The following is a 57,671-nucleotide window of genomic DNA, read 5'->3' as shown; positions in this document are numbered from 1 at the left end:
ACTAAAGTTGCTTTACTATCAAACAAATGTCCCATTGCCATTTTTTCTGAAGTAGTTTCACAATGCAAGTCGACTACTAAAAAGTCATAATCTTTTTTTAAATGATAATTTTTTTGAAAATTTTCAGCCGTTTTGAAAACATCTTCACTTTTCCTCATGAAAACATTTCCCATTAAATTTAGTACACCTATTTTAAAATTTTTTGATGTTTGATAAATTTCAAACCCTTTTCCTGGTGATGTTCCAATTAAATTAAATGGTCTAAGAAGTCTGTTATCATCCTCAACGAGTTTTAAGGTTTCTTTATGATCCCAAACATGATTTCCAGTTGTGAGTACATTTACTCCAAATTTAATTAGATTGTCTAAAACATCTTTTGTAATACCTACTCCGTTATGGGCTGCATTTTCACCATTTGCTATCACAAAATTTATTTTATTTTCCTCAACAATCTTCTTAAGATATTTTTCTACAACCATACAACCCGAGGGTCCTACAATATCGCCTAAAAATAAAATTTTCATTTATAAATTCTTTTTTCAGTAATTATGAAATCCATTTTTTTATCATATTTACCAACTGGAACTTTATTAATTTTTTGACAGGAAAGAGCAAGTCCGATTTTAACACAGTTATTTTGTTTCTCAATTTTTTGAATAAACCTGTCATAGAAACCTCCTCCATAACCAAGTCTGTTTAAGTTAGTGTCAAAAGCTAACATCGGAATTATTAATGTAGAAGGAGTTATTTTTTTTTCCTTAAAAGGCTCTAAGATACCATATCTGTTTATTGTTAAAGGCTCATTAGGACTCCAGCTATAAAAAGACATGTCAAACTTATTATTAATTATTGGTAAAGAAATTATAAATTTTTTTTTAGTCAATCGCTTCATTAATTCCAAAGTAGATAACTCATCACCAAACGGATAATACAATCCAATTTTTTTGTTGAGAGATTTCTGCTCAATCAATTTGATTATCGCCTCAGAATTAATTGTGTTTTTTTTTCTGACAAATTTTGATCGAATTTTAGATATTTTTTTTCTTAATTGAAATTTGTTCACTATTAAATCTAATTTTTAAGATTAATTCGCTCAACAAATTCCTCTATTTCTTTTGCGGTATTAGAAATTAATTGATCATAATTATTATTTATTTTATCAAGCTCTTTTTGCAAGTTGTTGATATCGTTGTTCAATTTAGTTGCTTCATCTTCTTTTTCATCCTTGTAGCCGTATACAAGAGATTTCAGTTCTTTAAATTTTTCAGTAAGATTGTTTAATTCTAGCTTTTTTTTCTCAACATTTTTTTTGGTATCAAAGTACTCATCCATCACTTTAATAGCGGTGATCAATAATAATTTATTCTCACCTATATTTCCTAAGTCATTTTTTAATTTTTCAAATTTTTCGTTTAAATTTGCTGCTAGCTCCTCAAGATGATCCTCTTGACCATCCTCACATGAAAGAAGAAAGTCTTTTCCATTAAACTTAATATTTACATTTGCCATTTTTCAATCTCTTCAAGTAAAGTATCTGTTTCTTGATTTAATTCATCAATTTTTTCGTTAAACTCTAATCTTTTCATTCTATCATCTTTTTTTTCTACCTTCATTTGTTTGATTTTGACTTGAAGATTGTCGTGTTCATCGCTTAAATTTTTGTATCTTTTTTCCAATTCGTTTTTTTCAATTTCTAATTGATTTTTTTGATCAATTAATTCTTTTATGTCTCCACTTATCTGGTCATTTTTGAGGTCAAGTTTTTTTAATTTCTTAAGAGCGTCTTCAAGTTTTTTTTCTTTTTCGCTGATATATTTCATATATATATAATTATATATTAATGAGTCTCTTAGTCTAGATAGGAATATTTTTGAAAATAAAACATAAAGATTTAGCTAATGCTGTAAGATTTCTGTCTTTAGATGCTGTTGAGGCAGCAAATTCTGGTCATCCTGGAATGCCAATGGGAATGGCTGATGTTGCTACAGTTTTATTTAAAAACTTTTTACGATTTAATCCAAAAGATCCTAGCTGGTTTAACAGAGATAGGTTCGTTCTTTCTGCTGGTCATGGGTCCATGCTTCTTTATTCAATTTTATATCTAACTGGTTATAAAAGTGTTTCTATAGATGATATCAAAAATTTTAGAAAACTAGACTGTATTTGTGCTGGCCATCCAGAGTATCACTCAAATTCAGGCATAGAAACTACAACTGGACCATTAGGACAAGGTATATCTAATGCTGTAGGTTTTGCGCTTGCTGAAGAAATATTAAAAAAAAAGTTAGGAAAAAAAAAGATAGATCATAAGACTTATGTCTTGGCAGGAGACGGGTGTCTTATGGAAGGAATAAGCCATGAAGCCTTAAGTTTTGCAGGTCATATAAAATTAAAAAATTTGATACTGCTTTTTGATAATAATTCTATCTCGATTGATGGCCCTACAAATCTTGCCGTTTCTGATAATACAAAAAAAAGATTTGAGAGTTATGGTTGGAGCTATTTAGAAATAGATGGACATAATGAAAAACAAATTTTTACCGCTTTAAAAAAAGCTCAAAATTCAAAAAAACCATTTGCTATTTCTTGTAAGACTTTAATTGGTTATGGCTCACCAAATAAAAGCGGAAAAGCATCATCGCATGGAAGCCCGTTAGGTACCGATGAGGTAAAGCTAGTAAGAAAAAAATTAAAATGGAATTATGAGCCTTTTAAAATCCCTGAAAAAATTTTAAATGAGTGGAGAAAAATTGGAGAAAACGCTTCCTCAAAAGCAGATAAAAATAAATCATATTCACCTGAATTCAATATTTTTAACGATGAAATTATAAGTGAAATAGATCAAGTAAAAAAAGATTATATAAAATCATTAGAGCCAATTGCAACGAGAAAATCCTCAGAAAAATTTTTAGATATAATTTCGAAATTGCCAAATTTGATCGGTGGCTCGGCTGATCTTGCAGGTTCAAATAATACAAAAACAAAAAATCATAAAATAATTAAACCAGGAAGTTTTGGAGGGAATTATATTCATTATGGGGTAAGGGAACATGCAATGTGTGGAATTATGAATGGAATCTCTTTGCATAGTAATCTCATTCCATATGGTGGAACTTTTTTAATATTTAGTGATTATTGCAAGCCTTCTATCAGATTAGCAGCGATGATGGGTCAAAGAGTTATATATGTTTTAACTCATGACTCAATCGGTTTGGGAGAAGACGGACCAACTCATCAGCCTGTTGAACAGCTTGCAATGTTGAGATCTATACCAAATTTAAATGTATTTAGACCCTCCGATACCATTGAAACTTTTGAATGTTGGCAGTTGGCTTTGGAAAGTAAAAATAAACCAAGTGTTATTGCTCTTACAAGACAAAAAATAGAACCAATAAGAAGAGAGGTGATTGCAAACAATCTTTGTTCTAAAGGAGCTTATGAAATTTTAAGAAATGGAGATAATCTTAAGGTAACGTTATTGGCAACAGGCTCTGAAACTGACCTTGCAATAAAAGTTAGTCATAAATTAGCCACAGAAAATATTTATTCAAAGGTTATATCAATGCCCTGCCATGAAATATTTGATAGTCAAACCAATGACTATAAAAAAGATATTTTAGAAGAAGGTGCTCTTAAAGTTTCTATAGAGGCATCAGAAACAAGTTATTGGAAAAAGTATACAGGTGCCAATGGATTAAATTTAGGAATAGATAACTTTGGTAAGAGCGCGCCATATAAAGATATTTATAAACACTTTGAATTAGATGTTGAAAATATTGTAAAAAAAATAAAGAAAAATTTATGAAAACAAAAATTGGAATTAACGGTTTAGGTAGAATAGGTAGAATGGTGGTTCGATCAATATTTGAGGAGGATCATTCTGACCTAAAGATTCAACATATTAATAATAGAGCTGATATTGAGACTGCTTGTGCTTTACTGAAAAGAGACAGTATTCATGGAAAATTCAATGCTGATATATCAATAGAAAAAAATCATATAAATATAAATGGCAATAAAATTTATTATTCACAAAAAGATAAACTAGAAGAAATTAATTGGAAAGATAATGATGTTGATTATGTACTTGAATGTACTGGTAAATTTAATTCTAAGGAAAAATTAATTCCACATTTAGATAATGGAGCAAAGAAAGTAATTGTTTCCGCGCCATGCAAAAATGCTGATAAGACAATAGTGCTTGGGGTTAACGAAAAGGAACTTAAAAAGGAGCATAAAATTATATCTGCAGCGTCGTGTACGACTAATTGTCTTGCGCCAGTTGCGCATGTTTTAAATGAAAATTTTGAGATTGAAAAAGGTTTTATGACTACAATTCATTCTTTTACAACTGATCAAAGGATATTAGATAATTCTCATAAAGATATAAGAAGAGCTAGAACGGCTAGTCAATCAATAGTACCGACCTCAACTGGTGCCTCAAAAGCGATTGGTGAAATTATACCTTCTTTAAAAGGAAAGCTAGAAGGTGTAGCAATGAGAATACCAACCCCAAATGTTTCTTTAATTGAATTAATATTTTGCTCCAAAAAAGATCTCTCTGTTGAAAAAATTAATTCTGCTTTTAAAAACTTCAGCAAGAAACAGAAAATTAAAGTTTTAGAAATTACAGAAGAAAAACTTGTTTCCATTGATTTTAATCACAACCCAGCTTCCTCTATAGTGGATGCATCATTAACAAATGTTATAGGTAAAAATATGGGTAAAATTTCTGCTTGGTATGACAATGAGTGGGGTTTTTCAAATAGAATGTGTGATATTGCGACGTATCTTCATAAAATTTCTTAATGAACAATATTAAAGATCAAGAAAATATTAATCAAAAGGTAATATTATTAAGATTGGATTTAAATGTTCCTTTAAAAAATGGAGTGATCACAGATCAAACAAGAATTGATAAAATCTTGCCTGTGATCAATTTTTTAATAAAAAAAAATTGTAAAGTGATTATAATTTCACACGTTGGAAGACCTAAAGGAAAAGTAAACAAAGAACTTTCTTTGAAACCGATTTGTGAAAATTTAGAAAGCAAAATAAATCAAAAAATCAAACTCATTAATGAAGATATCTTTAAGATTAAAAAAGATAAATTATTTGAAAATTTCGATGGTCAAATAATTTTTTTAGAAAATATCAGGTTTTATGAGGAAGAAGAAAAAAATGACAAAAATTTTTCAAAACAATTGGCGAGTCTTGCAGATCTTTATGTAAATGATGCTTTTTCTTGCTCACACAGAGCTCACGCCTCAATTAGTAAAATCACAGAATTTTTGCCGTCTTTTGCTGGGTTGCAATTGGAAACTGAAATAAATGCACTCAAGAAAGTAACGAGTGAAATAAAAAGACCAATTACATGTATAATTGGAGGATCGAAAATTTCAACTAAGATTAATTTAATTAAAAATTTAATACCAAAATTTGATAACATTATTGTTGTTGGTGGAATGGCAAATAACATTTTAAGCTATAAAGGAAATTCGATAGGAAAATCAGTCAAAGAAGAGAATTGTGAAAAAGAAATAGAAAACATTTTTAAAACCTCTAATGATCATTCATGTTCGATAATTTATCCAAAGGATGTCAAAATTGGAAAAAGCATGGATGACGAATCTCAAATTAAAGACTTAGCTGAAGTATCAGCAGATGATTTTATTTTAGATATTGGCCCAAAAACTCTAAAAAAAATCGAAGATATTATCGAAAATAGTAAAACTGTTTTGTGGAATGGTCCAGCAGGTTATTTCGAAAATCCAAATTTTGCTTTAGGTAGTTATGAAATAGCAAAAATGATTATTAAAAAAAATAAAGATAATTCAATTTACTCTGTTGCAGGAGGTGGGGATACAATTGCAGTGTTAAATCAGATAAATGCAATAAATGATTTTAATTTTGTTTCAACTGCTGGTGGAGCTTTTTTAGAATATCTTGAAGGTAAGGAGCTACCTGGTATAAAAGTTTTAAATTAATATGTCTGAACTAAGTAATATTGTAATTAAAATTCTTGGGAGTGGTAAAGGAATTCTTGCTGCAGATGAAAGCACGGGTACAATGACCAAAAGGCTAGATAGTGTAGGTGTGCCATCAACCCCAGAAAATAGATTACTTTTTAGAGAAACTCTTTTTTGTTCATCAGAAATGAAAAATTGTATTGGTGGAGTAATACTGTACGACGAAACAATTAAGCAGACATCCTCAAAAAAAAACAAGATACCAGAATTAATTGAGAGTATGGGGTCTTGTGCAGGAATAAAAGTAGATACTGGTGCAAAAGTTTTAGCTGGGTCACCAAATGAAAAAATTACAGAAGGGTTAGATGGTTTAAGGGATAGATTAAAAGAGTATTTTAAACTTGGAGCAAAGTTCACCAAATGGAGAGGTGTTTACAATATATCAAAAGATTTCCCGAGTAAATTATCTATTCATTCCAATGCACACGCGTTAGCTAGATATTCCGCATTAGTACAAGAATGTAATATGGTGCCAATTGTTGAACCAGAGGTTTTAATGGATGGAGACCATTCCGCTAAAGAGTGTTTTCAAAAAACCTCCGAGGTCATTAAGAAGTGTTTTGAGGAGCTTATTCTTCATAAGGTTGATTTAAAAGGAGTAATATTAAAACCAAATATGATTTTAGCTGGAAATAAATCAAAGGAAAAAATCTCTAATGAAGAGGTAGCAAAATTAACCTTGGAATGCTTGAAAAGCTCTGTGCCCTCGGAAGTTCCTGGTATAGCTTTTTTATCTGGTGGACAGTCAGAACTAGAGGCAACAGAAAATTTAAATTTAATAAATAAATTAAATAAGACTAGTTTTATAATGAGTTACTCTTACGGACGAGCGTTGCAGCAAGGTGCTCTTAAATTTTGGTCTAAGAATATAAAAGATATTGAGGGAACCCAAAAAGTATTTAACCACAGAGCAAAAATGAATACTCTTGCTGCTCAAGGAAAATGGTCTAAAGAAATTGAGAGTCGATAAAAAAAGGTTTATTTATTTAATTTCACCAAACAAAATTAAGAAGAGTTTTTATAATAATTTAAAAGCCGTTCTCAGTTCCAATTTAGTAAGTTATTTTCAATTAAGACTAAAAAATTATTCTTTAATAGAGAAAAAAAAAATTGGAATAAAAATCAAAAAAATTTGTAAAAAGTATAAGGTAAAATTAATAATAAATGATGATCCTAATCTGGCAAAAAAAATTGGTGCAGATGGTTGTCATTTGGGACAAAATGATATGGTCATTAAACTAGCAAGAAAAATTTTAAGAAAAAAAATCATTGGTATTACATGTCATAATTCAAAAAAATTGATTAGACAGGCAGTTAAAGATGGTGCAAATTATATTGCGATTGGTGCTTTTTTCAAATCAAAAACGAAAAAAGTAAATTACATTGCAAAACCAAGTTTAATATCATGGGTTAAAAGATTCACAAAGCTACCTGTTGTTATAATTGGAGGAATAACTAATAAAAATTTTAGAAAACTTCTGTTGCATAAACCGAACTTTTTAGCTATCTCAGGAGGCATTTGGGATAAAAAACCGGCAAAAGCAATTAAAGAATTTTTATGAAAATAAACGCTAATGAAATTAAAGTTGGAATGTTAATTGAATACAAAGATGATCTTTGGGAAATTTTAAAAACACAACACGTCAAACCTGGCAAGGGTGGAGCCTTTTGCCAAGTTGAGATGAAGAGTATAAATAAAAATACAAAGCTAAATGAGAGATTCAGGTCTAACGATTCGATAGAAAAAGCAAGTATAGAGAATATTGAATTTAATTATTTGTATGATGATGAAATAAATTACTACTTTATAAATCAAAAAAATTTTGAACAAGTAGAAGTTAAAAAAGACATAATAGGAGAAAAAGGCAAACTACTAAAAGAAAACTTAAATGTCGATCTGATATTTCATGAAGATAAAGCTATAGGTATTGAGTTACCAAATCAAGTGCAGTTTAAGATAAAATCAACCGATGTTGCGTTAAAAGGTCAAACAGTCTCATCATCTTACAAACCTGCAATTTTAGAAAATGATATAAAAATTCAAGTTCCACCATTTATAGAAAGTGGAGATGAAATATTAGTAGATACAAGAACAATTGAATATATAAAAAAAGTATAAACATGAACTCGATTTCTCCAAATCTAAATTTAATGATAAAGTCTTGTGAAAAAATTTCTAAAGTATTGATAAGAGACTTTGGAGAAGTTGAAAAACTTCAAGTTTCAATAAAAGGGCCAAAAAATTTTGTCACAAATTCAGATAGAAAAGTTGAAGATATGTTGGTTAATGAACTATCTAAATCAAAAAAAAAATATTCTTTTTTAACTGAGGAGAGTGGTTTTATTAAAAATGAAGATAAAGAGAACTTTTGGGTTATAGACCCAATAGATGGCACAACAAATTTTATAAATGGCATACCCCATTTCTGTATTTCAGTTGGCTTAGTTTTAGATAATGAAATTGTGTCAGGTGTAATATTTGATCCTATTAAAGATGAAATCTATTATGCAGAGAAAAATTCTGGTGCATACATGAATAATAAAAGTATAAGAGTTTCAAGAAAAAGAGAAATTTCTGAATGTTTATTCTCATCTAACAGTAAAAATATTTCTTCAGACGGTTTGACGATTCGAATTACAGGTAGTGCGGCTTTAGATCTTGCATACGTATCATGTGGAAGATTTGATGGAAGTTTTCACAAAAATTTAAGTTTATGGGACATTGCAGCAGGCTCAATATTAGTAAGAGAGGCTGGCGGAGTTTTAAGTGATATTGATTTAAAAAAAACCGAAAATATCAGCCTAATTGCATCTAACCAAAGTATTGAAAAGGAAATTAATAACAAAATTTCTATGTTTTAATTGTTTTATAATTTTCATTTGCTATAAGACACGTTATGAAGAAAAAAATTCATCCTAACTACCACAAAATTAAAGTTGAAATGACTGACGGTTCTCAGTTCGAAACAAGATCCACCTGGGGGACCGAAGGGGATATTCTTAAATTAGAGATTGATCCTAAATCTCATTCTGCATGGACGGGTGGTAAACAAAAACTTTTGGACAAAGGACGAGTGAGTAAATTTAATAAAAAATTTCAAAATTTAAAAACTAGTAAAAAATAATTTATGTCTATAACACCACTAATGCCCATGGCTACTGCCGTTTGGCTTGTAGAAAATACTACATTAACTTTTAAACAAATTGCTGACTTTTGTAATTTACATGAAGTAGAAATACAAGGTATTGCAGATGGAGAAGTTGCTAAAGGAATTAAAGCGTATAATCCAATTACATCTGGACAATTAACAAAAGAGGAGATCGACCTTTCAAGTAAAGACCAGGACAGGCCTTTAAATATAACTAGTGGTGATATTGAGATTTCCTCAGACGAAAAAAAAATTAAAAAATATGTCCCTTTATCTAAAAGACAGGATAAACCAGACTCTGTTTTATGGTTGATTAAAAGCTATCCACAATTGAAAGACTCTCAAATAGCTAAACTTGTGGGCATAACAAAAAACTCGGTTATATCTATTAGAAATAAAAGTTATTGGAATTATAATAATTTAAATGCGAAAGACCCAGTAGCAATGAATTTATTTACCCAAAAAGATCTTCTTGAGGCAAGTGAGAAAGCAGAAAGACGTATAAAGAGAGAGAAAAAATTAAAAGAGAAGGCTTTAAAAGCAAGTCAAAGTCAAAATTCTTAAAAATTTGATAGACATGAAATTTTATAAGTGTTATTTAAACTTTTTTTCTGGAGGATGTTATTAAAATAGAAGTTAAAGATAATAATGTAGAACAAGCTTTGAGAGTTTTAAAAAGAAAACTCCAAAGAGACGGTTTTTTTAAGATAGTCAAACTTAAAAACACTTATGAAAAACCATCTGAAAAAAAAAAGAGAATCCTGCAAGAAAATATTAAAAGAGTAAAAAAACTAAATAAACTAAGAAATAGAATTTAATATCGCGGGGTGGAGCAGTCTGGTAGCTCGTCAGGCTCATAACCTGAAGGTCGGCGGTTCAAATCCGTCCCCCGCAACCAATTAAATTTTAAACCTTGACTTCTTGCTGTCGACTAGAAAACCTTTAACTGTATCTTTAGTGAGTTTATCAAAAGATTTTCCAAAATTTTCAATTGTTTCAATTATTTTTGGAGGTACGGTTATTATGTGACAACCTAATTCTTTTGCCTGTAAAAGATTGTATGCCTCTCTTGTACTTGCCCATAATATTTCGACGTTTTTAAATTTTTTTGAAATCTTTAAACTTTTTTTAAATTCAGGTAGTGGATTTTTTCCTGCATCAGCCATTCTTCCAGCAAATATGGATATTATTACCTTAGTTTTTTTATCTATATTTTTTAAAATCTTTTGTGTTTGTGTTGCATTATAAACAGCAGTAATATTTAGTTTAATTTTTTTTGAATTTAAAGTTTTTATCACTTTACCTGTAAACATACCCCTTGTATTTGAGTAAGGAACTTTTACAAACACATTTTTACCCCACTTAGAAATTTTTTTTCCTTGCTTTATCATTTCGTCATGATCATCTGCAAATACCTCAAATGAAATTGGTTTTTTCGTTACTCCTAAAATTTTTTTTGAATAGTTTTGATAGTCTTTTGCACCTGCTTTTCTCATTAAAGACGGATTAGTTGTAAAACCTTTAACAATTTTTTTTCTATCAAATTTTTTGATTAAATTTATGTCTGCGATGTCACAAAATATTTTTGTCAATTTATAAATTTTTAATTATATCTTCTGTCATTTTTTTTGCATCTGCAAATAACATTAAAGTATTATCTCTATAAAAAAGATCGTTGTCTATGCCTGCATAGCCTGGTGATAAACTTCTTTTGACAAACAAAACTGACTTACTTTTTTCAACGTCAAGCACGGGCATGCCATATATAGGACTTTGAGGATCTGTTTTAGCAACTGGATTTGTTACATCATTTGCTCCTATTACATACGCAACATCACAATTTGCAAAGTCATTATTGATCTCCTCCAACTCAAAAACTTCATCATAAGGAACGTTTGCTTCAGCTAACAAAACATTCATGTGTCCTGGCATTCTGCCCGCAACAGGGTGAATCGCATATGATACTTTAACACCATTTTTTTTCAAAGAGTCTACCATTTCTCTTAATGCATGCTGCGCCTGTGCAACTGCCATTCCATATCCAGGAACAATGATAACTGACGAGGCATTTTTCATTAAAAAAGCTGCGTCATCTGCATTTCCACTTTTAACTGGTTTTTGCTCTTTATTTGTTTTGCCCGAGGTTTGATCCGTCCCTCCAAATCCTCCAAGAATAACATTAAAAAATGATCTGTTCATGCCCTTGCACATTATGTAAGATAATATTGCACCTGAGGAACCTACTAAAGCACCAGTAATTATTAAGGCAGTATTTTCTAGGGTAAAACCTATTCCAGCTGCAGCCCAGCCTGAATATGAATTAAGCATCGAAATTACTACTGGCATATCTGCGCCACCTATTGGAATGATTAATAAAAATCCAACTAGAAAAGAAATTGCAATTAATGACCAGAAAAAATTAGGAGACTGATTTAAACATAAAAAATATGTAAGAACTATAATAGAAATTAAAATTAATAAGTTTAATATGTGTTGTCCTGGAAAAGTTATTGGAGACCCTGACATTATTCCTCTTAATTTAAGAAATGCTATTATTGAACCAGAAAAAGTAATTGCCCCAACTGCTGCTCCTATTGACATCTCAATTAAACTAGCAAGTTTGATATTTCCTGAAGTACCTAGATTAAAAACTTCAGGACTTATAAAAGCAGATATTGCAACAAAAACTGCTGCTAAACCTACTAAACTATGAAAGCCAGCTACTAATTCTGGCATCGCAGTCATAGGTATTTTAAATGCAATGAAAGCACCTATTGATCCACCAACTAGCAAGAAAAGTATTACATATAGAAATCCACTTGAAAAATTATCTATAGAAAGGAAAGTAACAGTTATTGCAATTGCCATTCCAATTATTCCAAACAAATTTCCTTGTCTTGAGGTTTCTGGAGAAGACAAGCCTCTTAATGCTAAAATAAATAAAATTCCCGAGATAAGGTAGAATATTGCTAATAAGTTTGCAGAGATCATTTTTTATCTTTCTTTTTTTTCTTGTACATTGCCAACATTCTTTGTGTCACCAAAAATCCACCAAAAATATTTATTGCTGCTAATATAATAGCTAAAAATCCAAATATACTTGATTGATTAAAAACACTTAAACTTGAGCCTGCCAATGAGGCAATAATTGCTCCAACTATAATTACTGAAGATATTGCATTAGTCACAGACATTAGAGGTGTATGCAATGACGGAGTAACACTCCATACAACATAGTAGCCAACGAAGATTGAAAGTATAAATATACTTAGTCTAAAAATAAACGGGTCAATTTCCATAGTTATTTTACCAACGTTTCCTTAATAATCTCATCTTCTAAATTAATATTAACACTCTTTTTTTCTTTATCATAAAGATTTGATACAAAATTGAATATATTTTTTGAATATAAGTTTGAAGCTGAAACTGGAAGCTTATTTAATATGTTTTTCTCACCCATAATCTTTACCCCATTTAAATCCACAACCTCATCAGCTTTAGTTACTGCTGTGTTTCCACCTTGAACAGCCGCCAAATCATAAATTACAGAACCTGGCTGCATATTTTTAATCATACTTTCTTTAATAATTACAGGAGCTTTTTTACCAGGTATTAACGCTGTACAAATAACAATATCTATTTTTTTTAATGTTTCAGAAAGAAGATCTTCTTGCTTTTTCTTAAATTCATCAGAAGTTTCCTTGGCATATCCACCTGAAGTCTCAAGATTCTCTGCTCCTTCCACAGTTAAAAATTTACCCCCTAAACTTTCAACTTGTTCTTTGGATGACATCCTTACATCTGTTGCGAAGACTATGCCACCTATTCTTTTTGCTGTTGCAATCGCTTGCAATCCGGCAACACCTGCACCTACAACTAAAATTTTTGCTGCTGGAATTGTACCTGCCGCTGTCATCATCATTGGGACTGCTTTTTTAAAATTTGCAAAAGCCTCTATAACAGCTTTGTATCCTGCTAGATTAGCTTGTGATGAAAGAATGTCCATCGATTGAGCTCTTGTAATTCTTGGTAATAATTCTAAAGAAAAGACATTAATTTTCTTTTTTGATAAGCTAGAAATAATTTCTTTATTTGAGTAAGGGTTAAATACACCAATTAAATTTTGGTTTTCTTTTAAAGAATTTAAATTATCCTCAGATGGTAAATTGAATTGAAGTATGAAATTAGAGTCAGTCAAAATTTTTTTCTTGTCTGAGGTGGTTTCAGCACCTAAAGACTCATATGCATTGTCATCTAAACCAATATGTTCAGCATATCCTTTTTCTATTAATACTTTAAAACCTAGACTGATAAATTTTTTTACATTTTCAGGAGTAATTGCAACCCTGCTCTCAATTTTTTGATCTTCTCTAATGGAACCAACTATCATTTAAATTATATTAAGAAAATAGCTAGTAGCGTTAGAATAACAATGACTGAAATTGTCCCCCAAAGAACAAATTTGGTAAAATTATCCCATGTTTTTTTATGGTTTTCATTATCCATAAATTACTTCTGTCTAGCTTTAAATTTTGGGTTTTTTTTGTTAATTATGTAAACTCTGCCTCTTCTCTTAACTAACTTCGAATTAAGATCTCTTTTTTTTAACGATTTTAGGGAGCTTTTTATTTTCATAATTTATTAGCCTGGCAACGTCCTACTCTCCCATGTCTTAAGACAAAGTACCATCGGCGCAGAAGGGCTTGACTACCGAGTTCGGAATGGGATCGGGTATAACACCTTCGCAATAATCACCAGGCATAAGACTTATACTTAAAATTTATAAGTTGTAAATAATAATTTTATCTTGAATTTATCTATTTTTAAGAAAATCTCTTAAAGTAAGATCAAAACCATGGTCAAAATTGTTCTTCTGTTTCCATCCATATTTTTGTGCGAGGCTAATATCTAGACATTTTTTCGGCATACCGTCCAATTTATTTTTATTGTAAGAAATTTTTAATTTTACACCTAATTTTTCCATAATGTATTTAGCATACCATTCGATGGTAAAATCTTTTCCTACCCCAATGTTGATAAAAGGCTCTTTTATTTTTTTATTCATGAAAAAAATCAGAGCGTCAACAAAATCCTCTACGAACATTAATTCCCTTTTAGGTTTGCCAGTACCCCAAACATTTAACATTTTTTTTCTTTTGATCTTTGCTAAATAAATCTTTTTTAATAAAGCTGGAAAAAAGTGAGAATTATTCAAATCATAATTATCACCAGGTCCAAATAAATTTGGTGGCATTAAAGACTTGTAATTTAATTTATAATTTACAGAATAGTTATAACACATCATTATGCCAGCTATTTTAGCTATTGCATAAGCATCATTTGTTTCCTCTAATTTACCACTGAGAAAATAACTTTCTTTCATTGGCTGTTTACAAAATTTTGGATAAATGCAACTTGATCCCAAAAAAATAAGGTTTTTTACTTTTGCAAGAAACGACCCATGTATTAAGTTATTTTGAATTTGTAGATTTTCATAAATAAATATCTGCTTAAAGTTAGAGTTGGCTTGTATTCCTCCAACCCTGGCAGCTGCAACTATCACTAAGTCTGGTTTTTTTTCTTTTAAAAATTTGAAAACTTTATTTTGATCAAGTAAATTTAATTTTTTTTTTTCAGCAAATATGATTTTGGAGAAGCCTTTTTTTCTTAATTTTCTCACAATTGCTGAGCCAACCATACCCTTATGACCTGCAACAAAAATTTTGCTTTTTTTATTGATCATTACTTAAAATATTCATCTCCTCAGTTATCATTTCATCAATAAGATTATGAATATTTATTTGAGGTTTCCATTTTAATTCTCTACGTGCTTTTGCGGCACTTCCTAGTAATGTATTTACATCTAAGGGTCTTATGTAGTTTTTATCAACTGAAATTATATTTTTTTTACTTAAAGTATCATACCCTTTTTCATTTAAACCTTTTCCTTTCCAAACAATTTTCATATTAAGTTTTTTTGCTACAAAAATAATAAATTGTCTTATACTATATTGTTTTCCTGTTGCTATCACGTAGTCGTCTGGTTTTTTTTGTTGAAGTATTTTCCACATCGCTTCAACATAATCTCTTGCATGACCCCAGTCTCTTCTGGAATCCAGATTGCCTAAGATTAATTCTTTTTGTAATCCCATCTTTATTCTAACAAGTGCTTTAATTATCTTTTTTGTAACAAATGTTTCACCTCGCCTAGGACTTTCATGATTGAATAAAATCCCGTTTGATCCAAAAATATTATAAGCTTCTCGATAATTCTTTGTTATCCAATGAGCATAAAGTTTCGCAACACCATATGGGCTTAATGGATAAAAATTTGTTTTTTCAGTCTGAGGTATGTCTTGAACTTTACCAAACATTTCAGATGTTCCAGCCTGATAAAATTTTGTTTTTTTTTCTAATTTGTGAAACTTGATTGCCTCAAGTATTCTTAGAGCTCCAAGTGCATCTGCATTTGCAGTATATTCTGGTACTTCAAAAGATACAGCAACGTGTGATTGAGCTGCTAAATTATAAATTTCATGAGGTTTGATCATTCTAATTATTTTTGAAACTGATGTTGAGTCAGTTATGTCTCCATAGTGTAGTAAAAAATTTCGAGATCTCTGACCTGGTTCCTGATAGATGTGATCAATTCTTGCGGTATTTATTGAAGAAGACCTCCGCTTAACACCGTGAACAATATATTTTTTTTTCAATAAAAATTCAGCAAGATATGAACCATCTTGACCTGTTATGCCAAAAATTAAGGCAATTTTTTTATTCATGCTAACCTATTATATTCTTTTTAAAGATTTGTTAATACTTATTTTTGAGATTAAAAAAAAATTAAATTAATCAAATTATTTATTTCTAATCTTTATAAGCACTAATTTTCCATAACTTTTTTTTATAATAAATTCTCCATTATTTATACATTTTTCAATATTTTGATTACAATTCTGATAGGTTTTTGCAAGATCCATGAGCTGAGTGTCAATTCTTAAATGTTTATTATCAATGAAATAAAACATATTTTGTTTAAAATTTGCCTGATAAAAATCAACTTCGTAGATAATCCTATTAATATTCCTTGCAATAAAAATTGAAACAACAAGAAAAAAAAGAATAAAAATTTTTAATTTAAAATTTTTTGAAATTTGATAACTTGATAAAAAATAACTCAAAGGCACGAATAGAATTAATGAAAAAATTATATATCCTCCGTACCTTAAAGAAGGATGATTTAAAAACCATTCTGTAAATAATAATAATATTAAAAAATAGTATAAAAAATTATTTTTAAATCTTTTATAGTCTAAATTTTTTTTTTTTGATTTAAAAACAATCAAAAAAATTACTAATATTGATGTGATACCGAGAAGAAAATCTGACATTTTATTAAAAAAATATCTATCAACCCAATTTGACAACCAATTAAAATTTTGAACATATAAATCTTTTTCAATTTCGTGACTGTATCCTGGGCCACCACCTGCTTTTGACCACCATTGATAATGTGTATTCATTGCACTTACCTCTGACTTAGGAATTGCCCATTCAACTCCACTTATACAAGTTTGTTGCACTGGGTATAACAAGCAACCTGTATTAAAAAAATAAACTAAAATTACACAAATCCCCATCAATATGGAAAAGTAAAATATTGGATGTTTGAATATTTTATTTAAGAGGTAAGCCTTATCATCTTTAATTGTATAGTAGATGAAAGGAACTATAAATATGAAATATAATATGTAAAAAGATTTTAAAGAGATTATTATACATAATAAGACAATTAACTTAGGTAAAATTTTATCATATTTCTCATAATTTTCCCGCAAAGAAAGGATATAAATAAAAAATAATAGTACAAGAATTTGTGCCGACCTATCCGTTCCATGCTCGGCTAATCGATAGAAAAAAATATTAATAAAAACGAATGCAAGTAAATTTAAAAAAAAGAAATAATTGTTATTTTTTTTTTCTAAATTTCTTTCAATATTTGTTATTAAAATAATATTAGAAAATCCTAAAATTAATACAGCACCCATATGAAAAAGATAATACTCAACATATGGTAAATAAAATAATGAGTTTAAATAAAAAATTGAGGATGGAGTTCTAAATCCATGATTTAATGGACCTATGCCAACTATCATTGAAAATTTATTGAGATAATATGTGTAAGGAAAATGATAATATCCAAAATCATCATGCGTTTTGTAAATTAAAAAAGCAACAAAAAGAATTGCAAATACAGCAATTAAAATTTTTAGATTTCGTTTCTGGAAAACTTTAATTCCATATATGAAAAAAGAAATTATCCCTATAATCAAGAAAATAGAGTTATGTAGGTAATTGTGCTGAAAAAAGAAATGCGTAATATATGAATAAGTGATTAATGAAAATATTCCAGTCAAACCAATGAACCCGATTTCATTAGGTGAAGTATCAAGTTTAACTAATTTTGATGTTAAAAGTCCGTGGCCTAAGACTGAGAATACTATCAAAAAGTAGAAAAGGATAAAAATTAAATAATTGATAACCATCTAACTATATATAATGTATAGATCATATTATTTAATGAAAAAAATTCATAATTACATTAAAATTAGCAAACAAATAACATTCTTTTTATTAAAATTTATCTGAATTTTACAATGACTGAACTTACATTGATAATTCCTGCTAAAAAAGAGAAAGAGTCCCTTCCACAAGTAATAGAAGAATTAAAATTTATTGACTCAAAAAAGCTTATAGTGCTTGAAGAAAGTGATGTAGAAACTATTAATGCAATTAAAGAATTTGATTGTCAAATAATATATCAAACAGGAAAAGGTTATGGGAATGCATTAATTGAAGGCATGAGGAGAACAAAAACTAAATATTTTTGTATTTTTAATGCTGATGGCTCATTCAATCCAAATGAACTGAAAAAAATGATTGAAACAATTGAAAAGGGAAATAAAGACTTCATTTTTGGGTCTAGGTATGAAAAAAATGCTGGTAGTGATGATGACACGATTGTAACTTTAATTGGAAATTTCATATTCACATTTTTAGGTAATTTATTTTTTAAACTAAATATTTCAGATATTTTATATACTTACATAGTTGGAAAAACCGAGTCAGTAAATAAACTCAATTTAGTTTCACAAGATTTTAGGTTGTGTGTTGAATTACCAATCAAGGCAAAAAAGAATAAAATGGAATTAAAATCTATAGCATCATATGAAAGAAAAAGAATAGCGGGCAAGAAAAAAGTAAACGCTTTAAAGGATGGTTTTATGATATTAACTTGTATGATCGAACTTCTTTTTAAAAAATCTTAGATATAAAAAACTATAAATTAATATATTAAATAAAATCAACATGATTTGATATTGAGAGTTGTTTATATCTCTAAGAGAGAAAAAAATAATTGCAAAGTTGTATAAGTTTATCAAACAACCTGTCAAAGAATTACAAAGAGAATTTTTATTTATTTGATATTTTTGTTTTATAAAATTAAAAATTAAATGATGTAAATGAAATATATCTGGATCAATTGGTGTTCTCTTGAATTTTATTTTTCTAATTATAGAAAATAAAGTTTCGAAAGCAGGGTACCAAAGTAACAGAACTATGAAGAATGGTGAAACATTTTGATTGTAATAATAAAAATTTACAAGAAGAACAGATGATACAAAACCCAGTAGATAAGCTCCGTGATCCCCTAAATATATTTGGTTAAATAAATTCAAAAAAAAGAGAAAAATTAAAGAATAAAGAAAGTAATTGATATTAATAATTGAGTAAATATTTAAACCTGAATTATCTAGTTTTATAAGTGCAATTATTACTATTAGAAAGTATCCGATTGTAAGTGTATTTACGCCATCTATAAAATTTGATCCATTTACTATAATCAAAATACAGAATGAGGTAAATAAAATGTTAAACAAAACATTATCAAGTAATTGGTCGAAGACTTGAATTCTGATAGTTTGAATTTCTAGATTGAAAAGGTAAACAAAAGAAAAGATAAGTAAAAATTGTAAAAATAATCTTATTTGAGGAGAAATTATTTTTTTCATATCCGATAAAATTCCTAAAATTAATAAAATAAAACAAAAAGTAAAAAAAATTAAATTTTCTTGTTGAGTACTTACCAACATAAAAAGATACAAAAATATTCCTCCGAATAAAGGTATTTCCTTCTTGCTTGTATAGGTCTGATGCAAGTCACCAGTTTTATTTGTAAGAATTTTTTTTTTTTTTATGTAAAAAAGTAAAATAAAACTTGAGAGATATAGTATTAATAAAGTTGTAATCATGTATATAAATAGTTTTTTTTTAAAAAATTAAATGATAACAGATATAGATATTTTATTGACTTAAAAATACCAAATCCCATGTAGTTCCTATAAACCTTGTAACCGTCAAAAATTTTTTGAGAAACATTTTTTGATAATGAGTTATCTAAATTTCTCCACATAGTAAGTTTTTTATCTAGACCATAAATAGTATACTTCTTAGAAAGATTAAGCCACAGAACAAAATCTTCCTTTGTTTTAAGATTGGGAAATTTAATTTTTTTTGAAATAATTTTTTTTTTCAAAATTACTGTTGAACAGCCAATATCACAATCTTCAAGAAGGTTTTGATGTGTTGAGATTTTTTTTGCTTTTCTTACTTTTAAAATTTTATTTTTATTGTTAATAATAACATATGATGTGTGAGAAATAGCGGCCTTTTTTTTAATCATAAAGTTTATTTGTTTCTCTAATTTTTTTTTTTTCCAAATATCGTCAGCATCTATAAATGCCAAAAACTCTCCCTTGGAAAACTTTATAGCTTTATTTCGAGACATACCTGCTCCTAAGTTTTTTTTATTTACGATTAATTTAATTCTAGTGTCCATTTTGCTGATGTTTTTTATGTATGAAAGATCTTCTTTAGTTTCATCGTCATAAACTAATAATATTTCAAAATTTTTATAACTTTGATTTATTACAGATAATAGTGTTTTTTTTATAAAATCTTTCTTTTTGTAATAAGGAATAATGACTGAAATAAGTTTCATTAAATACCTTTTGTAGGTTTTGCAATCATTAAATTCAATTCCTAAATGGTTTTACAAACTTCCTTCCAAAATTTTTTAAAGAATTTTTTCTGTAATTTATCTTTCTGAAACTATTAAGTTGATTACTTCTTAATTTTCTAATAATCGCTAACCCTGTGTTAGTAAAGGAAAAACTTAAATCAAAATTGCTTTTATTATGAAAATAAATATCTAAAATGATTTCAAAAGTTTCTTGATTAGCAATTTCATTTCCAAAACTGTTTTTTTTCATACCTTTTATGTAGGGTAGACAACTAATATCGTCTATCAAGAATATACCTCCAGGTTTAAGTTTGTGATAATAAAGATAAAATATTTTTGCCACATGATCTGCTTGATGAAAACTATCTAAGTGAATTATATCAATTTTTTTGGGTAAGTATTTTTTTATCAAATCATAATTATCATCACTAGTATGAATAAACTTCCATCTCTTACTTTTAAATAAATTTTCGTAATTATCTATATCTACTGATACAAGCTTTCCATTTTTTTTTTTACATAAATCTAAAAAGTATCTTGTAGAAATCCCAGTTTTAACTCCAAATTCAAGTATATTTGGTTTTTTAAAATCTTTTAAATAATAATTAATGGCATCAATTAATTTACGATGATAATCACTTGGGTGACTTTTTAATTTCATATTTTTTTTAAATTTAAAATATTTTATTGAAGTATATATATTTAATTTGACTTAATTAAAGTATAAATTAAAGATTTAATGTAAAATGAAAATAAGTTACAGACCTGAAATTGATGGATTAAGAGCATTAGCTGTAATTTTTGTAATTTTGTATCACGCAAAATTTTCTTTTTTTCAAAATCTCTATTTTGAAGGGGGATATATAGGTGTAGATATTTTTTTTGTTGTCTCAGGATATCTCATTTCTTCAATAATTTTTAAGGAGTGGCAAACTCGAAATGGCTTTTCTTTTTTAAATTTTTATAAAAGAAGGGTAAGAAGAATTTTGCCTGCTCTAATATTTGTATCTTTATCTGTAATACCTTTTGCGTACATTTTTATTCTTCCCAAAGATTTTTTATCTTTTTCAAATTCACTTTTTTTTTCTTCATTGTTTAGTTCAAATATCTATTTTTCTTTATCCTATTTAGCTTACGAGGCAGAAAATAGCATGGCTTGGCCACTTCTTCATACTTGGTCGCTTTCTGTAGAGGAGCAATTTTATATCATATTTCCAATAACAATAATTCTTGTATTTAAATATTTGAAAAATTATTTATTTCAGATACTTGTATTATTTTTTATTTTAAGTTTATCTTTAGCTTACTGGGCTAGTAATTCTTATTCGCTATTTAATTTTTACTTGTTACCCACGAGAGGGTGGGAATTGCTTGCTGGAGGTTTGTTAGCTTACCTTGAAAGGTTTGACATAAATTTTAAAAATATAAAGTTTAAAAATTATTTACCAAAAGTTGGTATTTTTTTTATTTTTCTGTCTTTTTATTTATTTGACAACGAAACTTTACACCCATCATTGATTACAATAATTCCTGTTTTAGGTTGTGTTTTGATAATAGCTTTTTCTTCAGAAGATGAAATTATTACAAAAATTTTATCACATAAATACTTGGTTTCTATTGGTCTAGTTTCTTACTCATTATATTTGTGGCACTATCCTTTGTTTTCATTCGCAGAAATAATCGAAGTAGATAAATCAAACAATTTAATCAAAATTTTTTTAATTGTACTGTCATCCGGATTGTCTATTTTTAGTTATAGGTTCGTTGAGTTACCAGCAAGAAACGATAAATACTCATTTAAAAAATTATCTTTTTTTTTAATTTTAGGTACTTTAATAATTTTCTCCTTTTCTTTCTTATCAATTAAAACAGAGGGATTTAAAAAAAGAGTATCATCTATTTTCATGAATTATGACACTAAAGACAAGTTAAATGATTTAATAAAAAAGTATAAATGTAAAAGCTTTACAGACTGTAATTTCAATAACTTAAAAGAGAAAAAAAATCTTATTTTAGTTGGTGATAGCCATATGAGAGGTTTAGCTTTTAATTTATTCAATAAAACAAGTTTAGATTTTAATTTTATTATGAGTTTAAGAAATGGATGTCAGTTTATATTAAATACAAATCGTGTCCAAAAAAAAGGTCCACTAGAACTTCAATATTGTACATCGAAAGCCCAAGCCGAAAGACTGGAATATTTAAAGAAATATCAAAATTCAATAGTTATAATTGGTGGCAGACTTCCCCTTATTTTGAATGAGGAAAAGTTTGACAATCTAGAAGGTGGTAAAGAAGGTAAAATGTTAGATTACATTCAAAATAATGAAAAATCTTTGAAAACGTTAAAAGAAAGAAACAACTTTATATTTGAAAACTACAAGCTTACCATTGAAAAACTATTAGAACTAAACAATAAGGTGGTATTAATTTATCCAATTCCTGAAGTTGGATGGCATGTCCCTAGAAAATTATATAGTAAATTTCCAAAGAATATTTTTGAAATAAATAAATATTATGAAGAAAAATTTGATAAAAAAAATTATTTGACTACATCATATAAAGTTTTTAAAGATAGAACTAGCTCAAGTTTCGCTCTTCTTGATTCTATAAAAAATAAAAATCTTATAAGAATTTTTCCACATAAGTTGTTTTGTGATAGTTTAATTAAAGATAGATGCATAACACATGACAATGAAAAATTGTTTTATCTTGATGATGATCATATATCCTCTGCTGGCTCTGAGCTTATCGTAAATCAGATATTAAAAGAAATAAGATAAAGCTTTGTGTCAAATTCCAGTCTTTATTCAATTATTGGAAAAAGTTATTTTTTTCTAAAGAATTTATATATTTTGAGTTCCTAGATACTCTTGTGATACCTGTAATGTTGTTTCGCAAATAACTATCAAAGTTATTCGAGTATTTAAATTCTAAAACAATATCATTAGATCTTACAAAAAAACTTTGTATAAAGTTTTTAATTTTTCTATATTTAAGATCTACATCTAAAGTCGCTCTTACTCTTTTGTCACATGATATAAAATAGTTTCTTTTGTAAAAAACTTGTGTAATTGGTATTAAATTTTCTGAAACTAATGTATTGTTTATTTTTTCGGATATCTTTTTCAAATTTTTTTCATTTACCTTAAAATTATTAAATTCTTTAAAGGCAAATAATTTTTTAAAACCTTGAAAATTTTTTTTAACTTTTACTTCCAATGTTGGATTAATTAAGGTATTGGAATTTGGGCTATACCATCTAAGTCTTATTTTTTTTCTGTTACTTACTCCCGCAAGATTATCTTCAGCAAATTTTAAATCTAAGTTGTCAAAATAAATACTATTCACAAATCTTTCTTGAAAATGAGGCCTGAAATACAAATTATGACTTATTAAGTTTTGTGTTAAAGTTTCTTTATCTTTATTTTTAAAAACCCATTTTTTTTCAAGTCTTGTGAATTTATCACTCATCTTAATCTTTTATCTGGATTATAAATCAACTCCAATATATTTTTTGTAGTTTTAATCTTCTTTTCTTTATCGATGGTAATGTTTGCAAATTTATCTTTAAGATATAGTTTTTTATGTCCTTCATGTTGCGCACCAACTATTTTTAAAATTGGTCCCTTATATTCTTTTTTCTTTATATAAGAAGCGTAAGGCACAGTTACATTAAAATTCTTTATGTTTTTGCCATTAACAGTAGATCCATCCTTGCTAACAACTCCCAAATAAGAATCCGAAATATTGATATTGTTAATTTCTATTTCTGAGTTTTCACCGACGCTTACTGATTTATCTCCTATATTTTCAAAGTAAACTTCTGAAACTTTTACCCTGCTTTCAGAAAAGTCAATACCGTCATTTAATACGTTTTGGATTTTCAGTTTGTTAATTATACCATTTCCATGATCCACATCAATCGCGTCAGATTTAATGTTTTTAAAAACTCCGTTTGTTACAGCTATATTAGAACTCACAAAATTTATAGCATCTTCTGAATTAATATTTTCAAAACTAAAATTATTTATACTTACAGTCGAATTAAAAAAATTTACTGCTCCATAAATAACATATCCCTCTGGAATAAAGTCTCTATTTCCATTAAGATTTTTGAATACTACATTTTGGAAAAAATTATTATGATTTGTATCTTTAATGTAAATTCCACCACCTGTATTTTTTTCTGTTCCACCTATTTCAATTTTAGTTTTATTGTCTTTATCTCCTCCATTTGCAATGAACGGGGACTCGGAGATTAAAAAAGCGTTATCTAATAAATAAATTTTTTGGCTAGGTTTAATTGAAACTTTAAATCCTTTTGGAATATACAAATTTTCTCTAATCTTTATTTCATCGTGCTTTAAGAATAGTTTATCATTTTCAATTACAAAATAATCCAAGTAATTACCATTTGAAAATTTTTTTTTACCTTTGTATTCTTTATAAAGAAAGTCAGTTTTTACATTAAAATTTTCATCTGAAATTTCGTCATATATATTAATACTATTACATTTTAAATCATTTTTTTTTAAATAAATTATATTTTCAAAACTTTCCATCCCAAGATTCATTTCAAATATGTCCTCCTTTCCCGTCAATTTGTTAATACAATTTACCTTTTTAATAACTAAGTTATGATTATTGAAAATTGTATTATTAGATATGTTCCAATTTTTTACATAAATTTTGTCATTTTGTTGTGAGACTATTATATTTGATGGTATCGAATTGATCTGAGATTTTAATCTTTTAGCTCTTTTGTAAATTTCATTTTTATCAAAATAGTAAAGTCCAGGTCCATAATAGTAAGTATTATCAACATAAAAATAATCACTGTAAATTTTTGAGTTGTATCTGAATATCTCCTGAGATCTTTCTTGAAAAAAATTATCTAAATATTTTGAAGAGGTAATTTTTTCTAAATTTTGACGATATTTATCAAAAAAGACCTTATTTAAACTTCCATCTACATTAAAAAAAAAGTATAAAGAAAATGGATTTGGGCATGTCTCAAAGTTTTCAATACATGAAATAGCTGATTTAAACGATGGTTTGCTATTCCTATAATTTTGCCATCCAATAATATTTTTATTTAGATCTACAACCACTCGATGACCATCAAAGGGAACTGGTTCAAATTTTTTTGATAAAGGATTAAAATAAAATTTTACACTTTTAATGTCACTACCATGCGCATAATAATTTAAATCCGATACAGCCATAAACCAGGCCCATTTTTCTACATCAAAAATTTCTTCAAGTTTTTTTTTTTTTTTAAAAAAATCGTTAAGTAACTTATTTGCATATAAAGTTAATTGTAAATTTTCATCTTTTAACCAATTCCTTTTATTATAAACTTGAAATATAGGATCTTTATTTTCATCATTATTTAATTGGTACGCCCACTCTTCTTTAAGTGCAAAAATTGGTCCATTTCTTCGTTGATTCCTCTCAATTAAAATTTTATCAAAACCTTCCTCAATTACATATAAGCCTTTACTCTCACCATTAATCTTCAAATTTATAAATTCGTATTTTAAACTTATTAAGCCACCTTCGGCCATAAGTTGGTGATAAATCCATTCGTGAATATAATTCCTTGCCCTCGGTTTCATTAAAGAAAATTTGTTCATTCCAATTATAGTTTCGTTATTTTCTAACTCGATTTTGTAAGAACTTTTATCGATGTCCTTGTAATGAATGTCCCTATCACCCTTTAACCTTACATCAATTTTGTATTCAGAATTCCCGAAATTTATAGAAGCAGGTACTTTTCGAAATTCAAATTTGAAAGCGTTGTTATTTTCTAGAGCTTTATTTCTGTCATCATCTAAAATTAATAATTTATTTAATGAGATGTTTAGATTAACAACTGGTACATCAACAAAAAAACCATATATTATTTGTGGAAAAATTATTGGTAATTTTAAATAGTTATTAAACGAACTTTTGTAAAAACGATCCAAAAAAGTTTTTTTATAATTTCCCCAATAACCAGTTTGAAGAATTAAAAAAATTAAAACTATTAATGCTGATGATGTAATTAAAAAATAATATTTTAAAAAACTTTTTGAAAAATCTTTTTTAATCTTTTTTTTATTATTCTTTTCAAATTTTATTAACATTTGATTAGAGTTATGTTGTAAGAATATTATCCTCGGAAACAAATACTTTCGTATCTTTGTTTTGAATCAAATTTATAACTTTATTAAATTTTTCAAAATCGTTAATTTGAATTTGGAAATTAATAGTAGTTTCACTCTCAGTCTTGGATAATGAAATTAGTTTAGCAAAATTTGTATTTTCGACAAGTAGATCTTTAAGTTTATTTATATCGTCTTCACTAGTATTAAAATTATATATTATTGAAAGATTTAATTTATTAAAACTTTTTAAATTTTCTTTAAAATTAATCTTCGAATAAATAAATATCAGAATTAATATTATTATAACACCGATAGAAACAATAATAAATTGACCGGCTCCACATCCCAATCCTATTCCGATCAGTAAAAATAGATAAACTAATTCCTCTGGTTCTTTAATAGCAGCTCTAAATCTAACAATAGATAGTGCGCCCACTAGCCCCAAAGATAGAGCTAAAGATGATTTAACAATTGTTATAATTATAGTTGTAGTGGCTGCTAAAACTAAAAATGTTTTTGAAAATTCTCTCTTATTAGATAAAGTTGTAGACAATTTAATATAAGTTTGCTGAACTAAAAATGCCAAAAAAACTGATAGAATTATACCTATAACAAAGCTTTGAATATTCACTTCTATATTTTGTGATGCCAATAGATTTAAAGTATCTCTATCCATATTAGTTTTATATTTTATACATTATAATTAAAATTCATACATGTCTTAAATTAAAAATCAAAATAAATAAATTTATCCGATTGACCAGCATTCATTGCAAATCCTATTAAAACTATAACTATGAAAAAAGGCAGTAAATACGAATAGCTCATTTTTTGAGCAAAATTTTTAATTTTATGGATGTCTTCAAACTTCTGAAGAAATATAAATATAAAAGTAATCATTAATACAATCAAATTTGAATAATGAAGAAATAAAAACGAATTAGTGTATAAAATTTTAAAAAAATCAAAAATTTGATTAAAATCTTGAATTCTAAAGATTATCCATAAGTTGAAAATTAAAAAACAATTCAAAATTACTCTTAAAAGACTTTTTTTATTGAAGAAATCAAAATACTTCTCGATTGATAAAAAAATTCCATTAAGCAAACCCCATAAAAGAAAGTTGAGACTTGCGCCATGCCATAAACCAGCAATAGACATAGTTAATAATAAATTGAAATTTCTTTTTAAGCTTCCCTTTTTTGAACCACCTAAAGGAATATATATATAATCTCTAAACCAGTTCGATAATGTAATATGCCAACATCTCCAAAACTCGGTTATCGAATTTGTTAAATACGGCTTGTTAAAATTAATTGGTAATTTTATAGACAAACAATTTGAAATACCTAGGGCCATATCAACATATCCGCTAAAATCGAAATAAATTTGTATGGGAAATAATAAAAAAGCTTTATGAAGTTCTACAGGATCTACATTGTTAATATTTGAAAAAATTGGATCTATATAACTTCCAATATTGTCAGCAAAATATATTTTTTTTATAAACCCAATCAAAAATAAAAATATTCCGAACTTTATATTAGAATTTTCAAAAACTATTTTGTCATTGAATACATGGATCAAATCCTTCAATCTTAAAATTGGACCAGCAATTAATTGAGGGAAATACAAAATAAATTGTGAAAAACTATTTAATTCTATTTTATCAAAATCAAAATTTTTTGATTTGACATCTATTATTGCTGCTAAACAAGTAAAGGATATAAAAGAAATACCCAAAGGTAAATTTCCTGAGTAAGCAAAGTTTTCAGGATGATTTATACCAGTTAATTCAAAAAAAAAAATTGAGTATTTGAAATAAAATAAAGGTAATAAAATTAAAACAATTGAAATCTTAAGATTAATTGACCTTTTAATAAAGAAATAGGTAGTAAAAAGAAGATATAAAATCAAAATGGTAAATTTTGCATCCCAAAAACTGTAAAAAAATAAGCTTAGAAAAATTATAAGAATGTTTTGATAACTTCTAAAGAACTTAAGCAGTACAAGAAATATTAAGAAGAAAATTAAGAATTCAATTGAAGAAAAAATCATTTAAAAAAATTGTTTAAACTTTCGCTAATTAACTCATGAGCGAGAATGTTTGGATGAGGATCGTTATATTTATTCCACAACAGATTTGATGGCCTTATATCCTCTAATGCTGGAAGAAGATCATGATAGTTAAAATTTAAATCCTGAGAAATTTTTTTCATTTTCTCATTTATAAAATGTAATTTGTAAGGATTCAATTGATGAATATCTGGCATTAAAATAAGATGACAATTTTTTTTTTCTCTTTTGCAATGATCACTTATTTTTTTTAATTCCATTTTCGCGACTTTAAATCCTTTGAAATCGTTCATATATTTCATTCTATAGTAATTGGATAAATTTTGCTCACTGTACTGGAACTTTAAACTATTAATATATTTCCATAAAATAACTCCTGTTTGAAAATGCCTTGTGAAAAAATTTGAATTATCTTGATTAATTATTTCAGTATCATTTACAAAGAAATTTATTGCAATATCACTAAAGTCTAAATCTTTCCAATTATCGAAATAGTTATTTACATATCTTTCTGTATTATAGTTGCCAATGCCTCCATTGATATAAATCCACTTTTTTCCATCTTCATCGGATAGTTTGTTTAACCGCTGTATAAAAGTTCTTTCGTACTCGACGCCCCATCCTAGAGTAATAGAACTTCCAATAAACAGAAAGCTTCTATCAAACTTATTCAAGTCTTCATTATTATAATTTTTATCTCGTTGGCCATATTTATTAGTTTTAATTTCTACACCTTGAAGGAAAGCACTACTATTTTTTAAGTGGGTATGACCAATTTTTGGATTAACGTGTTTGGTTTTTAATTTTTTAGCATATTTCCATTGCTCAATATCGTAGTCATATGAAATATTATGTTTGAACCTTAAGATAATTTCACAAACAAAAAATGCAAAAATAAATGAGAAAATTATTATAAGTAAGTTTATAGATATTTTTTTAATCATTAAAAAATTTATTATTTATTAATACTAATTTTGAAGTTTGTCGATTATTTCAAATGCAATTGATTTATAACCTTTTTCATTATAATGAACATTGATTTCATTGAAAAATTTCAATGGATCAATTTCATTGGAAAAAATTTCTTTATCTACATCAATAATATCAATATTTAATTTATTCATATTTTCCAGAATATAATCTTTTCCTCTAAACCTTCCTTTTAATATAAACCTATTCAAATTATTATCATACCTTCTGGCTTCAGGCATATAAACAAAAAACAATTTGCCATTCCACTTTTTAACTTCTAGATCAACTTTTTGAAGTATTTCGAAAAATAATGGGTCAATTTTTTTAATTTCAACTTTTGTAAAACTTGATGTGAGTTTTCGTAGATTCCAGAGTCTTAGTGGTTTAGTTTTATCTAAATAATGTGAAATAATTTTATTAGTTTTTGTGCGTCTAGGTTCTTTTTTTTCATTTGATTTATTCGAAATTCTTTTTTTTATGTGATCTTCTAAAAGGGGTTTAAGATAAATATAGTCATTTATTAAATTTTGAGAATATTCTTCTTTAATATATTTAATTAGGATCTTATTTTTTTTTCTCTCCTCTAAGATCTTTGGTCAAATCTGTGCCTTCAGAAAAAAAACCAAACTACATTTTGTGGCTTTACGAATTGAGCATATTCTCTAAAAATTGCAAATTCTTTTAATGGTCCCGCCCCACCCATTCCTAAATTAATTACATTTTTTCCGTTTTGTTTAAGAAAACTTGCTATAGTTTTGTCATTTTCCTCGCAAGCGCCATGAACAAAAGAATCTCCGATCAGTAAAATATCAACCTTTTTGTTTTCCCACTGACTATTCTCATTTCTAAATCCGTGCTTGTCAGATTGATAGAAAATATCTTTTCCTGTTTCATTGCACAAGAAGGTATTTACATTAGGAATATAGGTTAATGGAAAAATTTTCTTGTCATTAAAGTTAAATTCTTTCTTAATTACTTCAAAGGGAAAAATATTTTTGTTAATGAAATTATTATATTTTTCAATTTTCTTATCTTGATTGATTTTTCTTATCTCATTATCTCTTAATTCTGGAAAGTATAAAGCTAAAAAAAACTCAATAACATATAAAATAATAGTTGTACTAGTAAAAATTAGTACAATATTTTGTTTAATATTATTATTTAATTTTAAAGATACTAAAAAAAACAAAATAAATATTGTGGAGATAATGAGGTATTTAAAATATTTATCAAAAATAATTTCTATATCAACGCCTTCAAGATAAAAAAGTATTATTCTGTATAAAGTATAAAAAATAATAATCAAAAAAACTGAAGCATAAATTTTTAAAAACAAGTCTGAAAATTTATTATCATTTCTGCTAAACATAGTAATTAGTCTAATTCAAATTTTTTATGGTGCTCAGTTTTTAGTTGAACTTTTTGTTTTTTTTTATCAATTAAAAAGTTTCCAATTACTAATCGATCCATATGTGTGCCCATAAAACATCTTAAAGCGTCATTAGGAGTACAAACTATAGGCTCTCCTCTCACATTAAAAGATGTATTTATCACCATAGGACATCCAGTTAAATTTTTAAATTCTTTTATTAGATTATAAAATTTTAAATTCTGATTTTTATTGACTGTTTGTAATCTAGCAGAAAAATCGACATGAGTAACCGCTGGAACTTCAGATCTTTTAATGTTTAGTTTTTCTATTCCACTCACTTTGGAATTCTTATCTATGTTTAACTTCAAATTATCTTTTATACTTCCAACGAACAACATATAAGGACTTGGCAATTCAATATCAAACCAGTTTGACAATTCCTCCTCTAAAACTGCTGGAGCAAAAGGTCTAAAACTCTCTCGAAACTTGATATTTAAATTTATTTTTTTTTGCATTTCTATAGATCTTGGGTCGCCAAGAATTGACCTACAACCAAGAGCCCTCGGTCCAAACTCCATTTTGCCTTGAAACCAACCTACTACATCTCCATTAGCAATAAATTGAGCAGTTTTAATGAGTAATTCCTGATCCTCTACTCTTTCGAAAATAACACCTTTTTCATTTAATAAATTTTCAATGTGATCATTTTTAAATTCTGGACCTAGAAGTGAGCCACTCATTGAATCCTCTGGTTCAATAAGTCTTTTTTCATTTATGGTTTCTTGATTCCATAATGCTAAGGCTGCACCAATAGATCCTCCAGCGTCACCAGCTGCTGGTTGTATCCAGATATTTTTGAATATTCTTTTTTTTAATATTTTGCCATTAGCAACGCAATTTAAAGCGACACCACCTGCCAAACATAAATTATCAATTTGATACTCAGTTTTTATTTTTTTTAGTATCTTAATCATAACATCCTCAGTTACCTTCTGTATTGAAGCAGCTATATCCATGTGAAACTGGCTAATTGGGTCTGTTTTGGGATTTCTTTTTTTTTCACCAAACAATTTTTCAAAATTTTTATTGATCATTGTAAAACCAGTCATATAATTAAAATACTTTTGGTTTAACCAAAAAGATCCGTCAGAACTGATTTTTACTAAATTATTTTTTATAGTTTCTGTAAAGATCGGTTTTCCATAAGGGGCTAACCCCATTAATTTATATTCTCCACTATTAACTTTAAATCCAACATAGTATGTGAAAGCTGAGTAAAGCAAACCTAGTGAATGTGGAAAATTTATCTCTTTCAAAATTTCCAGTTTTTTACCTGTTCCCAACGAAATCGTAGTAGTTGCCCATTCGCCAACTCCATCGGCTGTAAGAACTATGGCTTCTGAAAACGGGGATGGATAGAATGCGCTTGCAGCGTGACTAAAATGATGCTCAGTAAAAAAAATTTTACCAAGAGAATTAAATTTTGGATCTATTTCCTTTAAACTATCAATTATTAATTTTTTTTGAAATAATTTTTCTTTAATCCATATTGGCATAGCTTTTGAGAACTGCATGAACCCCTTTGGTGCGCATGCAACATATGTTTCTAACAATCTTTCAAATTTTAAAAAGGGTTTTTCATAAAATACTATTGCGTCAAGTTCTGAAACCTCTTTTTTTTCACAACTTAATACGAATTCAATGGCTTTCTTTGGAAAGTTTGGATCATGTTTTATTCTTGAAAATCTTTCTTCTTGGGCGGCGGCAACAACTTTACCATTTTTTATAATTGCAGCCGCACTATCATGATAAAATGCAGATATTCCTAAAATAGTTTTCACTTAAAAAATTGTATAAATAAATGGTGCTATTGCCGTTCCTTGGGTCAGAACAATAAGTCCACCAAATAAAAATAAAACTAATATGATGGGTAATAACCAATATTTTTTTCTAGCTTTTAAAAAATTCCAAAGTTCAATTATAAATGACATTAAAACTGGTCTTTCATTGTGCTGTTATAATTTTTTTTTTCAACCCAAAAAGTTGGTTTTTTAGATTTCTTAATTTTGATTAAATCTTTGCTAATTAATCTCATAAATATTCCAATTGGAGTAACAACAATAAAAAAAATAATACCCATTATTATTGGTGAAATTAATTTTCCCAAAACTATGCCAATCTTAACCCAAAAATTATTCAATGGGGTTAAGACACCTGAGTTGAAAACTCCCAACAATAAAAACAATATAGATATTACAATTGACCAATTTCTGATTTTTTCTCCATCCAAAATTGGAAAAATTCCAATTATTAAAAAAACTACAAAAAATAATATCCCAAAACTTCTATTACTTGATTTTTTTAATTCTTTTTTCATTTTTTTTTATCTCAAAGATGATTTAAAAAGATTAACAGACAAAATAAAAAAATCAAACTGAATTGATTTTCTCTACAATCTTTTTTATTTCAGCTAAGGTTTTTATATATCTAATTCTTCTTATCTTAATTTTTTTTGTGAGGCCCCAACTTGCATGTAAATAATTTATTTTTGCATTTTTTGCTGCATAAAAATCGTAGATTGTGTCGCCAACATAATAGCAGTTTTTTTTTTCTACTTTGAACTTTTTAATTATCTTAAGTAATCCCTCAGGATTTGGTTTTCCATTAATAACGTCGTCAGCAGTGATATAGGTATTAAATAAATTATATCTTTTTAAAATTTTTAAAGTTCTCTTTCTATCTTTGGAAGTAAATATAGCTAATTTATGATATTTTCTTATTCTTCTTAATATTTTTAAGTTGTTTTTTGAGATTTTGATTTTTTTTAAGTTCTGTTCTGAAAATTTAATATATCTTTCTTTGATCTTCTTATGATCTCCTTTAATTTTCATATTCTGCATTATTTTCTCAAAAGGTAAGCCAATATTTTCTTTATAAATATTAAAATCAATCTTCTCTTTAAGATAAAAGCTTAACCTTTTTAGAGCAATTCTCATATTTGTAAAAGAATTGATCAAGACGCCGTCGAGGTCAAAAATTATTAGTTTAATGTTTTTATTCAAAATTCAAATATTTTTCTTTTTTTTTATTATTAAATACCATTATTGTTTTGGTTTTACTATGTGTCTTAAATTTATCATTTTTTCTCGAAAATATTTTCCATCCGAAATTTTTATAAAATTTAATTAAGTTCTTATTACATAGTAAAAAAGAAATATTGTCATTTTTTTGAATAATATAATTATTAAACAACATCATCAGTCTTGACAATTTCTTTCCTCTATGATTCTTTTCTAAAATTAAAGTATCAAATAACAAATAATTCTTTTTTTTTTTGTTAATTATAAACTTCCTTTTCCTCAATGCAGTATAACCAATGATCTTATTATTTAGAAAGAGCAAATTGTGAATGTCTTTTGTTTTTATATTAGATCTAAAATAATCCAATTGAGATAACATAGAGGATTTCCAGTGTAAATTTTTCAATTTACATATATTTCTAATTTCTTTGTGTTTAAGTTGATGAGTTCTTAGTGATTTTAAATCTATCATTAAATAATTTTTTTTTGATTGGTATATCTAAACTGTGGTAATTTTTCGACATCTTGCATAATACTTTTTAATATCAACATTGGTGAAATTTTGAAGAAAAAAAATTATAAATTTATTTTGTATAAATTATTAATAAAATTAGTATAAAAAACTAAAAATATAAGAAAAATGAATTTCTACTATTGGGCTCCTTTTATTTCGAATGTTGCAACGACTAGAGCAGTGTTAAATTCAACAATTAGCATAAAAAAATTTTCCAAAAAAATATGTCCACATATAATCAATGTAATTGGGGAATGGAATGATTTTGAAGAAAAAATAAAAGCAAACGAAATACCGATTATAACTTTTGGCAATAATGAAAAAATTTACAAGAATTTGCCAAGATTTGGTTTTTTAAAAAGCAGGTTTACTTATATACTCATATCATTACTTTCAATTTTTCAGTTGTATAAGTTTTTATCTAGTAAAAAGGAAAACGATTATATAATAATACATTTGATTACGTCTTTACCACTATTGCTCTTGTTGTTTTTTAATTTTAAATGCAAATTTATATTAAGAGTATCGGGTCTTCCAAAACTAAATATGTTCAGGAAATTTCTTTGGAAATCATGTGGAAATAAACTTCACAAAATTACGACTCCAACTTTAGATACCAAAAAAATGTTAATTAAAAGAAAAATATTTTTTAAGGAAAAAATATTTTTATTAAGAGATCCAATAATAGACATTAAAGAAATAAATGCATTTTTAAATAACAGAATTAAAGATATTGAAAACACAAATTATATTCTTTCAGTTGGCAGACTTACAAAACAAAAAAATCATAAATTTTTGATTAATGGGTTCAAAACTTTAAAAAAAAAGTTTAAAGATTTAAAACTTGTTATTTTAGGTGAGGGTGAGTTAGAGGAAATATTAAAACAACAGGTAGACAATCTAGAACTTAAAAATGAGGTGATTTTTTTAGGCTATAAAAAAAATGTCTTTAAATATTACAAAAAAGCATTATGCTTTATCATTACCTCTGAGTGGGAGGATCCAGGCTTCGTTATGATTGAAGCCGCAGCATGCAAGACACCAATAATTTCAAGCAATTGTATGAATGGTCCAAAAGAATTTATAGGTAATAATGAAAGAGGTTACTTATATCAAAATTTCGATTTAGAAAACTTTATTTTGACATTCGAAGAGTTTATGAAAGATCATTCATCAGATAAAAAAAAAATAAATCAAAAAATTTTTAAAGCATTTTGTGAAATAAAAAATTATACAAAATTTTCACATTTTAAGGAATTAGAAAAAATTCTGTAATAACTCATGAAAATTATAAAAAATAAAAGAAAAGGTTCCAACAATAAAAAAATTTTATTTTCAATCATCACTGTGTGCTTAAATCAAAAAAAAATCCAAAATAATATTAAATCTTTACAAAACCAGACTTATAAGAATTTTGAGCACATCATCATAGATGGTGGATCCAAAGATGAAACTCTAGATATAATTAAAAAAAACTCAAAATCTATCGATTTTTGGATCTCCCAAAAAGATAAAGGCATCTACGATGCAATGAATAAAGGAATCAAAAAAGCTAAAGGAAAAATTATTGGCATTTTAAATGCAGATGATATTTACTATAAAAATGCACTCAAAATAGTAAAAAAATATTTTGATCAAAACAGAATAGATTTTTTATTTGGAACTGTAAAAAAAGAAAAAATTCTTTGCGGTTTTCGACCTGAAAAAATTTCATGGAAATTTAACATTTACAGCGCACATTCTGGAGGTTTTTTTATAACTAAAAAAGCACAATTTAAAGTAGGATTATATGATTTAAGGTTTAAATATTCTTCAGATAGGGATTTCATATATCGAATGATTGTTCATCATAAGTTAAAAGGCACTCATACAAAAAGAAATGAAATAGTAGCAAAATTTGATTTGCATGGAATATCATCTAAACTAAGTTTTATGGAAAGACTTGTGGAAGAAACAAGAATAAGATTAAAAAATAAACAGAATATTTTTTTTGTTACTGTTTTGTTCTTTTTAAACATAATTTATAAAATTTTTTACTCTTTAAGATTAAAATGAGAATTGCTTTTTTTTGTGGTGTTTTCTTTCCTTTGCCGGGTGGTGCACAAATTCAAACCCATAATTTGGCTAATAAACTTGTAAAAAAGGGCTACAAAGTTGATGTAATTATCCTAAATGAAACAAATATTAAAAATAATTTATATAACATAATTGTTATAAATAAAATTTTTATAAGCATTTTTTTTTATATTAAACATTTCCTTTTCATTGATTTGACATTTATTTTTAAAATTTATTTAGACAAATTATTTAAAAATAAAGATTATGATATTTTTCATTTTCAATTTTTAAATCCAAAAATGTTTTTTTTATTGGAACTAGTGAAGCATTATAAAAAAAAAATAGTAGCTACTTTTCATGGTGCTGATATTCAGATAGATAAAGAAATTAACTACGGCTATAGATTAAATAAAAAATATGATAACATACTTAAAAAAAATTTAAAAAATATTGATTTCTTTTTTGCAATATCAAAAAATATAGAAAATGATCTTCTTGATTTAGGTATTAATAAGAATAAGATTTCAATAATTCCAAATTCTGTAGCTATTCAAAAATTTCTAGAGTCTAGAAACAAAGTCGATTTAAATATGGATCAAATAAAACTTTTAACTATTGCGAGGTTTGCAGAGAAAAAAAAGGGGCTTGATTTAATACCTAAAATTGCTGAGATACTTATATTAAAGAAAATTAGTTTTAAGTGGATTATAGTTGGAAAAAATTCAAAAAATTTAATTTATAATCAGTTTATAAAAAAAAATTTAAGATATTTCGATTTTATAGAAAATGTCCAAAACTTAAATGAAGAGTTTTATCCGAGTACTAAATTAATAGAAATATTTAAAAAGTCTGATCTTTATATCAATACTGCTAGAATAGAGTCATTTGGTGTAACTATTATAGAGAGTTTGTCTGCTGAGGTGCCTGTTATCACTTTCAACACTAAGGGTGGAAATGAATTAATTAAGGATAATTTTAATGGCAAAATTATTCCCAACAATTCAGTTGAAGAAATGGTGAGGCAAATAATTGATTATCAAAATGATTATCAAATGTATTTAAAGCATAAGAGAAATACACTTTCTTCTGTTAAAAACTTTGATTTAGATTTGATTTCAAAACGAACAATAGATATTTATAAAAATCTTTAATTCAAACCAAAAAATTATATCTCTTTTTTTTTCTTATATGTGATGGTAATTGACTTTCCTTGTAATCAAACGTTATTACTTTAAAAAAATCCTTTTTTTTAGATAGATAAAAATCATAAACAAGCGTCGAAGTTTGTGAGATTAAAACATTAGCAAATTCTTTTTTATTAACATTTTTTATAAGTATTAAATTTTTATTTTCTACGAGGTTAATTTGGCTTCTTGGGTGTAATTTGAAATAAAAAAATTCATCTCCACTATTCTTTGATCTTCTCATTAATGAATTATATATTTCATTAATGTCATGAGTTCCTGGAAGTACTAGAATATTCTTTTTTCCTTTTTTTTTATTAATTTTGGTATTTAAAACTAAATTGTTTGTTTTTTTTTTTTTATTAATTTTGATTTTATTTGTATCTAATTTTTTTTTATAATCTATCGCGCATGTATTATTTAAAGATACAATTAGATCTGGCAAATATTGACTCTTTTTTTTAAAAAATTTCACTAAATCAAGCCACATCAAATTATCTGAAAATATGCCGTGCTGATAACCTATTAATTTAATTTTTTTATTTGTATTTTTGATCTTGTTTGTAAGATAGAAACCAAAACTATATTCAAATAAATAATAGTGAAAACTTTTAATTTTTTCAAATTTTCTAAAAAATCTCGAAAAAGATTTATTGTAAATTTCAAGCTTTAATCTGTTTATTAAAGAAGCATTAAGATAGTACTTATAAAATGAAGAAAAATTTAAACCGTTTATTTCAAACTTTTTGTTTAAATTTATAAATTTATTATAAAAATTAAAAGGGAGTAAAATTATTAGTTTAAGTATATCAAATAAGGAAATATATTCCTCCATGTTTGTTGAATTTTCCAATTTTAAATTCATAAAACAACTATTAAAGATTTGTTTTAAAGAAAGATTGACATGGGACTCATCTGTTAATAAAAAATTTAGTTTCAAATCTTTGTTTTTATCAAAAAAATTTTCTTTTTTACCATTATAAAAATTTGGATAAATAGAAAAATACAAATTTTTTGTATTTGTTCTTTTTTCTCTTTTTTTAAATTTAAGAAAAATCACCACAAAAAATGCTTTTAGATAAAATCTAAGAATTTGAAAAAAAGCTAAAAAATGATTTCTCTTTTTTTTTCTTATGTAATCAACTTTAAAATTTGCATCATTAAAAATTTTAAATGTAAAATAACTATCTGTAATTACTAACACATCATCATTCGACCTAATAATCTTATCATTAATCATGAGTATGTTTATAATTTTGTCAAAAAAAGAGATTTTATCGTTACGTAAATTAAATATTTCAGTTTCAGCCAAGATAGGATTATTAGGATCTAATTTATTTTTAAGATTTTGTTGAAAAATTTTTTTGAAGTAATGATAATATTTTTTTTGGTATTCCTTGAGTAAAATTTGTTTTGAATTTTTGAATTCTATTGAGCCCGATGATAAATTGATATAACTACAGTCACTTTTTTTTTGATTTATATCTTCATTCAGGTCAACAATAATAAGTTTTCTTTTTTTCATTAAATAACTATTTAACTAGTCTTTTAATTGATTTATATATTTTGTACAAAAAATCTGGCATTGACCTCCTTATAAACCGACTATCTTTTTTTATTTCTTTGTACATTTTTTTTTTAATTACTTTCATTTCACATTTTACATCATCGCTAAATGTGTTTATCCTTTTCGTTAAAAGGCAGTGAGTATGGTTTTGTTTCCAAGATGACCTTGAAAAAATTACCTTCCACTTACCGTCATAGGGATATCTGTGGAATTCAATAGGATATCCTGTTGTATCTTTGTAGTATCTGTTAATATTATAGAAGTAGGAGCCTATTTTACTTTTTTTGTGAATTAGATCAAAGTAGTTGTTGATGGTTTTATAATCCATTTCCATCATTGATCTTGTATTTACAAATAAATCAATTTTGATGTTTGGAAACAAATCCCAGGGATACAATAAAAAGATATCATATTTAGACAAATCTTTTTTTTCAATCTTTTTATTTTTAGATTGGAAAGAATAGTAAATTTTTTTTTTAGGAAAATGTTTTCTTAAAAAAAACCCTGTTAAAAAATGAGACTCTGGTAAATCAATTGCTACAACCTTAAAATTTTTAAATTTTAACAATTTTGATAAAAAACCCCCATATCCAGATCCAATTTCACAAACCCATTTTACTTTTTTTAGATTTATATTTCTTTCTAAGTCTTTTAAATATTTAATAAAAAAAATTTCATGTCTATCAACAAAATGTTTTTTATAAATCTTGAAATTTCGAACATTCCCTATGTTTTTTTTGGATAAGAATTTTAGAACGTACTTTTCTCCACATTCTTTAAGTAAATCTAAAAAAAAATTTTCAAACTGCTTATTCGAATAAAACTGGTCATCTAATCCAAAAGATAAGTCATTGTTCCTAAAATTTTTTAATTTTTTTATCTCATATAAAGAAGTTTTTTTTTTATTAATATATCGCCAATGATCACTTTTAAATTCTTGATTGTAACTTTCAATTCCAAACTTGTAGTTTTTTTCTATATCTTTTAAGTGTGTAATTATTTTATTCATATAGTTGAAATTTATTTATATTAGATCTTTTAATCTTACAATTAAGATTAAAATGTGTCTATTTAAGTCTAATTATTAAGCTATTATATAATGATTTTCTTTAATTTTCTTTATATATCTTTTTTTAGGTATTAAGTAATAATTTAAAATAAAAAATAAGATTGCTATGAAAATTTTTTTTGATCATAAAATATTTGTAAATCAAAATTATGGGGGACCCTCAAGATATATCGCTAGTTTGGTAAATTATCTAAATTATGAAAAAGATGTTTCTGCAAAGATTTTTGCACCCTTTCATATTAATGGTTATTTATCAACTCTGAATAATAAAAAATTTAAATTTGGTTACAAATTGCCTTTTTCAAACAATATAAATAAATATATAAGGTTAAAAAAAGGATTGATGCGACTAAATGATAAAATTAACAATCATTTGTTTAACAAATTTAGTCCTGACATATTTCACACAACTTATTATGATAATTTTTTTTTTCCCGAAAACAAAAAAACAGTGTTGACAGTACACGATCTAATACACGAAATTTTTAGAAAAGACTATGGATTTCCAGAAAATTATTTTCCTAAAGAAAAAGCAATTCAAAGAGCTGATCAAATCATATGTGTATCGAACTCTACAAAAAAAGACTTGATGAGATATTATAGTGTTGCAGAGGATAAAATTACAGTAATTTATCACTCTTCCCCATTTGAAAATTCAAATAATGATATTAAAGAATTGAACCTTAAAATCTTGAAAGAAAAATATTTTTTATACGTCGGTTCTAGATGGAAATATAAAAATTTTTCAAAATTATTGAAAGCCTTAAATAAAAATAAAAAAATTCTTAATGATCATAAATTAGTATTATTTGGTGGTGGAAAGATTACTAATGAGGAAATTAAAGAAATCAAAAATTTTAATGTTGATTTAGATAAAATCGTACACCTTTCTGGAGATGAAAACTTGTTAAAAAATCTTTATAAGTTTGCACAGTTCTTTATATATCCATCAAAATACGAGGGGTTTGGTATACCGATTTTAGAAAGCTTTTCTCAAAATTGCCCCGTCATTTGTAGTGATACATCCTCTTTACCAGAGGTAGCTGGGGATGCTGCATTATATTTTGATCCAAATGACGAAGAGTCAATTTTGGAAAAAATTTCAGTAATTACTTCGGATAAAAAAGTAAGAGATAATTGCATTCAAAAGGGTTTGAATAGATTAAGTCAGTTTTCTTGGAAAAAGTGTGCATCTGAAACAATAAATGTTTATAATAAATTATTTGATCGATGAAAAAATTACCAGAAATTTTTAAGCCTGACAGCGCTTACTCATTAATAAGATTGGGTAACCAATATGATGGTGGGTATTTAATAGGAGAGTCTACTTTAAGAAATTCAGAGTGCCTGGTTTCATTTGGTGTGGCGCTTGATATAAGTTTCGAGGAGAATTTTAATAATCTCACAGGAAAAAAAGTTTATCTTTATGATAAATTGCATTTTAAATATTACTTTAGGGATGAATTCTTTTTGTCTTTAAACAATTTAAGGAGACTAGATTTTTCAAAAACAATCAATTCAATTAAAAAATTTTTAAAAATTAAAAAGTTTGTTAAAAATAATACATTTAATGTAAAGACAATTACTTATAACTCATTGACCGAGATAATTAATGCATTAAAGGAAAATAAAAATGTATTACTTAAAATTGATATTGAAAATTCTGAGTATAGATTAATAGATTGTCTGCTAAAAAATCAATCAAAATTGAGTGGTTTAATCATAGAATTTCACGATATAGATCTACACGAAAAAAAAATACTGAATTTTATTAATGCATTTGAACTCAAACTTACACATATTCATGCTAACAACTTTGCCATTCCCGATAAAAATGGCAACCCCACTGTAATAGAATTAACTTTTGAAAGAGAGCCAGAAAAAATTAGCTCAGATCTTGAAATTCCCAATAAATTAGATAGGAAAAATAATCCTTTAAAAAAAGACTTCTTAAATTATATATAATATGAAAAAAATCATTTTAATTCCATCAAGGCTTAAATCTTCAAGGCTTCCATCTAAGGCTCTTTTAGAAATAGACAGTATCCCAATTATCATTCATACTTATATGCGTGCAAAGTTATCAAAATTTGCTGATGATGTTTTTGTTTGTACCGACTCTAAACTTATTCAAGATGTATGTAAAAAGTTTGATGCTAAAAGTATTTTAACTAAAAAAAAACACAAGAACGGGACTGAAAGAATCTTTGAAGCAGCCAAAAAACTTAAATTAAAAAATAATGATATCATAATAGACGTACAGGGTGACGAACCTTTGATAGATCCAATATCTATAGATAAGACAGCGAATTTTTTTTTAAAAAATAATTTCGAAATTGTTGTTCCACATATAATTTTTTCAAAAAAAAACAAACAGAATATTGTTAAGCTAATTGTGAATGATCAAAATGAAATAAAATGGATGACAAGATCAGATACCCCATTTGAATATTTAAAAAAAACAAATTTAAAAAAACATTTATCAATAATTATTTTTACATTTAAGTCCCTTCAGAAATACAACAAATTAAAACCTAGCTATCATGAGAAAATTGAGTCTATTGAATTATTAAGAGCTTTAGAAAATGGTATCTCTATGGGTTCAAATAAAATTAAATCAGACTCATTTTCAATTGATATTTTAGAGGATTATCAAAATGCTTTAAGAAATTTTAAGAGAGATAAAATTAAGAAAAAATACAAAAAATGGTTTTAGCAATATACTATTTCTTTATATCCAAACTTTTTATAAACTCCTCTACAGTCAAAAATTTTTTTAGCGCTCTGATAAATGAACTTATAATTATAAATATCATGATCTGTCACCAATAAAACGGCATCATAATTATTGATTTTTTCTTTAGTTAATTTTATTGATTTTTTTGAAAATTTTATTTGTCTTCCTTTTCTTATCTTCGAAAAATATGGATCATTATAGTCAAAAGAAACTCTTTTTTTTCTAAGAATTTTCATAATTTCAAATGCTGGAGACTCTCTATCATCATCTACGTTTTTTTTATACGAAACTCCTAGAATTAAAACTTTTGGTTTTTTTACGAAATAACTTAGCAATTTGTTTACAACCCATCTGGGCATCAATTGATTAATTATCCCTGATAACCTTATGAATTTTGGATCATAGCCATGCTTTTTTGATATCCAAGATAAATAATAAGGATCTATTGGAATACAATGGCCTCCTAAGCCTGGTCCAGGCAAAAACTTTTGAAATCCAAAATTTTTAGTTGAAGCTAAATTTATAATCTCAAAAATATCTAAACTTAGCTTATCACAAATTATTTTCATTTCATTAACAAGACCAATATTTACAGATCTATACAAATTTTCAAGAAGTTTTGAGGTTTCGGCAGACTCAATATTTTTGGCTTTGACTAGTTTAGTTATTATGTTTGAATATATTTTTTCTAAAATCTTAAGGCAGTTTTTAGTTTTTCCACTTATAACTTTCGGAGTAACTTTATAAGAAAAATTTGGATCACCTGGGTTTTCTCTTTCTGGTGAGTAGCCGAGAAAAATATTTTTTCCTAAAAGTAAACTTTTTTTACTAAAAACTTTTTTGAAAAATAAATTTGTTGCCCCTGGGAAAACTGTACTTTCTAAAATAATTACTTTATTCTCCAGATTCATTGATGAAAGTTTTTTTGCACATTTAAAAATATATCTCATATCTGGTTTGAATTTTTTTAATGGAGTTGGAAGACAAATGATTATAACGTCTGCCTTTTCTAGTACTTTATAATTATTACTTAGATTTGCCTTCTTATTTTGAAAATATTTAAAGTTTTTCAAATTTTTAGAGGAGATATAACTGTTTCCTGCTTTAAGTTTATTTATTTTTTTTGTATCTGTGTCCACTCCTATAACTTCAATTCTTTTTTTTACAAATAAATTTACAAGGGGTAAGCCGACATAACCTAGTCCTACTATACCAACTTTAAATTTTTTTTTATCGATATTTTCTAACAATTTTTTCATCTATAAAAATCGTTGTACCAATTTATAAAATTGTGAACACCTTTCTTAATTGATGTCTTTGGTTTATATCCTGTGGCTTTTGAAATTTTTGATATCGAGGCTGAAGTTCTTATTGTGTCCCCCATTTGTAGACCTAAGAATTTTTTTTTTGCTTTTATCTTAAGATAATCTTCAATAATTTTAATAAAATTAATAAGTTTTATGGGTTTTTCACTGCCAATATTAAATATTTCAAATTTTTTTTTCATTTTATAGTTTAGCGTATTTATTATACCCGATACACAGTCATCAATATAAGTGAAATCTCTTAGGTGGTTTCCTTGATTATAAATTTCAATATGTTTTTTTTTTTTAATATTTTTTACAAATTTAAATAATGACATATCTGGCCGACCCCATGGACCATAAACTGTAAAAAACCTTAAACCAATACACTTTAAATCAAAGAGCGAACTATATGAATGAGCTATTAATTCGTTAGATTTTTTTGTTGCTGCATAAAGTTGTATTGGGCTATCAGTAATAAAACTTTCTTTAAATTTAGGATTTTTATTTACACCGTATATACTGCTTGAACTTGCAAAAATTAATTTTTTAACCTTATATTCTACACAATTTTGAATTATATTAAAAAATCCATTAAGATTTGATTTTATATAAGTTGAAGGATTTATAATGCTATAACGTACTCCTGCTTGAGCAGCTAAGTTTATAACTACATCTACTTTTTCTTTTTTGAATAATTTGTCTATTTTTTTTTTATTACTTATATCAATTTTGTGAAACTTATACTTCTTGTATTTTTTCAGAATCTTGTTTCTCGCTAATTTCAGCTTTGGATCATAATACCTATTAAGATTATCAACTCCTATAACGATATTTTTTTTTTCAAGGAGTCTTTTCGCAGTGTGGAAACCAATAAAACCTGCTGAACCAGTCACTAAATATATCATGTTTGTTCGCTCAAAATTATATTTCTTAAATTATCTAACTTTTTTGGGTTAATAAGTGCAAAATTATTACAAAATTTTTGACGATTTTCTTGTAATTTTCTCGAATACCACCAATCTTGATGGTTATTCCACACATTATTTATGTGATTTGAAAGCTCTGTCTCATCATCAAAAAAAATATTTACGTCTTTTAATAGATTATAAAAAGGTTTAGCATCTTCTCTAATACAATCTAACTTTTTAGAAACAAATATTAAAGTCGGTATATTCATAGACAGAGTTTCCAAATATCCAGTACCCAGATAAGGTGATAAAAATATTTTCGTATTAGATAAAACATTTTCTATTTTTGTGCCTGTTATATCAATTTTTATTTTTGAATTGAAGTTTTTAAAAATTTCTATCTCATTCTTACCAAAGTTTCTTGGATAAAACTTAAGTAAAAGATTTTTTGATACTTCTTCCGAAAACTTATTTATTATATTAAAAACTGGTGCAAATATATACTCTCCTTGAATTGACGCTTGTACAGATGACTCAATTGATTTTTCTAACGGAGCATTACATGGAAAAATTATTGTCAAAAAACTTTTTTTTAAATTTTTTATTTTTATTTTAGGTCTCAAAATTCCAAACTTAACTATTTTTTTACTGTTTTTGTTAGCCCATCCCCAACTTAAATACTTATCAGAAATAAGAAGTTCTTGTTGCTCACAAAAATGATCTTTATAATGGCCATAACTTCCCCCATGACAACCAAGAATTAATTTTGACCCTTGTTCTTTTTTTTCCGCACAGTATCTGCTTAACAAAGATTTAAACAAAATATTTGAAGAAAAAATCGAAGACGGTTTCTTTGGCAAAGGTATTTTGTTTAAAATTTTTTTCTCTTTCTGGAACCCTTCAAGATTACTTACAGGAATAAAATTAAAAATATTTTTTAGAACTAATTTTTCAAAATCGTTAGTGGGATTAAAATTTAGCCTCATTTTTGATCTAAGTTGAATTTGAGGCCTGCACAAATGATAGTTATTTTTAACAAATGTAGGTAACTGACTAAGATGAAAATTGAGTTTAATTTCCTCAAAGGTACCTAGATAAGTTCTAATAACAGCATTCTTCTGATTTTTTAATACCCATCCAAAAATTAAAAAATATGTTTTAAGAAAAATATTTTTAAAATCAATATTTTTTGATAAAAATTTCTTTCTCACAATATCTATTTTTTTTTTTGAGTTAATTTTTACAATAGTAAAGTTGTTTGAGTACTTATATTTAATAATTTTTTCGTAAAGAGATGAGCTATATTCACTTAGCCAAAAAATATTATTATATTCATCTAATGTTTGAGGAATAAAGTCCACATCTTCAATGTTTTTTGTTTTTAAAGTGTAATGAACATCTTTGTAAGGCAAATTCTCCAATATTCTCCACCTTTCTAACATCATCATTAGAAATGAATGTATCCAATAACCTAAAATAATTTCCCAATAATTAGTTGAAAAATTTTTTTTGTGGTAATCATTAAGAGTATCTGTCAATGGATAAATAATTTTTTTTTTCAAATCTTTGAGATATTCATAATCTTCATGAAAATTTTTTGGAATGCTCCAAGGATGAAAACACGTGTTTTCTGGGAGATTTGTCTTTTTATGTAATTCCAAAAAAAAATTATGAGAATAAATTTTATTGTCTAATGATGGATCATTTAGACTTTCATCTATTATAAAATTATAATTTTTATTCATTAGCTTTATTTTTGGTGGCCAGCCCAAAAATCTTTGTACCATTTTATATATTTTAGATATCCTCTTTCTATAGAAAATGAAGGACTATAGTTTAATAGTTTTTTTGCTTTTGAAATATCCAATGTACCTCTCTCAGGCATAAACTTCTCTCTCTCTTTGTAATCTATTTTTACTTTGGGAAATTCACTTTTTAAAATTTCCATTAATTCATTTATTTTTTTTGAGGAGCCAAAAGTTAAGTTAAAGGTTTGGTTATTTGAGTCCTTTTTTAAGCAGCATAAGTAAATACCTTCAACTAAATCCTCTATATAAGTAAAATCTAATTTATCGCTCCCATCACCATTTATTGTAATCTCTTTATTTTGTATAGCATTCTCAATAAATATTTGACCAACTCTTCTACTTACACATCTTTCACCATACAAGGCGGATGGTCTGATTATTGTATACGGTAGATCAAAGATTTGATTGTAAGATTTTACGAGTAATTCACCAGAATATTTTAGTGTTCCGTATATACCAATTGGTTTGCAATTTTTTTCCTCATTTACAGTTTCAGAATTGAAATCACCATATACCATACTTGATGACATATAAATAACGTGAACCTTATCCTTTCTGGCAAAATCCAAAGTATTTTCTAAAGTCCTTAAACTATGATCAAAAGTACTATGTGGATCTTTATTTGATTTGTTTGCATGGGAAACTGCAGCTAAGTGAATAATGATATCTGGATTTATTTCTCCATATATTCTTGAAACTGCATGGTAATCTCTCGCATCTTGTATTATCAATTTAATGTTATTTTTATTTATTAGATCTAATCTATTTTGAAGAATAGAATTATATAATTTTTTGTTTTCGACTTCGCTATCTGTAAAAGACAAGATATTATTTACTGATAAACTATCGACTATGATCGGTTCAGCTCCCGCTTGTTTCAATTTGATAGCAAGATTGTGGCCGATGAAACCAGATCCACCTATAAGAAGAATTTTTTTATTTTTCATCTATAAACCTTTTAATTACGTTAGATATAAAGTCAACATTGTGAAGTGAAAGTTTTGGATAAATTGGCAATGATATATTTCTATCTGCATACATCTTAGCAATTTTAAAATCTGAAATTTTTAAATCATATTTCTTTTTATAATATTCCATTTTTGGAAGAGGGTTAATGTAGTGAACACTCACCCCAATTCCCCTTTTTTTTAAATGTTTAAGAAGTAAGTCTCTTTTCTTACAAAATATTTGAAAAACAAAAAAGGAACAATCCTTTGAATATTCCATGTGATCGATATTTTCAGAATTTTTAAAATTTTTGATGTACCGCTTTGCAATTAAATGTCTGATGCTCAAGTTTTTCTTATAATTAAGCATTTGGTTGTATCCAAGTGAAGATTGAAAGTCGGTCATTCTGTAGTTGTATCCTAGGTCTTTTACGTTGTATTCACCTTGCTTTTTCCTATCCTTAATATCCTTATCGATACCAAATTGTTTTAACATCTTTAATTTAAGAAATAATTTTTTGTTATTAACAATTACCATTCCACCTTCGCCGGTTGTGATCTGCTTAGTGGGATAAAAAGAAAAACTTCCTGCAACACCATAATTTCCTGCATGTTTCTTTTTGTGCAATGTGCCAATTGCATGTGCACAATCTTCAATTAAAGTTAATCTCTTTTTTTTACAAAAATTGAGTATATTTTCTAAATCACAAGGGTGTCCAGCCATGTGAACAACTATAACTCCTTTAGTTTTTTTTGTTATTTTTCTTTTAATCATTTCAACAGAAATATTACCAGATGGATAATTTACATCACAAAATACTGCCTTAGCTCCTGTATACTCTATTGCATGTGAAGTTGCGGTATGGGACATTGCTGGCACAATTACTTCATCACCTTTTTTAAATCCACTTGCCAAACATATCAAATGTAAGCCAGCTGTACAGCTTGAGACTGTCAGCGCAAATCGTGATTTTGTGAATTTTTTAAATTGGTTTTCAAATAATTCTGTATATTTTCCGTGAGTTAGCCATCCACTTTTTAAGACTCTCTTTACATCGTTTAAATGTGAGTTTTTTATATTTGGAATTGAAAACTTTATTTTTTTCATAATTTAAATATAATTAATTTTTACCTTCCTCTTTTTAGATAAAGATTCTTCTATTGCAAAGCAAATGCTCATTAAATCAAACTGCTCTTTAAGTTGCATAATTGGTTTTTTACTGTTTTTAACAATACATTCTATAAAATTTTGAATTAGTTTTTTTCTATTTTTTTTATCTGGGTAATTCCGAGTTAAAGGAATGACCTTTTTATCTTTATAAATAAATTTACCTTGTAGATTGTTAATATACGTTGCATTTTTTGTAAAAATTTTTAATTCATGGAAATGATCATAATGGGCAACACAATTTGATGAAATTTTAGTCAAAATTTTTTTTGGGTATTCAAGTATTACAACATTAAAGCTATTTTTCTTAAAAGTTGTGTTTTTTGTCATTTTGTTACTACCAAAAGCATTTGCGTACATAGGTTTTAAGTCAATTAACCAGTTAACGAGATCTATCATATGAATCCCTGCTCCTAGTGTAATAGAATAATTTTTTGTTTTTGCTCTCCATCCAAATAATTTATTTTTTCTACCCCAAATATAATCAGCCTCAATAAAATAAATATCTTTTGATTTAATCTTTTTCTTTAGGTCTAAAAACAAATTATTGACTCTTAATACAAGATTAGAAAATAATTTTATTTTTTTCTTTTTGCTTAATCTTTTTTTAATTTCTTTAAGTTGACTTAATTTTAAACACATTGGTTTTTCAACTATTATGTGTTTGTTGTACCTGATACACTTTAAAATTTGTTTATAGTGGAAATCATCGTAGCTTGCGATTGAGACTAAGTTAATGGAACTATCTTTAAAAATATCGTTTTCTCTATGAGTAACAACCTTATTCCTATACTTTTTTTTTAAAATTTTGATTTTTTTTGGATCTGTCTCGCAAATTATTTTTACATTAGAAAATTTTAATTCATCAATAGCTTGAATATGTTTTTCACCAATTCCAGATCCAATCACTGCAGCTTTTATTTCCATAATCTGTTTTTTTTATTTAATATGTTTTGCCAATTAAGGTTAAAAAAATCTTTTTGTTTAATAATTGGCTTGAGTTTTTTAAAGTCGTTTTTTGTATCAAGTGCTAAACTTTTTCTGCTTCGGTTAATGCTGTTCTTCAAATTATATATTCTATAATCTTTAGCATTTTCATAAAAATAACTGGTAACATGTTCTTTGTTATATAAAGATAATTTTTTAGTTAATAGTTTTTTAAAGATTTTTGTTTTGATAACTTCTACCGAAATACCTTTTGGAAATGACCGTGGATAAACATTGGTCGCAATATCACAATTATTTTTTCTAAAAACTTTATACACCTTGTTAATTACATTAAAGTCCATACAAGGGCTATCACCACTAATACGTATGAAATATTTTAATTTGTATTTTTTTATTACTTTGTTAAATCTTTGAACAAGATTATTTAGACTCCCCCTTTCAACTAAAAAACCTTTTGACTTACAATACCAAAATAATTGATCATCTGAACGATGATTAGAACATGCAATTATGATCTTTTTTACTTTTTCTGATTTTAAAATTCTTTTATAAACATAATAGATCATAGGTTTTCCATTGATTTGTGCCAATACTTTATTTTTAAATCTTTTTGATGATGACCTAGCTTGTAAAATTACAGTAGACATTATTTAAAACTAACTTTTATCCTTTCCAAATTTTTAGAATTCAACCAACAAATAAGTTTCATGTTTTCCTTTTTTAAATATGACTTAAAAATTTTTTTTTTGCGGGTATCTACCAAGTGAATAAAAAATGTTTTAAATTTTTTATTATATACTAAGCCAGCAATATATCCGTATTTTTTAACTCTTTTATTAAGAGAAGGTGTTGCATAATAACCCCAATTTTTTTTACATACGTCATATTCTCTTAAATTTGTATCTATAAATGTTATATTCTCATTATCATTTAATTTGATAGATCCAACATCTTTTAAAATAATGTTTTTTTTTCTACCAACTTTAAATTTTCTATTTCTTTTTTTTATTTTCATTGCCAAATAAAATTTTTTATTAAAAAATTTTTAATTTTCCAGTTTTTTCCCCTTTTTTCCCAGATTTTCTTATTTCTAAATTTTTCACATATAAGATTAAATTCCCTAATACTAATTCCTACAAATTTACAAAATTTTTTTATATCATCTTTGGGTCTTATTTTTTTCAACGACATTTTTAGCATTGATATTGCTTTTTTCCTCGATACTCTTTTATTTCTAATTTCAATTGATAGATTGTCAAAAGCTCTGGTTAGGCCGAATTTGTACCATTTAAGATAATGGTGAATAGAGATAAAATCACAATCAATATCTGCAAAATTATAAATACCAGTTTTGACATTTTCTGAAAATTTAAAACCTTTTTTTTTCACAATCTTTTTAATCTTTACTGGATCCCATTCTATAAAATCACTTAAAAAAATAGACTTTACTCTAATTTTTGAATTCAAAGTTAACGGGAATAAATTCTTTTTGTTAATAACTTTATCTTTCCAGCTACTTATACTAGTGTTTGAGAGAGCGCCATGCTTTTGCCACCACCTACCACCCTTAAGATTAAGATCATTTTTATTTAGATAGCCATACTCTTCCGCTGGATTTTCACCCCAAACAATTAAAGGTATGCCGAATAGTTCTGCAAATTTATAGGGGAGATTATAAATAGAGAAGTGCATCGGTATAGCTGTAGATCCTTTTTTTTTAAATGTTTTAAGCATAAAATATTTTTCAACTTTTGGATTAAGTGTAAAATCGATATGGTCTACACCAAGTGAAACTAAATTTTTTAAGTTTTGTGAACCTAAGCTATTTCTTCCTGGACTTTTGTAAGTTACAGCCAATACCTTAAGGCCATTATTTAAACAGGTCAATACCTGCCATGTGCTATCTTTTCCGCCCGAAACTGGTACTAAGCAATCATAGCCTGCCTTTTTTTTACGTTTAATTTGACTAAATAACTTTAATAATTTTTTCTTACCGTGTGCTCTGTTATTATTTTTATTATTTCTATGATTTTTACAAGCGTTACATTCTCCATCACCCATAATATATATATTTGGACGGGTATTTGATAAAAGACAGCTTTTGCACCATTTTTGTATCATGCAAACCTCTCTAAAAATATTGAGCAATTAATAAATCTGAATAAAAACATTTGTTCTGAATTATTTAATTTTTTTTTGGAAAAAAGATCTTTTAATTTTTCGTATCTTACAAATTTATATATTTTTTTATTTCTATCTGAGAAAATATTTTTAAAAGATTTTTCGTTTCTTTGAACTAAAGAGTCTATTGATACATTAAAACCTTTTTTTATCTTATTAGAATAAATTTTTTTTGGTAAAATATCCTTAAACGCCTCACGAAGAATATATTTATTTTGAGCATTCTTAATCAAGTGAATGCTTGGTATATTATAAGCGTATTCAACTAAATCAGCATCTAAAAAAGGTGATCTATTCTCTACAGAGGATTTCATGTGATTTTGATCATCTTCATTTAAAATTGGAGGAATTGTTTCGTAGAAAAGTTCATTTAACATTCTATTTCTTAAATTATCTTTGCAGAATTTTTTATCTTTAAATCTTGAATATCGTTTAATCTTAATCATCTTTTTTAAATTTTCGTTAGTAAATAATATGTATTTTGTATAATAGGTACTCTTTAAAAATTTTTTAAAATTTATAAAATGTGGGTTTCTTACATGACTAAGTATATTTTCTTTCCAAGACTCTAATTCTTTTTTAAAAGCACTCTTTTTTTTTAATCCTTGTAAATAATGCAGACCATGGGCGTAGTAGCCAGCGAAAAGTTCATCTGCGCCAATTCCAGTCAAACTAACCTTTATGCTCTGTTCATGTATTTTTTTATGCAATTTGCTGCTAACGTAAGATGTTGTGGTAAAAAGAGGTTTTGAATTATAGTCAATGTATTTTTCAATATCTTGAATAAATCTTGTCATTTTTTGTTTTTTTAAGAAAATCTTATAATTTTTAACTTTGTTATGTTTGGCTGCTTTATTTATTAATTTTATTTCATTATATTTTTGATCATTATCGATTATTGAAAATGTACTAACCTTTTTTTTTAAAATTTTATTTATCACAGCAATAATTATATTCGAGTCAATCCCGCCACTAAGTAATACGCTGATCGGTACATCTGATACAACATTTCTTGTAATTGCTTTTATAACTTTATCTCTGGTCTGTTTAATGGCATTTAATCTTGAAATATTGAAATTTGGTCTATAATTTAGGTACCAAAATTTTTTTTTTTTAATTTTTATTAAATTATACTTGAGTATTGTCCCTGGTTCTAATTTTTTTATCTTTTTAAAAAATTCATAACCATACTTATCAATAGATCTATATCCGAGACAAAGATAATTTAGTATTTGTTTTTCATTAACTTCAAATTTTTTCTCAGAAAGCATATGTATCTGATTTATTTGAGATCCAAAATAAAAATTTTTTTTATCCATAAAATAATAAAGGGGCTTTTCACCAAATCTATCTCTTGACAAAATCAATTCCTCTTTATTTTGGTCCATAATTGCTAGAGCCCACATTCCCCTCATTTTTTTAAAGAAACTTTCCTTATACTCTTTGTATCCTGACAAAATAACTTCAGTGTCTGATTTAGTTCTAAATTTATATCCCTTTGTAATTAACTCTCTTCTCAATTCATTATAGTTGTAAATCTCTCCATTAAATGAAATCGTAAGATTGTGTTTTTGAAATGGTTGATTAGATCTTTTATTTAAATCAATAATACTCAGTCTACTATGAAAAAAAATTGCTTTTATATTTTTTTTTTTTTTAAAACTAAATATTTTTTTATTCTGAACATCGGGTCCTCTTAAATTCAAAGAGGACAAAGTTCTTTTTATTTGACTTTGATCCAATCTTTTTTCTCCTATAAAGCCTGCTATCCCACACATAATTTATTTTTTAAAATTTTTTAACTTAATTAAATCTCCTTTAATTTGTTTTTTTTTGGAGGTTTTTCCAATAACATCATCTATATCTATTTCCTCGCCCATCATAGGACGAAGCCAAATTATATCTTTTTTAAAAATTACTTGGTTTATATCTAAATTATTTTTTAAATAAGGAGATCTACGCATTAATTTTTCATTTTTTTTTTCACCTCGTGAACTAAATTTTCCCGGTTTACCTAAAATAAAATTTATTTCATTTGAAAAATTTACTAAACTGGTCAATTCTGTTTGATTAGCTGAAAGCATATGGTCCCTAATAGATTTATTTTTTTTATTTAAGGAAAAATGAGTCTCAATTATTTCAGCCCCAAGACTTAGCGCAATTTTGCAATTTTCTATACCAATTGAGTGATCTGAATAACCAATACAAATTTTAGGAAATTTATTTTTTAAGTATGTAATAGATTTTAAATTTAAATTTTTCCGATCTGCAGGATACTCAGAAATACAGTGCAAGATAGCCAGTTTGTTTTGATTGGTGAATTCCTTAAATTTGCTAGTTAGTTTTTTTATTCCCTCAATGTTTATCAAACCCGAGGAAATAATTGTGGGTTTCTTAAATTTTTTTATTTTATCAATTAATTGATCATTATTATTGTCACCTGAAGATATTTTGAATAACGGCTGAATTTTATTCAGAAATTCAGCACTTTCTAGATCAAAGGGTGTTGAAAAGAAAACAATTTTCTTTTTTTTTGCGTATTGTGAAAGTTTGTAAATTTGTTCAAAAGAAAATTCAAATTTCCTTAACTTATCGTATCTTTTTTTGGGTGTAAATTTTCGATTGTAATAATTTTCTGTTTTAAAAGTCTGAAATTTAACACCATCCGCTCCTGCTTCTGAGGCTTGATGAATGTATTTGATAGCCTTATTAAGATTTCCTCCATGATTATTTCCAACTTCTGCAATTATTATTGGGCCCTTTTTTTTAAAAATTTTTCTAAAACTCATAAATTAATTTTTTAACAACTTTCCTTTATCTAAGAAATAAACGCTATCATATTCAATAAAAGCGTCCTTTCTGTGCGAGATTGATATTATTGTCATTTGTGGATAGTCTTTTTTAAGGTTTTGATAAATTTTTCTCTCTGTTTCTAAATCTAGATTGCTTGTTGACTCATCTAGAAAAAGTAAATCTGGTTCAGAGTACAATGCCCTAGCAATGGCAATTCTTTGTTTTTGGCCTCCAGATATTCTGATGCCCCTTTCACCCACTAATGTTTTAATTCCATTTTTAGAACTTTCAATAAGTTCACTTAGTTCAGTACATTTAATAATCTTTGATATTTTATCATTTTTTAAACTTTCATTTAGGGATCCAAAGGCAATATTGTTTTCAATTGTTTCATCTAAAATGTAAGAGTCCTGAGGTACATAAGAAATATTCTCCCACAATATTTTCGAGCTATACGATATTTTTTCTCCATCAATTAATATTTCACCTTCTTGGGGCTTCAGAAGTCCTAAAATTATTTTCAACAACGTACTTTTGCCAGAGCCAGATTCTCCAGAAATACCAATTCTTTTACCTTTTTTTATTTTTAAATTTATTGATGAAATTGATTTTTCTAAACTACTATCATATTTGAAGCTAATATCTTTTAATTCTATTGACTCTCTTATATTTTTAAGCTCTTTATTTTCTTTAGAAATGCTATTTTTTTTAAATTCATACTTTTTTAATTCATTGTAAATTAAATCAAAATAGACCTTTTGCTGCTTAATATCTGTTATACATGTCATTATTGAATTAACTGAGGGCAATAATCTTACAACGGCCAGTGTTAACAAAGCTAGATAAGGTATTATGGTGCTTAACTCATAGTTTTTTGTCAGTAAAAAAACTATTAACAAAAGACCACCTCCTGCAATAATTTCTATAATCATTTTTGGAGAAGATTTTACAAATTTTACAAATAAATTATTACTCTCAAAATCAAAAACTCTTGAAGCATATTTTTTAAAAAAGAACTCTTCCTTTCCTTTAGTTTTAATTTCAATTATTGACCCTATAAACTGATTAATAGTCTTTAAAACTTCGTTTTGATTTATTGCATTTTTAATACCTTTTTTTTTAACAACTTCACTTATAAAAAAAAAAGATCCAAACAATATTGATATTATAAAAAAGATTACGATTAAAGATTTATCAAAACTAAACAAAATAATTAGTAGCGTTATTCCTGATATTAACAAAATTTCTTTTATTAGTCTTACGAATGATATAATTTGATTTGAAGCTGTTGATGAAAAAATTAAATTTCTTGTTGTAAACGAGGGATTTGTAAGAAGATGCGTCTCGTAAGGAGCATACAAATAACTTTTAAATAATCTGAAATTAATACTTAAATTGACACTTTTATGGAACTTAAGTTCGATATAATAAGAAATCAAACTATAAAAGTTTTTAATTACAAAGATAAGAAATATAAAAAAACAAGCTATTCCAGTAATTTCATTTTTTGACCTGTTTTCTAAAAAAAAACTAAGAAAAATTTTTACATTTTCAAAAGGTATTTTTTGTAAAAACTCGTTTGGGGCAAGAAGATAACCTATCAACACCGGGATTGAACTCAAACTTACTATTTCCAAAAAAGAGTTGGTAACAAACAAAATTAATAAAACAAAAAAATAAAATTTTTGTTTTATAGATAGATAGTAGCTTAGCTTATTTGAGGAACTAGTCATTTATCTCCAATTCTTTTTTTAATTCATCGTACTCTTTCATTTTTCTCTTCATAAAATTTATTGTTAAATTTGTTTTTTCTGACAGTCCCTTTGGGGTCAACACATAAAAATAATTTAATTTTTTTGGATTTTTTTTAAAATTTTTGAGTTTTATTAATCCTTTTGATTTAAGGGCCTTTAAGCAGTAGTTTAGTTTTCCTAAACTAAAACCTAGTTCTTCTGCTAATTCCCGCTGATTAGTTCTAGGTTTTTTTTGGATTTTTCTTAAAATCTCAAACTCATCTTGATCTATTCGATTATTTCTATTCATGTTCAATTTTTGAACATTTATAATGTTCATTTATTGAACAGTCAAGTAAAAATTCTCTTCAATTTGAATAGTCTTTTTTCAATTAGGTAAACAAATAATTTTAAAATGTTTAAAATTGAATCTCTAGTTTTGTGGTTTTTTAAACTTGTTATTCTTTTTGCTGATGGATGAGATGCCTCGTAAAAATTTTTTTTAAGGGCAAAATCGTAGATAGGTTTTTCAAAATGGATATAAAGAAAAAGGTTAATTAAATCATAGTCTGCCCACCTATATTTATATACACCGCCAATTCTATTTACCTTTTTAATGAATTCTATAAACTTTTTTTTTTTCAAAACTTTAATGTTGTAAAGGTCTAAATTTCCTAATGAGTAAGGTAGTAAATTTAATTTCGTGTGATCAGTCTGAGTAAGAATATAATTAAGTTTTTTATTTTTAATTTCTAAATTATTTTTTTTTACGTAATTCTTTAAAAAATCAAAAAGTTTTTCTCTAGTTAGGCTTATATAACTACCTGGTGTAATTG

62 protein-coding genes, 1 tRNA gene and 1 rRNA gene (2 of these 64 cut by a window edge) are annotated in these 57,671 nt (G+C 26.4%); 19 read left to right on the top strand and 45 right to left on the bottom strand.

Features of this window, described 5'->3' with window-relative positions; all coding sequences use genetic code 11:
* The 4 genes in view from AMN84_RS03025 to AMN84_RS03010 are tightly spaced (at most 8 nt apart) and all read right to left on the bottom strand, a layout consistent with a single transcriptional unit that may run on beyond the window.
* Positions 1 to 524, bottom strand: partial view of a TIGR00282 family metallophosphoesterase gene (locus tag AMN84_RS03025; RefSeq protein WP_075483224.1) — the 5' portion only. It extends 283 nt beyond the left edge of the window; the window shows 524 of its 807 coding nt (coding positions 1-524); its start codon is at positions 522 to 524; its stop codon lies off the left edge, out of view.
* Positions 521 to 1,063, bottom strand: a complete 543-nt coding sequence (locus AMN84_RS03020; protein WP_075483223.1) for a 5-formyltetrahydrofolate cyclo-ligase — start codon at positions 1,061 to 1,063, stop codon at positions 521 to 523. Before AMN84_RS03020 ends, AMN84_RS03025 begins: the two co-directional genes overlap by 4 nt.
* An 8-nt stretch (positions 1,064 to 1,071) precedes the next feature.
* Positions 1,072 to 1,509, bottom strand: a complete 438-nt coding sequence (gene zapA, locus AMN84_RS03015; protein WP_075483222.1) for a cell division protein ZapA — start codon at positions 1,507 to 1,509, stop codon at positions 1,072 to 1,074.
* Positions 1,497 to 1,820 (bottom strand): 5-formyltetrahydrofolate cyclo-ligase, encoded by a 324-nt coding sequence (locus AMN84_RS03010; RefSeq protein WP_075483221.1) that lies wholly within the window; start codon positions 1,818 to 1,820, stop codon positions 1,497 to 1,499. The genes zapA and AMN84_RS03010 overlap by 13 nt, the downstream gene beginning before the upstream one ends.
* A gap of 44 nt (positions 1,821 to 1,864) precedes the next feature.
* On the opposite strand from AMN84_RS03010, the gene tkt reads away from it, so the two are divergent.
* From tkt to AMN84_RS02955, 11 genes are all read left to right on the top strand, one after another.
* Positions 1,865 to 3,805, top strand: a complete 1,941-nt coding sequence (tkt, locus tag AMN84_RS03005; protein ID WP_425304108.1) for a transketolase — start codon at positions 1,865 to 1,867, stop codon at positions 3,803 to 3,805.
* Positions 3,802 to 4,809 (top strand): type I glyceraldehyde-3-phosphate dehydrogenase, encoded by a 1,008-nt coding sequence (gene gap, locus AMN84_RS03000; RefSeq protein WP_075483219.1) that lies wholly within the window; start codon positions 3,802 to 3,804, stop codon positions 4,807 to 4,809. Before tkt ends, gap begins: the two co-directional genes overlap by 4 nt.
* Complete coding sequence (locus tag AMN84_RS02995; protein WP_075483218.1) at positions 4,809 to 5,987, top strand: phosphoglycerate kinase; 1,179 nt, start codon at positions 4,809 to 4,811, stop codon at positions 5,985 to 5,987. The genes gap and AMN84_RS02995 overlap by 1 nt, the downstream gene beginning before the upstream one ends.
* 1 nt (position 5,988) lies before the next feature.
* Positions 5,989 to 6,999, top strand: a complete 1,011-nt coding sequence (locus AMN84_RS02990) for a class I fructose-bisphosphate aldolase (RefSeq protein ID WP_075483217.1) — start codon at positions 5,989 to 5,991, stop codon at positions 6,997 to 6,999.
* Positions 6,986 to 7,591, top strand: a complete 606-nt coding sequence (gene thiE, locus AMN84_RS02985; RefSeq protein WP_082254969.1) for a thiamine phosphate synthase — start codon at positions 6,986 to 6,988, stop codon at positions 7,589 to 7,591. Before AMN84_RS02990 ends, thiE begins: the two co-directional genes overlap by 14 nt.
* Positions 7,588 to 8,148 (top strand): elongation factor P, encoded by a 561-nt coding sequence (gene efp / locus AMN84_RS02980; RefSeq protein WP_075483216.1) that lies wholly within the window; start codon positions 7,588 to 7,590, stop codon positions 8,146 to 8,148. The genes thiE and efp overlap by 4 nt, the downstream gene beginning before the upstream one ends.
* Before the next feature lie 32 nt (positions 8,149 to 8,180).
* Entirely contained in the window at positions 8,181 to 8,891 is a 711-nt protein-coding gene (locus AMN84_RS02975; RefSeq protein WP_256998149.1) for an inositol monophosphatase family protein, read from the top strand.
* Positions 8,892 to 8,926: 35 nt separating this feature from the next.
* A complete protein-coding gene (rpmE, locus tag AMN84_RS02970) occupies positions 8,927 to 9,154 on the top strand; it encodes a 50S ribosomal protein L31 (protein WP_075483214.1) in 228 nt (75 codons plus the stop codon).
* Positions 9,155 to 9,157: 3 nt separating this feature from the next.
* Positions 9,158 to 9,742 carry a cell cycle transcriptional regulator TrcR gene (locus tag AMN84_RS02965; RefSeq protein WP_075483213.1) on the top strand — a complete coding sequence of 195 codons (585 nt, stop codon included), beginning with the start codon at positions 9,158 to 9,160 and terminating at the stop codon, positions 9,740 to 9,742.
* Between the two features lie 59 nt (positions 9,743 to 9,801).
* On the top strand, positions 9,802 to 9,996 hold the full coding sequence (rpsU, locus tag AMN84_RS02960; RefSeq protein ID WP_075483212.1) for a 30S ribosomal protein S21: 195 nt from the start codon (positions 9,802 to 9,804) through the stop codon (positions 9,994 to 9,996).
* A gap of 3 nt (positions 9,997 to 9,999) precedes the next feature.
* Positions 10,000 to 10,076: transfer RNA gene (locus AMN84_RS02955), tRNA-Met, on the top strand.
* Between the two features lies 1 nt (position 10,077).
* On the opposite strand, the gene AMN84_RS02950 is transcribed toward AMN84_RS02955, so the two are convergent.
* The 10 genes from AMN84_RS02950 to AMN84_RS02905 all read right to left on the bottom strand — a co-directional run bounded on the left by AMN84_RS02950 (position 10,078) and on the right by AMN84_RS02905 (position 17,724).
* Positions 10,078 to 10,770 carry a transaldolase family protein gene (locus AMN84_RS02950; protein ID WP_082254968.1) on the bottom strand — a complete coding sequence of 231 codons (693 nt, stop codon included), beginning with the start codon at positions 10,768 to 10,770 and terminating at the stop codon, positions 10,078 to 10,080.
* A 1-nt stretch (position 10,771) separates the two neighbouring features.
* Entirely contained in the window at positions 10,772 to 12,169 is a 1,398-nt protein-coding gene (locus AMN84_RS02945) for an NAD(P)(+) transhydrogenase (Re/Si-specific) subunit beta (RefSeq protein ID WP_179850694.1), read from the bottom strand.
* Positions 12,166 to 12,477 carry a proton-translocating transhydrogenase family protein gene (locus AMN84_RS02940; RefSeq protein ID WP_075483210.1) on the bottom strand — a complete coding sequence of 104 codons (312 nt, stop codon included), beginning with the start codon at positions 12,475 to 12,477 and terminating at the stop codon, positions 12,166 to 12,168. Before AMN84_RS02940 ends, AMN84_RS02945 begins: the two co-directional genes overlap by 4 nt.
* 2 nt (positions 12,478 to 12,479) lie before the next feature.
* The gene (locus AMN84_RS02935; protein WP_075483209.1) at positions 12,480 to 13,568 is read right to left on the bottom strand and encodes a Re/Si-specific NAD(P)(+) transhydrogenase subunit alpha; all 1,089 of its coding nucleotides are present in this window, start codon (positions 13,566 to 13,568) and stop codon (positions 12,480 to 12,482) included.
* Between the two features lie 5 nt (positions 13,569 to 13,573).
* Positions 13,574 to 13,684: an aa3-type cytochrome c oxidase subunit IV gene (locus AMN84_RS02930; protein ID WP_075483208.1), complete on the bottom strand. Its 111-nt coding sequence runs from the start codon at positions 13,682 to 13,684 to the stop codon at positions 13,574 to 13,576.
* A 3-nt stretch (positions 13,685 to 13,687) separates the two neighbouring features.
* The gene (gene ykgO, locus AMN84_RS02925) at positions 13,688 to 13,813 is read right to left on the bottom strand and encodes a type B 50S ribosomal protein L36 (protein ID WP_075483207.1); all 126 of its coding nucleotides are present in this window, start codon (positions 13,811 to 13,813) and stop codon (positions 13,688 to 13,690) included.
* Between the two features lie 9 nt (positions 13,814 to 13,822).
* Positions 13,823 to 13,937: ribosomal RNA gene (rrf, locus tag AMN84_RS02920) — 5S ribosomal RNA — on the bottom strand.
* A gap of 54 nt (positions 13,938 to 13,991) precedes the next feature.
* Complete coding sequence (locus AMN84_RS02915; RefSeq protein WP_082254967.1) at positions 13,992 to 14,921, bottom strand: GDP-L-fucose synthase family protein; 930 nt, start codon at positions 14,919 to 14,921, stop codon at positions 13,992 to 13,994.
* Positions 14,911 to 15,960 carry a GDP-mannose 4,6-dehydratase gene (gene gmd, locus AMN84_RS02910; protein ID WP_075483206.1) on the bottom strand — a complete coding sequence of 350 codons (1,050 nt, stop codon included), beginning with the start codon at positions 15,958 to 15,960 and terminating at the stop codon, positions 14,911 to 14,913. Before gmd ends, AMN84_RS02915 begins: the two co-directional genes overlap by 11 nt.
* 75 nt (positions 15,961 to 16,035) lie before the next feature.
* Complete coding sequence (locus AMN84_RS02905) at positions 16,036 to 17,724, bottom strand: LIC_10190 family membrane protein (RefSeq protein WP_075483205.1); 1,689 nt, start codon at positions 17,722 to 17,724, stop codon at positions 16,036 to 16,038.
* 111 nt (positions 17,725 to 17,835) lie between these two features.
* Here AMN84_RS02905 and AMN84_RS02900 point away from each other — a divergent pair, with 111 nt between their 5' ends.
* Positions 17,836 to 18,507: a glycosyltransferase family 2 protein gene (locus AMN84_RS02900; RefSeq protein ID WP_075483204.1), complete on the top strand. Its 672-nt coding sequence runs from the start codon at positions 17,836 to 17,838 to the stop codon at positions 18,505 to 18,507.
* On the opposite strand, the gene AMN84_RS02895 is transcribed toward AMN84_RS02900, so the two are convergent.
* The 3 genes from AMN84_RS02895 to AMN84_RS02885 are packed head-to-tail and all read right to left on the bottom strand — an operon-like array spanning position 18,469 to position 20,922.
* Positions 18,469 to 19,491 carry an MraY family glycosyltransferase gene (locus AMN84_RS02895; RefSeq protein WP_075483203.1) on the bottom strand — a complete coding sequence of 341 codons (1,023 nt, stop codon included), beginning with the start codon at positions 19,489 to 19,491 and terminating at the stop codon, positions 18,469 to 18,471. The genes AMN84_RS02900 and AMN84_RS02895 overlap by 39 nt on opposite strands.
* Positions 19,488 to 20,240: a glycosyltransferase family 2 protein gene (locus AMN84_RS02890; RefSeq protein WP_075483202.1), complete on the bottom strand. Its 753-nt coding sequence runs from the start codon at positions 20,238 to 20,240 to the stop codon at positions 19,488 to 19,490. The genes AMN84_RS02895 and AMN84_RS02890 overlap by 4 nt, the downstream gene beginning before the upstream one ends.
* 34 nt (positions 20,241 to 20,274) lie before the next feature.
* Positions 20,275 to 20,922, bottom strand: a complete 648-nt coding sequence (locus AMN84_RS02885; RefSeq protein ID WP_075483201.1) for a class I SAM-dependent methyltransferase — start codon at positions 20,920 to 20,922, stop codon at positions 20,275 to 20,277.
* Positions 20,923 to 21,007: 85 nt separating this feature from the next.
* Here AMN84_RS02885 and AMN84_RS02880 point away from each other — a divergent pair, with 85 nt between their 5' ends.
* Entirely contained in the window at positions 21,008 to 23,044 is a 2,037-nt protein-coding gene (locus AMN84_RS02880; protein ID WP_075483200.1) for an acyltransferase family protein, read from the top strand.
* A 31-nt stretch (positions 23,045 to 23,075) separates the two neighbouring features.
* On the opposite strand, the gene AMN84_RS02875 is transcribed toward AMN84_RS02880, so the two are convergent.
* From AMN84_RS02875 to AMN84_RS02825, 12 genes are all read right to left on the bottom strand, one after another.
* Positions 23,076 to 23,735: a VTC domain-containing protein gene (locus tag AMN84_RS02875; RefSeq protein WP_075483199.1), complete on the bottom strand. Its 660-nt coding sequence runs from the start codon at positions 23,733 to 23,735 to the stop codon at positions 23,076 to 23,078.
* Positions 23,732 to 26,392 (bottom strand): CotH family protein, encoded by a 2,661-nt coding sequence (locus AMN84_RS02870; RefSeq protein ID WP_075483198.1) that lies wholly within the window; start codon positions 26,390 to 26,392, stop codon positions 23,732 to 23,734. The genes AMN84_RS02875 and AMN84_RS02870 overlap by 4 nt, the downstream gene beginning before the upstream one ends.
* Before the next feature lie 10 nt (positions 26,393 to 26,402).
* The gene (locus AMN84_RS02865) at positions 26,403 to 27,089 is read right to left on the bottom strand and encodes a DUF4956 domain-containing protein (RefSeq protein WP_075483197.1); all 687 of its coding nucleotides are present in this window, start codon (positions 27,087 to 27,089) and stop codon (positions 26,403 to 26,405) included.
* Between the two features lie 50 nt (positions 27,090 to 27,139).
* Positions 27,140 to 28,330 (bottom strand): MBOAT family O-acyltransferase, encoded by a 1,191-nt coding sequence (locus tag AMN84_RS02860; RefSeq protein WP_179850693.1) that lies wholly within the window; start codon positions 28,328 to 28,330, stop codon positions 27,140 to 27,142.
* Between the two features lie 137 nt (positions 28,331 to 28,467).
* The gene (locus AMN84_RS02855; RefSeq protein WP_075483195.1) at positions 28,468 to 29,433 is read right to left on the bottom strand and encodes an SGNH/GDSL hydrolase family protein; all 966 of its coding nucleotides are present in this window, start codon (positions 29,431 to 29,433) and stop codon (positions 28,468 to 28,470) included.
* Between the two features lie 24 nt (positions 29,434 to 29,457).
* The gene (locus AMN84_RS02850; RefSeq protein WP_075483194.1) at positions 29,458 to 29,700 is read right to left on the bottom strand and encodes a hypothetical protein; all 243 of its coding nucleotides are present in this window, start codon (positions 29,698 to 29,700) and stop codon (positions 29,458 to 29,460) included.
* A gap of 371 nt (positions 29,701 to 30,071) precedes the next feature.
* Positions 30,072 to 30,830 carry a hypothetical protein gene (locus AMN84_RS02845; protein WP_075483193.1) on the bottom strand — a complete coding sequence of 253 codons (759 nt, stop codon included), beginning with the start codon at positions 30,828 to 30,830 and terminating at the stop codon, positions 30,072 to 30,074.
* Between the two features lie 5 nt (positions 30,831 to 30,835).
* Complete coding sequence (locus AMN84_RS02840; RefSeq protein ID WP_075483192.1) at positions 30,836 to 32,674, bottom strand: carbamoyltransferase family protein; 1,839 nt, start codon at positions 32,672 to 32,674, stop codon at positions 30,836 to 30,838.
* A complete protein-coding gene (locus AMN84_RS05140; RefSeq protein WP_256998148.1) occupies positions 32,675 to 32,824 on the bottom strand; it encodes a DUF5989 family protein in 150 nt (49 codons plus the stop codon).
* The gene (locus AMN84_RS02835) at positions 32,824 to 33,210 is read right to left on the bottom strand and encodes an SxtJ family membrane protein (RefSeq protein WP_075483191.1); all 387 of its coding nucleotides are present in this window, start codon (positions 33,208 to 33,210) and stop codon (positions 32,824 to 32,826) included. Before AMN84_RS02835 ends, AMN84_RS05140 begins: the two co-directional genes overlap by 1 nt.
* 52 nt (positions 33,211 to 33,262) lie before the next feature.
* Entirely contained in the window at positions 33,263 to 33,895 is a 633-nt protein-coding gene (locus tag AMN84_RS02830) for an HAD family hydrolase (RefSeq protein ID WP_075483190.1), read from the bottom strand.
* Positions 33,888 to 34,385: a GNAT family N-acetyltransferase gene (locus AMN84_RS02825; protein WP_075483189.1), complete on the bottom strand. Its 498-nt coding sequence runs from the start codon at positions 34,383 to 34,385 to the stop codon at positions 33,888 to 33,890. Before AMN84_RS02825 ends, AMN84_RS02830 begins: the two co-directional genes overlap by 8 nt.
* A gap of 168 nt (positions 34,386 to 34,553) precedes the next feature.
* Between AMN84_RS02825 and AMN84_RS02820 the strand changes: the two genes are divergently transcribed.
* Genes AMN84_RS02820 through AMN84_RS02810 form a run of 3 tightly spaced genes read left to right on the top strand, consistent with a single transcriptional unit; the run spans position 34,554 to position 37,636 of the window.
* The gene (locus tag AMN84_RS02820; RefSeq protein WP_075483188.1) at positions 34,554 to 35,702 is read left to right on the top strand and encodes a glycosyltransferase; all 1,149 of its coding nucleotides are present in this window, start codon (positions 34,554 to 34,556) and stop codon (positions 35,700 to 35,702) included.
* Between the two features lie 6 nt (positions 35,703 to 35,708).
* Positions 35,709 to 36,482, top strand: a complete 774-nt coding sequence (locus AMN84_RS02815; RefSeq protein ID WP_075483187.1) for a glycosyltransferase — start codon at positions 35,709 to 35,711, stop codon at positions 36,480 to 36,482.
* The gene (locus tag AMN84_RS02810; protein ID WP_075483186.1) at positions 36,479 to 37,636 is read left to right on the top strand and encodes a glycosyltransferase family 4 protein; all 1,158 of its coding nucleotides are present in this window, start codon (positions 36,479 to 36,481) and stop codon (positions 37,634 to 37,636) included. Before AMN84_RS02815 ends, AMN84_RS02810 begins: the two co-directional genes overlap by 4 nt.
* Before the next feature lies 1 nt (position 37,637).
* Here AMN84_RS02810 and AMN84_RS02805 read toward each other — a convergent pair whose 3' ends face one another.
* Both AMN84_RS02805 and AMN84_RS02800 read right to left on the bottom strand, forming a co-directional pair.
* Positions 37,638 to 39,194: a hypothetical protein gene (locus tag AMN84_RS02805; protein WP_075483185.1), complete on the bottom strand. Its 1,557-nt coding sequence runs from the start codon at positions 39,192 to 39,194 to the stop codon at positions 37,638 to 37,640.
* Positions 39,195 to 39,201: 7 nt separating this feature from the next.
* Complete coding sequence (locus AMN84_RS02800) at positions 39,202 to 40,245, bottom strand: putative sugar O-methyltransferase (protein WP_075483184.1); 1,044 nt, start codon at positions 40,243 to 40,245, stop codon at positions 39,202 to 39,204.
* Between the two features lie 166 nt (positions 40,246 to 40,411).
* Between AMN84_RS02800 and AMN84_RS02795 the strand changes: the two genes are divergently transcribed.
* Genes AMN84_RS02795 through kdsB form a run of 3 tightly spaced genes read left to right on the top strand, consistent with a single transcriptional unit; the run spans position 40,412 to position 43,021 of the window.
* Positions 40,412 to 41,539, top strand: coding sequence for a glycosyltransferase family 4 protein (locus AMN84_RS02795; protein ID WP_075483183.1), 1,128 nt, complete (start codon positions 40,412 to 40,414; stop codon positions 41,537 to 41,539).
* Positions 41,536 to 42,270 carry a class I SAM-dependent methyltransferase gene (locus AMN84_RS02790; protein WP_075483182.1) on the top strand — a complete coding sequence of 245 codons (735 nt, stop codon included), beginning with the start codon at positions 41,536 to 41,538 and terminating at the stop codon, positions 42,268 to 42,270. The genes AMN84_RS02795 and AMN84_RS02790 overlap by 4 nt, the downstream gene beginning before the upstream one ends.
* 1 nt (position 42,271) lies before the next feature.
* Complete coding sequence (gene kdsB, locus AMN84_RS02785) at positions 42,272 to 43,021, top strand: 3-deoxy-manno-octulosonate cytidylyltransferase (RefSeq protein ID WP_075483181.1); 750 nt, start codon at positions 42,272 to 42,274, stop codon at positions 43,019 to 43,021.
* Here the strand turns inward: kdsB and AMN84_RS02780 are convergent.
* The 14 genes in view from AMN84_RS02780 to AMN84_RS02715 are tightly spaced (at most 41 nt apart) and all read right to left on the bottom strand, a layout consistent with a single transcriptional unit that may run on beyond the window.
* Positions 43,018 to 44,301, bottom strand: coding sequence for a nucleotide sugar dehydrogenase (locus AMN84_RS02780; RefSeq protein ID WP_075483180.1), 1,284 nt, complete (start codon positions 44,299 to 44,301; stop codon positions 43,018 to 43,020). The two genes, kdsB and AMN84_RS02780, sit on opposite strands and share 4 nt — an antisense overlap.
* Entirely contained in the window at positions 44,298 to 45,254 is a 957-nt protein-coding gene (locus AMN84_RS02775) for an NAD-dependent epimerase/dehydratase family protein (protein WP_075483179.1), read from the bottom strand. The genes AMN84_RS02780 and AMN84_RS02775 overlap by 4 nt, the downstream gene beginning before the upstream one ends.
* The gene (locus AMN84_RS02770) at positions 45,251 to 47,044 is read right to left on the bottom strand and encodes an LIC12162 family transferase (protein WP_075483178.1); all 1,794 of its coding nucleotides are present in this window, start codon (positions 47,042 to 47,044) and stop codon (positions 45,251 to 45,253) included. The genes AMN84_RS02775 and AMN84_RS02770 overlap by 4 nt, the downstream gene beginning before the upstream one ends.
* Positions 47,008 to 48,012, bottom strand: a complete 1,005-nt coding sequence (locus AMN84_RS02765) for an NAD-dependent epimerase/dehydratase family protein (RefSeq protein ID WP_075483177.1) — start codon at positions 48,010 to 48,012, stop codon at positions 47,008 to 47,010. The genes AMN84_RS02770 and AMN84_RS02765 overlap by 37 nt, the downstream gene beginning before the upstream one ends.
* Positions 48,002 to 49,120 (bottom strand): DegT/DnrJ/EryC1/StrS family aminotransferase, encoded by a 1,119-nt coding sequence (locus tag AMN84_RS02760; protein WP_075483176.1) that lies wholly within the window; start codon positions 49,118 to 49,120, stop codon positions 48,002 to 48,004. The genes AMN84_RS02765 and AMN84_RS02760 overlap by 11 nt, the downstream gene beginning before the upstream one ends.
* 3 nt (positions 49,121 to 49,123) lie before the next feature.
* Complete coding sequence (locus AMN84_RS02755; RefSeq protein ID WP_075483175.1) at positions 49,124 to 50,107, bottom strand: Gfo/Idh/MocA family protein; 984 nt, start codon at positions 50,105 to 50,107, stop codon at positions 49,124 to 49,126.
* Complete coding sequence (locus AMN84_RS02750) at positions 50,098 to 50,775, bottom strand: cytidylyltransferase domain-containing protein (protein ID WP_075483174.1); 678 nt, start codon at positions 50,773 to 50,775, stop codon at positions 50,098 to 50,100. The genes AMN84_RS02755 and AMN84_RS02750 overlap by 10 nt, the downstream gene beginning before the upstream one ends.
* On the bottom strand, positions 50,775 to 51,143 hold the full coding sequence (locus tag AMN84_RS02745) for a hypothetical protein (protein ID WP_075483173.1): 369 nt from the start codon (positions 51,141 to 51,143) through the stop codon (positions 50,775 to 50,777). Before AMN84_RS02745 ends, AMN84_RS02750 begins: the two co-directional genes overlap by 1 nt.
* On the bottom strand, positions 51,140 to 52,249 hold the full coding sequence (locus AMN84_RS02740; RefSeq protein WP_082254965.1) for an N-acetyl sugar amidotransferase: 1,110 nt from the start codon (positions 52,247 to 52,249) through the stop codon (positions 51,140 to 51,142). Before AMN84_RS02740 ends, AMN84_RS02745 begins: the two co-directional genes overlap by 4 nt.
* Positions 52,246 to 54,087 carry an asparagine synthase (glutamine-hydrolyzing) gene (asnB, locus tag AMN84_RS02735; protein WP_075483172.1) on the bottom strand — a complete coding sequence of 614 codons (1,842 nt, stop codon included), beginning with the start codon at positions 54,085 to 54,087 and terminating at the stop codon, positions 52,246 to 52,248. The genes AMN84_RS02740 and asnB overlap by 4 nt, the downstream gene beginning before the upstream one ends.
* Before the next feature lie 3 nt (positions 54,088 to 54,090).
* Positions 54,091 to 55,098, bottom strand: coding sequence for an N-acetylneuraminate synthase family protein (locus AMN84_RS02730; protein ID WP_075483171.1), 1,008 nt, complete (start codon positions 55,096 to 55,098; stop codon positions 54,091 to 54,093).
* Between the two features lie 3 nt (positions 55,099 to 55,101).
* The gene (locus AMN84_RS02725) at positions 55,102 to 56,835 is read right to left on the bottom strand and encodes an ATP-binding cassette domain-containing protein (RefSeq protein ID WP_075483170.1); all 1,734 of its coding nucleotides are present in this window, start codon (positions 56,833 to 56,835) and stop codon (positions 55,102 to 55,104) included.
* The gene (locus tag AMN84_RS02720; RefSeq protein ID WP_075483304.1) at positions 56,828 to 57,145 is read right to left on the bottom strand and encodes a MarR family EPS-associated transcriptional regulator; all 318 of its coding nucleotides are present in this window, start codon (positions 57,143 to 57,145) and stop codon (positions 56,828 to 56,830) included. Before AMN84_RS02720 ends, AMN84_RS02725 begins: the two co-directional genes overlap by 8 nt.
* Positions 57,146 to 57,186: 41 nt before the next feature.
* A protein-coding gene (locus AMN84_RS02715; RefSeq protein WP_075483169.1) for a glycosyltransferase family 15 protein crosses the window boundary here: on the bottom strand, positions 57,187 to 57,671 show its 3' end. Its footprint extends 487 nt past the window's final position; 485 of the gene's 972 nt are visible here — the last part of the coding sequence; the start codon falls outside the window, past its right edge — the gene reads right to left on this strand; its stop codon occupies positions 57,187 to 57,189.

This window comes from Candidatus Pelagibacter communis (assembly GCF_001180105.1).
GTDB lineage: Bacteria > Pseudomonadota > Alphaproteobacteria > Pelagibacterales > Pelagibacteraceae > Pelagibacter > Pelagibacter ubique_K.
Note: the sequence above shows the minus strand (reverse complement) of the source record. Positions and strands in the feature narration are given on the sequence as shown.

Coding starts and splice junctions, on each gene's coding strand:
- zapA (WP_075483222.1), bottom strand. CDS start 1,509: ATGGCAAATGTAAATATTAAGTTTAATGGAAAAGACTTTCTTCTTTCA.
- AMN84_RS03010 (WP_075483221.1), bottom strand. CDS start 1,820: ATGAAATATATCAGCGAAAAAGAAAAAAAACTTGAAGACGCTCTTAAG.
- gap (WP_075483219.1), top strand. CDS start 3,802: ATGAAAACAAAAATTGGAATTAACGGTTTAGGTAGAATAGGTAGAATG.
- AMN84_RS02995 (WP_075483218.1), top strand. CDS start 4,809: ATGAACAATATTAAAGATCAAGAAAATATTAATCAAAAGGTAATATTA.
- AMN84_RS02990 (WP_075483217.1), top strand. CDS start 5,989: ATGTCTGAACTAAGTAATATTGTAATTAAAATTCTTGGGAGTGGTAAA.
- efp (WP_075483216.1), top strand. CDS start 7,588: ATGAAAATAAACGCTAATGAAATTAAAGTTGGAATGTTAATTGAATAC.
- AMN84_RS02975 (WP_256998149.1), top strand. CDS start 8,181: ATGATAAAGTCTTGTGAAAAAATTTCTAAAGTATTGATAAGAGACTTT.
- rpmE (WP_075483214.1), top strand. CDS start 8,927: ATGAAGAAAAAAATTCATCCTAACTACCACAAAATTAAAGTTGAAATG.
- AMN84_RS02965 (WP_075483213.1), top strand. CDS start 9,158: ATGTCTATAACACCACTAATGCCCATGGCTACTGCCGTTTGGCTTGTA.
- AMN84_RS02945 (WP_179850694.1), bottom strand. CDS start 12,169: ATGATCTCTGCAAACTTATTAGCAATATTCTACCTTATCTCGGGAATT.
- AMN84_RS02940 (WP_075483210.1), bottom strand. CDS start 12,477: ATGGAAATTGACCCGTTTATTTTTAGACTAAGTATATTTATACTTTCA.
- AMN84_RS02935 (WP_075483209.1), bottom strand. CDS start 13,568: ATGATAGTTGGTTCCATTAGAGAAGATCAAAAAATTGAGAGCAGGGTT.
- AMN84_RS02930 (WP_075483208.1), bottom strand. CDS start 13,684: ATGGATAATGAAAACCATAAAAAAACATGGGATAATTTTACCAAATTT.
- ykgO (WP_075483207.1), bottom strand. CDS start 13,813: ATGAAAATAAAAAGCTCCCTAAAATCGTTAAAAAAAAGAGATCTTAAT.
- AMN84_RS02915 (WP_082254967.1), bottom strand. CDS start 14,921: ATGATCAATAAAAAAAGCAAAATTTTTGTTGCAGGTCATAAGGGTATG.
- gmd (WP_075483206.1), bottom strand. CDS start 15,960: ATGAATAAAAAAATTGCCTTAATTTTTGGCATAACAGGTCAAGATGGT.
- AMN84_RS02905 (WP_075483205.1), bottom strand. CDS start 17,724: ATGGTTATCAATTATTTAATTTTTATCCTTTTCTACTTTTTGATAGTA.
- AMN84_RS02900 (WP_075483204.1), top strand. CDS start 17,836: ATGACTGAACTTACATTGATAATTCCTGCTAAAAAAGAGAAAGAGTCC.
- AMN84_RS02895 (WP_075483203.1), bottom strand. CDS start 19,491: ATGATTACAACTTTATTAATACTATATCTCTCAAGTTTTATTTTACTT.
- AMN84_RS02890 (WP_075483202.1), bottom strand. CDS start 20,240: ATGAAACTTATTTCAGTCATTATTCCTTATTACAAAAAGAAAGATTTT.
- AMN84_RS02885 (WP_075483201.1), bottom strand. CDS start 20,922: ATGAAATTAAAAAGTCACCCAAGTGATTATCATCGTAAATTAATTGAT.
- AMN84_RS02880 (WP_075483200.1), top strand. CDS start 21,008: ATGAAAATAAGTTACAGACCTGAAATTGATGGATTAAGAGCATTAGCT.
- AMN84_RS02875 (WP_075483199.1), bottom strand. CDS start 23,735: ATGAGTGATAAATTCACAAGACTTGAAAAAAAATGGGTTTTTAAAAAT.
- AMN84_RS02870 (WP_075483198.1), bottom strand. CDS start 26,392: ATGTTAATAAAATTTGAAAAGAATAATAAAAAAAAGATTAAAAAAGAT.
- AMN84_RS02865 (WP_075483197.1), bottom strand. CDS start 27,089: ATGGATAGAGATACTTTAAATCTATTGGCATCACAAAATATAGAAGTG.
- AMN84_RS02855 (WP_075483195.1), bottom strand. CDS start 29,433: ATGATTAAAAAAATATCTATAAACTTACTTATAATAATTTTCTCATTT.
- AMN84_RS02850 (WP_075483194.1), bottom strand. CDS start 29,700: ATGCCTGAAGCCAGAAGGTATGATAATAATTTGAATAGGTTTATATTA.
- AMN84_RS02845 (WP_075483193.1), bottom strand. CDS start 30,830: ATGTTTAGCAGAAATGATAATAAATTTTCAGACTTGTTTTTAAAAATT.
- AMN84_RS05140 (WP_256998148.1), bottom strand. CDS start 32,824: ATGTCATTTATAATTGAACTTTGGAATTTTTTAAAAGCTAGAAAAAAA.
- AMN84_RS02835 (WP_075483191.1), bottom strand. CDS start 33,210: ATGAAAAAAGAATTAAAAAAATCAAGTAATAGAAGTTTTGGGATATTA.
- AMN84_RS02825 (WP_075483189.1), bottom strand. CDS start 34,385: ATGATAGATTTAAAATCACTAAGAACTCATCAACTTAAACACAAAGAA.
- AMN84_RS02820 (WP_075483188.1), top strand. CDS start 34,554: ATGAATTTCTACTATTGGGCTCCTTTTATTTCGAATGTTGCAACGACT.
- AMN84_RS02815 (WP_075483187.1), top strand. CDS start 35,709: ATGAAAATTATAAAAAATAAAAGAAAAGGTTCCAACAATAAAAAAATT.
- AMN84_RS02810 (WP_075483186.1), top strand. CDS start 36,479: ATGAGAATTGCTTTTTTTTGTGGTGTTTTCTTTCCTTTGCCGGGTGGT.
- AMN84_RS02805 (WP_075483185.1), bottom strand. CDS start 39,194: ATGAAAAAAAGAAAACTTATTATTGTTGACCTGAATGAAGATATAAAT.
- AMN84_RS02800 (WP_075483184.1), bottom strand. CDS start 40,245: ATGAATAAAATAATTACACACTTAAAAGATATAGAAAAAAACTACAAG.
- AMN84_RS02795 (WP_075483183.1), top strand. CDS start 40,412: ATGAAAATTTTTTTTGATCATAAAATATTTGTAAATCAAAATTATGGG.
- AMN84_RS02790 (WP_075483182.1), top strand. CDS start 41,536: ATGAAAAAATTACCAGAAATTTTTAAGCCTGACAGCGCTTACTCATTA.
- kdsB (WP_075483181.1), top strand. CDS start 42,272: ATGAAAAAAATCATTTTAATTCCATCAAGGCTTAAATCTTCAAGGCTT.
- AMN84_RS02780 (WP_075483180.1), bottom strand. CDS start 44,301: ATGAAAAAATTGTTAGAAAATATCGATAAAAAAAAATTTAAAGTTGGT.
- AMN84_RS02775 (WP_075483179.1), bottom strand. CDS start 45,254: ATGATATATTTAGTGACTGGTTCAGCAGGTTTTATTGGTTTCCACACT.
- AMN84_RS02770 (WP_075483178.1), bottom strand. CDS start 47,044: ATGGTACAAAGATTTTTGGGCTGGCCACCAAAAATAAAGCTAATGAAT.
- AMN84_RS02765 (WP_075483177.1), bottom strand. CDS start 48,012: ATGAAAAATAAAAAAATTCTTCTTATAGGTGGATCTGGTTTCATCGGC.
- AMN84_RS02760 (WP_075483176.1), bottom strand. CDS start 49,120: ATGAAAAAAATAAAGTTTTCAATTCCAAATATAAAAAACTCACATTTA.
- AMN84_RS02755 (WP_075483175.1), bottom strand. CDS start 50,107: ATGGAAATAAAAGCTGCAGTGATTGGATCTGGAATTGGTGAAAAACAT.
- AMN84_RS02750 (WP_075483174.1), bottom strand. CDS start 50,775: ATGTCTACTGTAATTTTACAAGCTAGGTCATCATCAAAAAGATTTAAA.
- AMN84_RS02745 (WP_075483173.1), bottom strand. CDS start 51,143: ATGAAAATAAAAAAAAGAAATAGAAAATTTAAAGTTGGTAGAAAAAAA.
- AMN84_RS02740 (WP_082254965.1), bottom strand. CDS start 52,249: ATGATACAAAAATGGTGCAAAAGCTGTCTTTTATCAAATACCCGTCCA.
- asnB (WP_075483172.1), bottom strand. CDS start 54,087: ATGTGTGGGATAGCAGGCTTTATAGGAGAAAAAAGATTGGATCAAAGT.
- AMN84_RS02730 (WP_075483171.1), bottom strand. CDS start 55,098: ATGAGTTTTAGAAAAATTTTTAAAAAAAAGGGCCCAATAATAATTGCA.
- AMN84_RS02725 (WP_075483170.1), bottom strand. CDS start 56,835: ATGACTAGTTCCTCAAATAAGCTAAGCTACTATCTATCTATAAAACAA.
- AMN84_RS02720 (WP_075483304.1), bottom strand. CDS start 57,145: ATGAATAGAAATAATCGAATAGATCAAGATGAGTTTGAGATTTTAAGA.